The organism is Acinetobacter piscicola, from assembly GCF_002233755.1.
Classification (GTDB): domain Bacteria; phylum Pseudomonadota; class Gammaproteobacteria; order Pseudomonadales; family Moraxellaceae; genus Acinetobacter; species Acinetobacter piscicola.
Window position 1 is genome coordinate 115,344 of the sequence record NZ_NIFO01000005.1, and the last position, 57,671, is coordinate 173,014.

Annotated in this window: 52 protein-coding genes and 1 pseudogene (2 of these 53 cut by a window edge); 31 read left to right on the top strand and 22 right to left on the bottom strand. The window is 37.3% G+C overall.

What is annotated here, in order from left to right:
- A protein-coding gene (locus tag CDA10_RS10325; RefSeq protein ID WP_089605524.1) for a putative periplasmic lipoprotein crosses the window boundary here: on the top strand, positions 1-372 show its 3' portion. 9 nt of this gene lie to the left of the window's left edge; only the last 372 of its 381 coding nucleotides appear in the window; the start codon falls outside the window, past its left edge; its stop codon occupies positions 370-372.
- Between the two features lie 75 nt (positions 373-447).
- On the opposite strand, the gene rhlB is transcribed toward CDA10_RS10325, so the two are convergent.
- Together rhlB and CDA10_RS10335 are read right to left on the bottom strand one after the other, a co-directional pair.
- Positions 448-1,599: an ATP-dependent RNA helicase RhlB gene (gene rhlB / locus CDA10_RS10330; RefSeq protein WP_089605525.1), complete on the bottom strand. Its 1,152-nt coding sequence runs from the start codon at positions 1,597-1,599 to the stop codon at positions 448-450.
- Positions 1,600-1,705: 106 nt separating this feature from the next.
- Positions 1,706-1,918 (bottom strand): cold-shock protein, encoded by a 213-nt coding sequence (locus CDA10_RS10335; protein WP_004822370.1) that lies wholly within the window; start codon positions 1,916-1,918, stop codon positions 1,706-1,708.
- A gap of 377 nt (positions 1,919-2,295) precedes the next feature.
- On the opposite strand from CDA10_RS10335, the gene CDA10_RS10340 reads away from it, so the two are divergent.
- The 7 genes and pseudogenes from CDA10_RS10340 to CDA10_RS10370 all read left to right on the top strand — a co-directional run bounded on the left by CDA10_RS10340 (position 2,296) and on the right by CDA10_RS10370 (position 6,593).
- Positions 2,296-2,535, top strand: a complete 240-nt coding sequence (locus CDA10_RS10340) for a sulfurtransferase TusA family protein (protein WP_171333982.1) — start codon at positions 2,296-2,298, stop codon at positions 2,533-2,535.
- A 138-nt stretch (positions 2,536-2,673) separates the two neighbouring features.
- Entirely contained in the window at positions 2,674-3,543 is an 870-nt protein-coding gene (gene rpoH, locus CDA10_RS10345; RefSeq protein WP_010110901.1) for an RNA polymerase sigma factor RpoH, read from the top strand.
- Positions 3,544-3,691: 148 nt separating this feature from the next.
- On the top strand, positions 3,692-4,057 hold the full coding sequence (locus CDA10_RS10350; protein ID WP_089605527.1) for a DUF423 domain-containing protein: 366 nt from the start codon (positions 3,692-3,694) through the stop codon (positions 4,055-4,057).
- Between the two features lie 45 nt (positions 4,058-4,102).
- The gene (gene thiS / locus CDA10_RS10355; RefSeq protein WP_089605528.1) at positions 4,103-4,300 is read left to right on the top strand and encodes a sulfur carrier protein ThiS; all 198 of its coding nucleotides are present in this window, start codon (positions 4,103-4,105) and stop codon (positions 4,298-4,300) included.
- 14 nt (positions 4,301-4,314) lie between these two features.
- Positions 4,315-5,100: a thiazole synthase gene (locus tag CDA10_RS10360; RefSeq protein WP_089605529.1), complete on the top strand. Its 786-nt coding sequence runs from the start codon at positions 4,315-4,317 to the stop codon at positions 5,098-5,100.
- A gap of 96 nt (positions 5,101-5,196) precedes the next feature.
- Entirely contained in the window at positions 5,197-5,892 is a 696-nt protein-coding gene (locus CDA10_RS10365; protein ID WP_089605530.1) for a hypothetical protein, read from the top strand.
- A pseudogene (locus CDA10_RS10370) lies at positions 5,889-6,593 on the top strand (hypothetical protein). Before CDA10_RS10365 ends, CDA10_RS10370 begins: the two are co-directional and overlap by 4 nt.
- A gap of 70 nt (positions 6,594-6,663) precedes the next feature.
- Here CDA10_RS10370 and CDA10_RS10375 read toward each other — a convergent pair.
- The 3 genes from CDA10_RS10375 to CDA10_RS10385 all read right to left on the bottom strand — a co-directional run bounded on the left by CDA10_RS10375 (position 6,664) and on the right by CDA10_RS10385 (position 8,478).
- A complete protein-coding gene (locus tag CDA10_RS10375) occupies positions 6,664-6,984 on the bottom strand; it encodes a putative quinol monooxygenase (RefSeq protein WP_089605531.1) in 321 nt (106 codons plus the stop codon).
- Positions 6,985-7,041: 57 nt separating this feature from the next.
- Positions 7,042-7,623 carry an NAD(P)H-dependent oxidoreductase gene (locus CDA10_RS10380; protein ID WP_089605532.1) on the bottom strand — a complete coding sequence of 194 codons (582 nt, stop codon included), beginning with the start codon at positions 7,621-7,623 and terminating at the stop codon, positions 7,042-7,044.
- Positions 7,624-7,866: 243 nt separating this feature from the next.
- Positions 7,867-8,478: a glutathione binding-like protein gene (locus CDA10_RS10385; protein WP_089605533.1), complete on the bottom strand. Its 612-nt coding sequence runs from the start codon at positions 8,476-8,478 to the stop codon at positions 7,867-7,869.
- Positions 8,479-8,958: 480 nt separating this feature from the next.
- Between CDA10_RS10385 and CDA10_RS10390 the strand changes: the two genes are divergently transcribed.
- From CDA10_RS10390 to CDA10_RS10400, 3 genes are all read left to right on the top strand, one after another.
- On the top strand, positions 8,959-9,651 hold the full coding sequence (locus tag CDA10_RS10390) for a LuxR C-terminal-related transcriptional regulator (RefSeq protein ID WP_089605534.1): 693 nt from the start codon (positions 8,959-8,961) through the stop codon (positions 9,649-9,651).
- Positions 9,597-11,543 (top strand): sensor histidine kinase, encoded by a 1,947-nt coding sequence (locus tag CDA10_RS10395; protein WP_089605535.1) that lies wholly within the window; start codon positions 9,597-9,599, stop codon positions 11,541-11,543. Before CDA10_RS10390 ends, CDA10_RS10395 begins: the two co-directional genes overlap by 55 nt.
- A gap of 158 nt (positions 11,544-11,701) precedes the next feature.
- Positions 11,702-13,615, top strand: coding sequence for an ATP-binding protein (locus tag CDA10_RS10400; protein WP_089605536.1), 1,914 nt, complete (start codon positions 11,702-11,704; stop codon positions 13,613-13,615).
- A 73-nt stretch (positions 13,616-13,688) separates the two neighbouring features.
- On the opposite strand, the gene CDA10_RS10405 is transcribed toward CDA10_RS10400, so the two are convergent.
- Positions 13,689-16,160 carry an ExeM/NucH family extracellular endonuclease gene (locus CDA10_RS10405; RefSeq protein ID WP_089605537.1) on the bottom strand — a complete coding sequence of 824 codons (2,472 nt, stop codon included), beginning with the start codon at positions 16,158-16,160 and terminating at the stop codon, positions 13,689-13,691.
- Between the two features lie 188 nt (positions 16,161-16,348).
- Between CDA10_RS10405 and trmB the strand changes: the two genes are divergently transcribed.
- Entirely contained in the window at positions 16,349-17,068 is a 720-nt protein-coding gene (gene trmB, locus CDA10_RS10410; protein WP_089605538.1) for a tRNA (guanosine(46)-N7)-methyltransferase TrmB, read from the top strand.
- Between the two features lie 82 nt (positions 17,069-17,150).
- On the opposite strand, the gene CDA10_RS10415 is transcribed toward trmB, so the two are convergent.
- From CDA10_RS10415 to CDA10_RS10440, 6 genes are all read right to left on the bottom strand, one after another.
- Complete coding sequence (locus tag CDA10_RS10415; protein ID WP_089605539.1) at positions 17,151-17,939, bottom strand: fatty acid desaturase family protein; 789 nt, start codon at positions 17,937-17,939, stop codon at positions 17,151-17,153.
- 128 nt (positions 17,940-18,067) lie between these two features.
- Positions 18,068-18,847, bottom strand: coding sequence for a Rossmann-like and DUF2520 domain-containing protein (locus CDA10_RS10420; RefSeq protein WP_089605540.1), 780 nt, complete (start codon positions 18,845-18,847; stop codon positions 18,068-18,070).
- A 463-nt stretch (positions 18,848-19,310) separates the two neighbouring features.
- Complete coding sequence (locus CDA10_RS10425; protein WP_089605541.1) at positions 19,311-20,852, bottom strand: OmpA family protein; 1,542 nt, start codon at positions 20,850-20,852, stop codon at positions 19,311-19,313.
- 188 nt (positions 20,853-21,040) lie between these two features.
- Complete coding sequence (locus tag CDA10_RS10430; RefSeq protein WP_089605542.1) at positions 21,041-22,276, bottom strand: dihydroorotase; 1,236 nt, start codon at positions 22,274-22,276, stop codon at positions 21,041-21,043.
- Between the two features lie 16 nt (positions 22,277-22,292).
- On the bottom strand, positions 22,293-23,309 hold the full coding sequence (locus CDA10_RS10435; protein WP_089605543.1) for an aspartate carbamoyltransferase catalytic subunit: 1,017 nt from the start codon (positions 23,307-23,309) through the stop codon (positions 22,293-22,295).
- Between the two features lie 304 nt (positions 23,310-23,613).
- Entirely contained in the window at positions 23,614-23,973 is a 360-nt protein-coding gene (locus tag CDA10_RS10440) for a hypothetical protein (protein WP_089605544.1), read from the bottom strand.
- 439 nt (positions 23,974-24,412) lie between these two features.
- On the opposite strand from CDA10_RS10440, the gene rlmKL reads away from it, so the two are divergent.
- Positions 24,413-26,617, top strand: a complete 2,205-nt coding sequence (gene rlmKL / locus CDA10_RS10445; protein WP_089605545.1) for a bifunctional 23S rRNA (guanine(2069)-N(7))-methyltransferase RlmK/23S rRNA (guanine(2445)-N(2))-methyltransferase RlmL — start codon at positions 24,413-24,415, stop codon at positions 26,615-26,617.
- Here rlmKL and CDA10_RS10450 read toward each other — a convergent pair.
- The 3 genes from CDA10_RS10450 to epsC form a co-directional block, all read right to left on the bottom strand.
- Entirely contained in the window at positions 26,614-27,087 is a 474-nt protein-coding gene (locus CDA10_RS10450) for a hypothetical protein (RefSeq protein WP_089605546.1), read from the bottom strand. The genes rlmKL and CDA10_RS10450 overlap by 4 nt on opposite strands.
- Before the next feature lie 308 nt (positions 27,088-27,395).
- Positions 27,396-29,975 (bottom strand): ATP-dependent chaperone ClpB, encoded by a 2,580-nt coding sequence (gene clpB / locus CDA10_RS10455; RefSeq protein WP_089605547.1) that lies wholly within the window; start codon positions 29,973-29,975, stop codon positions 27,396-27,398.
- A 411-nt stretch (positions 29,976-30,386) separates the two neighbouring features.
- Positions 30,387-31,295 carry a serine O-acetyltransferase EpsC gene (gene epsC, locus CDA10_RS10460; protein WP_089605548.1) on the bottom strand — a complete coding sequence of 303 codons (909 nt, stop codon included), beginning with the start codon at positions 31,293-31,295 and terminating at the stop codon, positions 30,387-30,389.
- A 329-nt stretch (positions 31,296-31,624) separates the two neighbouring features.
- On the opposite strand from epsC, the gene CDA10_RS10465 reads away from it, so the two are divergent.
- The 3 genes from CDA10_RS10465 (at position 31,625) to CDA10_RS10475 (ending at position 35,196) form a co-directional block, all read left to right on the top strand.
- Positions 31,625-32,113 (top strand): rhodanese-like domain-containing protein, encoded by a 489-nt coding sequence (locus CDA10_RS10465; RefSeq protein ID WP_089605549.1) that lies wholly within the window; start codon positions 31,625-31,627, stop codon positions 32,111-32,113.
- A 175-nt stretch (positions 32,114-32,288) separates the two neighbouring features.
- Positions 32,289-33,221: a family 2A encapsulin nanocompartment shell protein gene (locus CDA10_RS10470; RefSeq protein WP_089605550.1), complete on the top strand. Its 933-nt coding sequence runs from the start codon at positions 32,289-32,291 to the stop codon at positions 33,219-33,221.
- Positions 33,196-35,196: a family 2A encapsulin nanocompartment cargo protein cysteine desulfurase gene (locus CDA10_RS10475; RefSeq protein ID WP_089605551.1), complete on the top strand. Its 2,001-nt coding sequence runs from the start codon at positions 33,196-33,198 to the stop codon at positions 35,194-35,196. Before CDA10_RS10470 ends, CDA10_RS10475 begins: the two co-directional genes overlap by 26 nt.
- A 233-nt stretch (positions 35,197-35,429) precedes the next feature.
- Here the strand turns inward: CDA10_RS10475 and ppsR are convergent, their stop codons facing one another.
- A complete protein-coding gene (ppsR, locus tag CDA10_RS10480) occupies positions 35,430-36,266 on the bottom strand; it encodes a posphoenolpyruvate synthetase regulatory kinase/phosphorylase PpsR (RefSeq protein WP_089605552.1) in 837 nt (278 codons plus the stop codon).
- Between the two features lie 155 nt (positions 36,267-36,421).
- Here ppsR and ppsA point away from each other — a divergent pair, with 155 nt between their 5' ends.
- From ppsA to dnaB, 13 genes are all read left to right on the top strand, one after another.
- A complete protein-coding gene (gene ppsA / locus CDA10_RS10485) occupies positions 36,422-38,800 on the top strand; it encodes a phosphoenolpyruvate synthase (protein ID WP_089605553.1) in 2,379 nt (792 codons plus the stop codon).
- Between the two features lie 88 nt (positions 38,801-38,888).
- Positions 38,889-39,653: an RDD family protein gene (locus CDA10_RS10490; RefSeq protein ID WP_089605554.1), complete on the top strand. Its 765-nt coding sequence runs from the start codon at positions 38,889-38,891 to the stop codon at positions 39,651-39,653.
- A gap of 306 nt (positions 39,654-39,959) precedes the next feature.
- Positions 39,960-41,021 (top strand): ubiquinol oxidase subunit II, encoded by a 1,062-nt coding sequence (cyoA, locus tag CDA10_RS10495; protein ID WP_089605555.1) that lies wholly within the window; start codon positions 39,960-39,962, stop codon positions 41,019-41,021.
- Positions 41,022-41,024: 3 nt separating this feature from the next.
- Positions 41,025-43,016, top strand: a complete 1,992-nt coding sequence (cyoB, locus tag CDA10_RS10500) for a cytochrome o ubiquinol oxidase subunit I (protein WP_089605556.1) — start codon at positions 41,025-41,027, stop codon at positions 43,014-43,016.
- 4 nt (positions 43,017-43,020) lie between these two features.
- Entirely contained in the window at positions 43,021-43,638 is a 618-nt protein-coding gene (cyoC, locus tag CDA10_RS10505) for a cytochrome o ubiquinol oxidase subunit III (protein WP_089605557.1), read from the top strand.
- Positions 43,635-43,961, top strand: coding sequence for a cytochrome o ubiquinol oxidase subunit IV (gene cyoD / locus CDA10_RS10510; protein ID WP_171333985.1), 327 nt, complete (start codon positions 43,635-43,637; stop codon positions 43,959-43,961). Before cyoC ends, cyoD begins: the two co-directional genes overlap by 4 nt.
- Before the next feature lie 6 nt (positions 43,962-43,967).
- Positions 43,968-44,846 (top strand): heme o synthase, encoded by an 879-nt coding sequence (gene cyoE, locus CDA10_RS10515; RefSeq protein ID WP_089605559.1) that lies wholly within the window; start codon positions 43,968-43,970, stop codon positions 44,844-44,846.
- 125 nt (positions 44,847-44,971) lie between these two features.
- Complete coding sequence (locus CDA10_RS10520; RefSeq protein WP_089605560.1) at positions 44,972-47,071, top strand: PA5441 family protein; 2,100 nt, start codon at positions 44,972-44,974, stop codon at positions 47,069-47,071.
- A gap of 15 nt (positions 47,072-47,086) precedes the next feature.
- Positions 47,087-47,830 carry a DUF3142 domain-containing protein gene (locus CDA10_RS10525; RefSeq protein WP_089605561.1) on the top strand — a complete coding sequence of 248 codons (744 nt, stop codon included), beginning with the start codon at positions 47,087-47,089 and terminating at the stop codon, positions 47,828-47,830.
- A gap of 246 nt (positions 47,831-48,076) precedes the next feature.
- The gene (gene rpsF / locus CDA10_RS10530; protein ID WP_010115947.1) at positions 48,077-48,463 is read left to right on the top strand and encodes a 30S ribosomal protein S6; all 387 of its coding nucleotides are present in this window, start codon (positions 48,077-48,079) and stop codon (positions 48,461-48,463) included.
- A gap of 11 nt (positions 48,464-48,474) precedes the next feature.
- The gene (gene rpsR / locus CDA10_RS10535; protein WP_004719336.1) at positions 48,475-48,702 is read left to right on the top strand and encodes a 30S ribosomal protein S18; all 228 of its coding nucleotides are present in this window, start codon (positions 48,475-48,477) and stop codon (positions 48,700-48,702) included.
- A gap of 9 nt (positions 48,703-48,711) precedes the next feature.
- Entirely contained in the window at positions 48,712-49,158 is a 447-nt protein-coding gene (gene rplI, locus CDA10_RS10540) for a 50S ribosomal protein L9 (RefSeq protein WP_010115944.1), read from the top strand.
- Between the two features lie 195 nt (positions 49,159-49,353).
- Positions 49,354-50,799, top strand: a complete 1,446-nt coding sequence (gene dnaB / locus CDA10_RS10545; protein ID WP_089605562.1) for a replicative DNA helicase — start codon at positions 49,354-49,356, stop codon at positions 50,797-50,799.
- A gap of 48 nt (positions 50,800-50,847) precedes the next feature.
- Here the strand turns inward: dnaB and CDA10_RS10550 are convergent, their stop codons facing one another.
- Positions 50,848-51,270 (bottom strand): DUF4259 domain-containing protein, encoded by a 423-nt coding sequence (locus CDA10_RS10550; RefSeq protein ID WP_089605563.1) that lies wholly within the window; start codon positions 51,268-51,270, stop codon positions 50,848-50,850.
- A gap of 299 nt (positions 51,271-51,569) precedes the next feature.
- On the opposite strand from CDA10_RS10550, the gene alr reads away from it, so the two are divergent.
- A complete protein-coding gene (gene alr, locus CDA10_RS10555; RefSeq protein WP_089605564.1) occupies positions 51,570-52,643 on the top strand; it encodes an alanine racemase in 1,074 nt (357 codons plus the stop codon).
- 48 nt (positions 52,644-52,691) lie between these two features.
- On the opposite strand, the gene CDA10_RS10560 is transcribed toward alr, so the two are convergent.
- The 5 genes from CDA10_RS10560 to CDA10_RS10580 all read right to left on the bottom strand — a co-directional run bounded on the left by CDA10_RS10560 (position 52,692) and on the right by CDA10_RS10580 (position 57,158).
- Positions 52,692-53,114 (bottom strand): BLUF domain-containing protein, encoded by a 423-nt coding sequence (locus CDA10_RS10560; RefSeq protein ID WP_089605565.1) that lies wholly within the window; start codon positions 53,112-53,114, stop codon positions 52,692-52,694.
- A 132-nt stretch (positions 53,115-53,246) separates the two neighbouring features.
- On the bottom strand, positions 53,247-53,981 hold the full coding sequence (locus tag CDA10_RS10565; RefSeq protein WP_089605566.1) for a proteasome-type protease: 735 nt from the start codon (positions 53,979-53,981) through the stop codon (positions 53,247-53,249).
- Between the two features lie 107 nt (positions 53,982-54,088).
- Positions 54,089-54,868: a transglutaminase family protein gene (locus tag CDA10_RS10570; RefSeq protein ID WP_089605567.1), complete on the bottom strand. Its 780-nt coding sequence runs from the start codon at positions 54,866-54,868 to the stop codon at positions 54,089-54,091.
- On the bottom strand, positions 54,865-55,473 hold the full coding sequence (locus tag CDA10_RS10575) for an alpha-E domain-containing protein (RefSeq protein ID WP_089605568.1): 609 nt from the start codon (positions 55,471-55,473) through the stop codon (positions 54,865-54,867). The genes CDA10_RS10570 and CDA10_RS10575 overlap by 4 nt, the downstream gene beginning before the upstream one ends.
- Before the next feature lie 38 nt (positions 55,474-55,511).
- Positions 55,512-57,158, bottom strand: coding sequence for a circularly permuted type 2 ATP-grasp protein (locus CDA10_RS10580; protein WP_228704620.1), 1,647 nt, complete (start codon positions 57,156-57,158; stop codon positions 55,512-55,514).
- Between the two features lie 259 nt (positions 57,159-57,417).
- On the opposite strand from CDA10_RS10580, the gene CDA10_RS10585 reads away from it, so the two are divergent.
- On the top strand, positions 57,418-57,671 hold the beginning of the coding sequence (locus tag CDA10_RS10585; protein WP_089605569.1) for a helix-turn-helix transcriptional regulator. 742 nt of this gene lie beyond the right edge of the window; 254 of the gene's 996 nt are visible here — the first part of the coding sequence; it begins with the start codon at positions 57,418-57,420; the stop codon falls past the right edge of the window.

Consider the following 57,671-nt stretch of genomic DNA (forward strand, 5'->3'; position numbering starts at 1 on the left):
TTAACAGCAATTCTAGCCTTATCTACAACAGCATTGTTTTTAACGGCTTGCGCCTCAAATCCAACACAAACTTTAGCAATTCAAAAAGCAGATAATCAATATGAAGTGACAGGTTTGGGTAAAACTCAAATTATTGCTAAAAATAACGCGATTGTAGCTGCCAATAAAACCTGTGGCAAAAAAGCAACACCTGTTGTAAACAATGAAAAAACAGAATATAACGGTGCCTTAAAAGGTGTTGTTGATGAAGAAACTGGGAAAATGATTACTGCGGCAGCAGGTGTATTAGGCTCAGTGATGGGTAAAAGTAACGGTATCGAGAAAGATACCGACTACCAAACGACACTTACATTCAGTTGCAAAGCGAATTAATTCCACGACTTTTTATGAAAAGCAAAATCCCCTTTTTAAAGGGGATTTTTTTAAACCATTTTGATCATATAAGATTTAACAATAACCATCCAATCGAGTTAATGGCAATTTTTGACCAATGGCTTTTTCAATTTCTGGTAAATAGAAAGCATCATCTTCAGACAAGAAGCTAATACTTACACCTTGTGAACCTGCGCGACCTGTACGACCGATACGATGTACATAATCATCTGATTGCTCAGGTAAAGTAAAGTTCACAACATGCGATACACCATCCACATGAATTCCACGACCTGCAACATCTGTTGCAATCATGATATTGTGTTGACCATTTTTAAATTGATCCAACATTTTCAAACGCTTATCTTGTGCAATTTCACCAGAAAGCATGACAACCTTATAACCATCTGCTTTTAAATGATCGTACAGTTTACGTACTTGATCACGGCGATTGGCGAAAATCATGACCTTTTCAATCGGCTCATCGGCTAAAATCTGGCGTAATAACTTATATTTATCTTTCTTTTCTACCACATAAACACGCTGCTCTACGTCAGCATTGGTCTTCTTCTCAGGTTCAATTTCTACAGTAACAGGTTCAAATAACCACTGCTGTGCAAGATTTAAAACATCATAACTAAATGTTGCAGAGAACATTAAGGTTTGACGTTGTTCTTTACGTGGAGAGAATCGCACGATACGTTTTACTGATGGAATGAAACCCATATCCAATAAACGATCGGCTTCATCAATGACCAAGAACTCAATTTGATCCAACCAAATTTCTTTTTGTTCAGTAAAATCAATTAAACGACCTGGTGTCGCCACCATAATATCGACAAAATTTTGATTGAGTTGTTTCTTCTGTTTATCGAAATCTACACCACCAACCAAGGTCACAACATTTAAGTTGCTAAATTTCACTAAATCTTTGGCATCATTTTCAATTTGAATCGCAAGTTCACGAGTCGGAGCAAGAATAAGTGCGCGAGGTTCGCCACGGAATCTTTGTTCTTTAATTGGGTTATTTAATAAATCATTGATAATACTGACAAGAAATGCAGCAGTTTTACCTGTGCCAGTTTGGGCGCGCCCAATTGCATCATGACCAGCTAAAGTATATTTCAACACTTTTTGCTGAATCGGGGTCATTTCTTTAAACCCTAAAGCATCAATCGCTTGTTTAAGTTGCGGATGTAAATTAAGGGTTTCGAAACCTGATGACATAAATACGAGCTCTAACTGTAGGTATTTTGAATTGCGACCATTATAAACAAAAAACGCCCCAATTTATCAAAAATTGGAGCGCCACTTAAATTTTAAAAATTTAAGATTAGTCTAAAGGCTGAACTTCTTCAGCTTGAAAACCTTTTTGACCTTGAACAACACTGAATTCAACGCGTTGACCGTCACGAAGTGAACGATGACCGTCACCTTGAATAGCACGGAAATGAACGAAAACGTCATCACCGCCTGCGCGTTGGATAAAGCCGAAGCCTTTAGTGTCGTTGAACCATTTAACTACGCCTTGTTCACGAGCTGTCATAAGTTAATCCTCAGTTATTAAGAAAAAGGGACCACCCGGTGTTGCAAACAGCAGAGCAAACAAAGTTTTAAAATATTTTGTAATTTCAAAGCTTGTAATCATTCTGTAAAACTATTAACAAAATCCCGGTTACATCCATTTGTAATAGGGTCTAAAACAACAATTGTTTCTGATAAATCCCAAATACGCAACGAGCTTAACATGGGTGAATCACAATTAATAGAATTTTTTAGATAAATATGCTCTATTTTCGGCTTATTTTTTATTTCTCTTAATTTTAAGGCTAAATTAATCAGTAATATGACAAATCTGTTGGGTAGTTTTGTGATTTTTGTTAGACTAGATTCTCTTAAATAATGTCACATTTCAGGGTAAAGATGACTGATGCTTTAGGTAGAGCACCTATAGAAATAAATAGTATGGGTAAACCCTGTCCAATGCCTTTATTGATGTTGAAGCGTGCATTGAAAACGGCTGAGCCACATCAAGTTTTTTTACTCAAATCATCTGACCCACATAGTGAAATTGATATTGGCCGTTATTGTGCAATCAATCATTTGTCTTGTGAGTTGATACGGCATTCTGCAAACGAATTTCATTACTTAATTGAATCTTAATTATTTTCGATTAAAATCAAATTTTGCAAATGTGCATAAAATTTTACATTTCTATACCCAAATTTCCTTACTTATGTATGATATTCGAATTAAGATGAATACATCTGTATTAGAACGTAATTCCTATAAGGAGAACACATGAGTGACAGCAGCAATCAATTGATGCCCCTGTCCTTGTCTGCGCCTGGTGTAAATCTTGGTGCTTATATTAGCACTGTAAATCAGATTCCAATTTTGACGGCTGAACAAGAAAAAGAGTTAGCTGATCGTTATTATTATGATCAAGATTTAGATGCTGCAAAAATGCTAGTGATGTCTCACTTACGTTTTGTGGTTCATATCGCCCGCAGCTATGCAGGTTATGGTTTACCTCAAGGAGATTTAATCCAAGAAGGTAACCTAGGATTAATGAAAGCCGTTAAGCGTTTTGATCCAAACATGGGCGTACGTTTAGTATCCTTTGCTGTACATTGGATTAAAGCCGAAATTCATGAATATGTGATTCGAAACTGGCGTATTGTTAAAATCGCAACCACTAAAGCGCAACGTAAACTATTCTTTAATTTACGTAGCCTTAAAAAATCAAGCAAAAAACTGACGCTCGAAGAAGCAAAATCAATTGCTAATGATTTAAATGTGACTCCCGAACAAGTTTTAGAAATGGAAGGTCGTTTAACTGCCTATGATGCTGCTTTTGAAGCTCAAGGTGATGATGACGATGAAGGTTCAACACACGTTGCGCCTGCGCTTTATCTTGAAGATAATCGTTATGATCCAGCCCGCTTGGTTGAGGAAGAGGATTATGAAAATCAAAGTACCTCTGCCTTGCATGATGCGATGGAACAGCTAGATGACCGTTCTCGTAATATTTTACAACGTCGTTGGTTAGATGATGATAAATCTACGCTTCACGAACTCGCTGCTGAATATAATGTATCCGCAGAACGGATTCGTCAGTTAGAGAAAAATGCCATGGATAAAATTAAAGTGGCGATGTCATCAAACTAAGTTTTAAATAGTAATTGTATATAGATTTAATAAAAGGGCTAAACGCCCTTTTATTTTGCGCAAAGTTTGATTCTGTAAAGATTTAACCTTTAATCAAGTTTTGAAATTGTGTTAAGGTTATGCGCAAATTTATGCAGAGGCTTGGCTTATGTGGATTGCAATTTCAGCCTTAAATTTAGCTATTGCAGTCATCTTAGGTGCATTTGGCGCACATGGATTAAAAGCACGTGTAACTGAAGCCCAGTTGGCATGGTGGCAAACAGCAACAGACTATTTTTTCTATCATGCATTAGGTCTTTTGGCTTTGGCGATACTGAGCAAAGTGATTCCACAGCTTCCAATTAAAACCAGCTTTTGGCTCATTCAAGTTGGTATTGTATTCTTCTGTGGTTCGCTCTATCTCATGGCACTTGGTTTACCCCGTGGATTAGGTGCAATTACTCCAATCGGTGGTGCTTTGATGATCGCTGGTTGGTTAATGTTAGCGTGGAATGCGTTCAAATACGCAAAGTAAATATTTTTAAAAACATTATCATTTGCTTTATTGAATGGAATTTATATGCAAATTTTCTTAAATGGCGAGCCCAAAGAAACCACTTGCCAAAATCTTTTGCAACTTATTCAAGAACTTTCATTAGAAGGTAAACGATTTGCTGTTGAAATGAATGAAATGATCATTTCCAAAAGTAAATTGGAACACACCCATATTTCTGAACAAGATCGTATTGAAATTATCCAAGCTGTCGGTGGCGGCTAATTCGGAGCTCTCTCATGCAAGATTCCCCTCTCATTATTGGTTCTCGTACCTTCCAATCACGCTTACTGGTGGGAACTGGGAAGTATAAGGATATGCAAGAAACCGATGCTGCGATTCAAGCCAGTGGTGCTGAAATCGTGACAGTCGCTATCCGCCGAGTCAATATTGGACAAAATCCTGATCAACCGAATTTACTCTCAATCATTCCACCTGAGAAATATACGATATTACCCAATACCGCAGGTTGTTTTGATACCAATAGCGCTGTGCGTACTTGCATGTTGGCACGTGAGCTACTAGATGGTCATAACCTTGTTAAATTGGAAGTTTTGGGGGATGAGAAAACCCTTTATCCAAATATAACAGCAACATTGGCAGCAGCGCGTACTTTGATTGATGATGGTTTTGAGGTCATGGTTTATACCTCAGATGACCCTATTGTTGCACAAGAGCTAGAAAGCATGGGCTGTGTAGCAATTATGCCTTTGGGTAGTTTAATCGGCTCAGGTTTAGGGATTTTAAATCCACATACCATTTCAATTATTAAAGAAAATGCCAAAGTTCCTGTACTTGTCGATGCAGGTGTAGGCACTGCAAGCGATGCAGCTATTGCAATGGAGTTGGGTTGTGATGGTGTATTGATGAATACCGCTATTGCCGCTGCTCAAAATCCGGTACTGATGGCATCTGCGATGAAAAAAGCGGTTGAGGCTGGACGTGAAGCTTATTTAGCGGGTCGTATGCCACGTAAACGTATGGCAAATGCAAGCTCACCTGAAACAGGTTATTTCTTTAAATAAATAATAGTAATGATATTAAAATGCTACATAGAGGATTCTTCGGAATCCTCTTAATATGTTAGGATCATAAAAGCTGTTTGATAACTGATATACATCATGATTAAAAGAATAAATGCTGTCTTTCTCTTAACGACTTGCTCATCCATTTGTTTTGCAAATCAAACGCCTTCTGCTTTAAAAAAATTTATTCCTAACAACTGGGAAATTCTGTCTCAAGCCCATGGTGATCTTAATCAAGATAGGATAGAAGACACGGCGCTCATTATCCAGCCAAAAAATAAAAATCAGCAACAACGAAAGCTTTTAGTGCTGTTCCAATCACACCTGCAATCTCATCAGCAACTACAACTCAAACTGACTCGAAATATTCCAAACTGGACTTATCGCTCAGATGAACAATGTCTCGAAGATGCTTTAGATGAATCTGCTTTGACGATCAAGAATCAACGCTTAGACTTACAATTCAACACCTCACCCGCTTGCTCAAATAGCTATGGTTTCCTATATACCTATGGTTTCAAGTTGAAAAATAAGCAATTTCGCTTAGTCGGATTTGATGCATATGCACTGGATAAAATAAGTGGCAAGCAAGATGAAATCAGTCTTAATTTTCTGACAGGTAAAGCCAAACTCACCACTACCCCAAATATCTTTGCTGAAATTGAAACACCTGCAAAAGTCATTTGGAAAACATTAAAATCGACTTCAAACCATACCTTAGAAAATATCCCTTTTGATAGTGATGAGTTTAATCATTATTTTAGCGTTAAATATATAGGAGAAAAACCATGAGTATTTATAAGCACTTGCTTTTTTTCTGGATCTTAGCGACCGGATCAAGTTTGACCTCGGCAAATTCTAATATCAAATCTGATTATCAATCCTTTATTCCCAAAAACTGGAAAGTTTTAAAAAAAGTACAAGGTGATTTAAATCATGATCATCTCGCAGATTTAGCCTTAATCATTGAAAATACTGACCCGAAAAATATAGTCAGTAATGATAATTTAGGCAGTTCTAAACTGAATCTTAATCAGCGAAAATTGTTGATCCTCTTTAAAAATAGTCAAGGTTATCAGCTAATTGAAACAAATACATCGCTTTCTAGTGAGGGTGATATTGAATCGCCCTGCTTGGCAGACCCATTGGGTGAGAATGATCCATTGGAAATTAAAAATGGTTTAGTTAAAATTGCTCTGCACTATTGGCTAAGTTGCGGCTCTTGGTATGTCACTAACCATAGCTATACTTTTCGATATCAAAACCAAGTATTTAAACTGATTGGTTATGATAATGATGATTTCCACCGTGCTTCAGGTGCTACTACGGAACAAAGTATTAACTTTCTCACAGGAAAAGTTAAAAACACCTCGGGTGGAAATGAATTTGCTGAAGAGAATCAGCCCATTGACATCAAATAGAGTAAACTTAAAAAAACCTACTCACTTCGCTTAGAACAAGTAAAATTTAATGAATACTATGAATTTGAATAAAAATATAGCCTCAAATGAGGCTATATAAAACGTTGCGCTATATGATAAATAACCATTAAATAACAAAGTTTTAAATAAAAAGACCTTTTTCTAGAATGCGTATTTTCACATCAACAACATCATCTTTAACTTCTAATTGATAAGCCTGCATATGGGCTGTTTGCATATGGGCATTTAAGTGCTCTATGCTTTCCCAATATTCCAACATAGTAATGACATTGGTATCTTTAGCTTGAAAATTCACATTAAGATCGACGTCTACAAGTAATTCATAACCATGACAACCCTGTTCTGCTAAAACAGTGGGTGTTATTTTTTCAAAAGCGTTGATCACTTTTGTTTTATGTTCTTGTCCTGCATGTACACGGATTTCAGCAATAATCGTTAACATAGGAAATTCCACCTAAAATTTTTATCTTTAAATAACAAGAGAATGTGTAAATATTGTTTAAGAAAATACTTTTTTTAAGTGGTCACGATATTCATCTTCATACAAAGGCACATTCGGTTGCTTAATCACATCGTTAGCAATAAACGTATCTAAAGTTTGCATGCCTAAAAACTGATTGGCTTTATGGAATGGTAAATAAACACCATCCACCCCCACACCATGGAAAAATTGTTCAGGATCATCAAAGGCTTGCATTGGCGCATTCCATGTCAAAGACAACATATATTTTTTGCCATGAATCAAACCGCCTGAACCGTATTTTTTCTCAGCATCTGAACGTGTACGACCATCACTGGCATATAAACTGCCATGCCCTTCTGTAAACACATCATCAATATATTTCTTAACGGTCCACGGTGCACCCATCCACCAACCTGGCATTTGATAAATTACAACATCTGCCCAAAGATATTTTTGAACTTCTTCTTGAGCATCATAATCGCTATCGGCACGTGTCACTTGAATGGTGTGTCCAAGATCAGATAAAACTGTCTCGGCCAACACAGCCAAAGTATCGTTTAATTCGCCATTTGAATGTGCAAATGTTTTAGCGCCGTTTACAATCAGGATGTTACTCATTTTTAATCTAACTCTATTTATCAATGACGCAACTATAGCGATTATTTTTATTGTTAAAAATGCAAGTTTAAGCAAATAATTATTGATTAAAAATCAATAATTATTTTGATTTTATCTTATGAGCCGATCTTTATTAAAAAAAATGGAGCACTAAAGCTCCATTTTCAAATCATCTAAAGCTGAATCAATTTAGCTTCCTAAGCTCCTAGCTTATTAGATGCTTTATGATTACTTTTATATCAATTAAGGAATTAAACCTTCATCACGCATCGCGATTTGTACAGATTGACGTTCAGCGACTTTATTACGTAAAGCGACAATATTTGTAAATGGTGTCAGATCATGATGAATAGAATTTGACCAATTTGTCAGTACAAATAAATAAGCATCGGCTGGGCCAAAACGATCATTCACCAAGTAATCGTATTCTGATTCACCTAGATAATCGTCGATATAACGCAACATTTTATCAATGGTCTCATAGCCTCTTTTTTTTTCTTCTTCTGTTACAGTTGGTACAAAGAAAACAGCATACTCATCATGTAATTCAGAGTTTAAATAACCTAGCCATTCCAACACTTTGGCACGTCCTAAGCCTGATGGAGGAATTAAATCTTGTTTTGGATCATGTTGTGCAATAAAAGGAAGTACAGCAACATTTTCAGTTAAAACCAAGCCTGGATTGATTTCTAAAGCAGGCACATAACCTTTTGGATTAATTTCATAATAGTCTGCTCCTTTTTCTGTTTTATGTGTTTTTAAATCAACACGTTCTATATCAAAATCAACATTAATTTCGTTGAGCAAAATATGGGCAGCTAAAGAACATGCACCTGGAGAATAATACAACTTCATATCTAATCCTTGTTATATGACTGTTTCAGTTTTAAATGGCTTATTGACCAATTTCAAGTTTTAAAACGTGAAAATTGCAAATAAGCGTAAAATTTATAAATAAGATACAACTTGAATATTCAATAAAATGAATACTTTTTCAAGTCAAAGTTGTCTAATTGTTGTTTTAACATACACATCTTTAAAAATGATGAAAACTTTAAAAAATACTCAGAAAAAAAGAAGGTTTTGGTACTTTATTTATACAATTTCAAATAGTGCAATTTGCTAAAAAATAAGCCATAAAATTGTTAAATTTTTCTCACAAATTAACCATATCAATGTCTATTTATCAATAAAAGCGATTTAATTAGAACGCATTAGCACAACATTTTTTAGAAAAACTTACGTTTCTCAATCAAAATACCTATTATCAGGTATAGATAAAATCATCAATACCTGAAAAAATGTGCGAATAAACATTGATGAGTTTTCTACATCATGAACAATGAGTTAAGTTTACCTGTTCCAGTCATTATTGTAGAAGATGAACCTCTGATACAAAAAAGGCTTACGGATATATTAATCAATATTGGATATTCAATATCAGATTTATATTTTGCCCAAAATCTAGCTCAAGCCAATGAGCAACTACAATTATATTCTGCATCATTTGCACTTGTTGATTTGGGATTACCCGATGGGAGTGGTATTGATTTTATTGAAACGTTAAAAGATTATGATCCAACCATCACCATTCTTGTTATTTCAGCATGGAGTACAGAAGACTCTATTCTCAATGCTTTAAGTGCAGGTGCGACAGGTTATGTACTAAAAGAAAGAGATGATTTGGAAGTTTCTTTGTCTATTCGTAGTGTACTTCGTGGTGGTGCACCTATTGATCCATTCATTGCTCAAAAGATTCTAAAACAATTACAATTTAATGAAAAAAAACCTGTTAATAAAAATTTAAGTGATTCAAAATTAACAAATAATAATAGTGTTCTTTCAAAACGAGAATTGGGGATTTTAGAACTCGTTGCACAAGGTTTAAGTAACAAAGAAATTGCGGATCAACTTACATTATCACGATACACGGTTGAATCTCATATTAAACATATTTATCGGAAACTTGCGGTATGCAACAGAGCCAAAGCAATCGACACAGCTCGAAATCTTGGAATACTCTATTAATATTACAGTGTATTGTTTTTATTTGTATTTTTTTTAGTTTTGCACAAAATTTATTTGCTGAATCATTATTAGAAACCGATTTTAATAATCACAATAATCCATGCGCAGTGAAAATTCTAACAACACAAGTTGTTAAAGCGAATAAAAATTTAGCGCAAGTCCCTCAACAAGGTTGGCAAAACGTTCAATTACCCGATAATTGGGAAAACCGTTGGCCAGGTTATTCAGGCTCTGTTTGGTATCGAATCGTTTGGGAGTATCGATGTCGTGATGGTCAAGAGAAGCGTCCATTGGCCTTACTTATTGACCGAATCATTATTGCAGGGATTGTATATAGCAATAATGAACTAATTTGGCATGATAAATCTCTTGTCAAACCTTTATCACGCAGCTGGAATATGCCTCGTTTTTGGATTTTACCATCAACATCATTAAATCAAGGTCGCAATGAAGTTTTAGTCAGAGTAGTGGGCGTCGCAACGCAGAATTCAGGTTTAGGTATTGTAAGTATTGATAATGCTGAAAAAATAAACAATATGCATGAAAAATTGATGTTCGAACGTAGAACGCTTTATTTTATTAATTTACTCATTACACTCGTTTTTGGAACAACTAGCTTTTTAATTTGGTTATTTAGACGCAGAGAAATTGCTTTTGGCTGGTTTGCTTTAAATTGTTTATTTTGGGCACTGTTTGTTAGTAACTTACTCATCACAGAACCCTTTCCTTTCACTGACAGTTTAATTCACTCTCGTTTAAATCTTATTTTTTTGGTGGCTTATGCCTACACACTTTGTCTATTTGTTTGGCGCTTTGCTAATGTCATATTTGCGACTGTAGAAAAAATATTACTTACTTTAACCCTTGTAGTTACGATCATTTTATTACTAATTCCAGATCAATATCTATCAATCGCACTAAACGGTGCTTTTCTCTATAGCACTATTACTTTTGTTTCGAATTGTATTTTTGTTCAATGGATTGCATACAAAAAACGTAAATTTGATATCTATTTACTCGCAATCGTATTCTTGTTATTTATTATTATTATTTGCCATGATTTGTATTTACTACAATCAAAGCAATTCAATAAACTGATGTGGACGCCATTTGCAGCGCCAATCACCAGTTTAGCAATTTCATTTATTCTTGCTTGGCGTATTGCAAAAAATATGCGTCATATCGAAAAATTTAACCGTACATTGAAAGAAACTGTTGAAACAGTCACTTTTGACTTAGAACAATCTTTGGATAAAAAACATCAACTCGAAATAGAAAATATGCGTTTACAAGAACGTTTAAATCTAGCGCACGATTTACATGATGGTTTAGGTGGCTCAATCGTTCGTTCTATGATTTTACTAGAACATTCTGAAAAAATTGAAAAACCTCAGGTTTTGTCCATGTTTAAACTCTTACGAAATGATCTAAGACAAGTGATTGATTCAGGTTCTAGTATCGGTGCCAAAGTGCCAGAAAGCCCGATCATGTGGGTTGCACCTTTACGCCATCGTTTCGTACAACTCTTTGAGGAAATGGATATTCAATCGACTTGGACGCTTGCAAATCAATGGGAGTTGATCCCACACCCCTTACATTGTTTAACATTGTCACGTGTCGCTGAAGAAGCGCTCACCAATATTATTAAACACAGTCAGGCAACAAAGGTTGAACTCTCTTTAGTTGAAGATGATTCGCAACGGCTAATTTTAGAAATTAGAGACAATGGCCAAGGCTTTATTGCGACTACCGTTCAACAAGGTTTACATGTCGGCTTACAAAGTATGCAGGTTCGTGTGAAAAGGATTGGTGGAGAATTTGAGATTCATTCTGAAACCGGCTTAACTGTGATTCGTGCCATTGTTCCTCAAAAACCAAGAGGTGTAACGTAAAGAACCAAGAAAGCTTTAATACACGAAATAACAATACATTCATATTCCCATAAATTGTGTATATTATATACAAGGCATTATGACGATGAATCAGTGATGCAAAACGACAATCCAACTTAAGCATTTTCAAAACTTTTACATCTTTGGAGAAAAGTTAAATGCCCAAAGACCAGCGTACTATAAAATGTAGACAATATCATTGGATGATCTACATTGGTTTCATTACGCTGTCACTCTTGATGACAATAAAAATATATGCCAATGACGCGCTGAGCCAAGAAAACTTAAATTGCCAAGCCATCATTTCCTCAATACAAGCCATCAAATCAAATGCTAATCATATTAAAGCTTTACCAAAATCTGGCTGGGTGGATATAAAAAAGCTGCCCGACTACTGGGATAAAAGATGGGAAAATTATCATACAAGTGCTTGGTATAAAGTTAATTGGGAATACCAATGTCCAAATAAACAAACAACAACACCAATCACCTTAGTCATTCAAAATATCAATATGGCTGGAGAAATCTACTTAAATCATGAGTTTCTCTGGAAAGACCAAAATTTAGCAGAACCACTCTCCCGAAGTTGGCACACCCCTCGTTACTGGATCCTACCTGCATCTAGTTTAAAGCATAGTGAAAATGTCCTTTGGATCAAAGTGATTGGTACGCCTACCCAAAAATCCGGTTTAGGGCAGCTTTTTTTGGGTGAACATACTCAAATGAAGAAGATTTATGATCGCAGCTTGCTTGAAAAACGTATTTCACCCACTCTAAGCTTTATTATTAATTTTATTATGGGCATTTTTTGCCTTATGGTCTGGGTTGTTAATCCAACAGAAAAAGCATTTAAGTGGTTTGGTTTTGTTGGAATAGGCTGGATGATCTATGTATGGGGAATGATGCGACAAGAACCCATATTTGGCTTATCCAGTATCAATTTAGATCGTATTTGTATCTCAATTTTTTGTTTTTCCACCGTATCAGGTTGTATCGCTGCATGGCGTCTTGCCAATAAAAAATTCCCATATCTCGAATTAATTTTATTCATTTTTTGTGGATTATCAATCTTGTGTATATTCTTTTTGCCACAGCAATATACACCTAAAATATTGAATTTTATCTTTATAAGCTGCGTGATTATTTTCTTATTAAAGTGTCTAACTTATCCCTTTATCGCCTATCAATCCAAATTAAAAGAAACCTATGTCTTAGCTATTCAATATCTAGTTTTTATTCCAATCGTGATTAATGATGCAATTTATATCATGACACTCAAAGGTCATATTTTATCGCCATACACCTCTCCAATTGGTACTTTATTGATTGGTTTTATACTTGCATTTAGACTTGCGAATAACACGAAAAGTATTGCTCATTTTAATAAAACACTTGAACAGCGTATTATCCAAGCTAAAAATGAACTTTTAAGCTCCTTAAAGAATCAACATCAACTCGCTTTGGAAAATGCGAAATTACAAGAAAGAGTCAATCTTTCCCATGATCTACATGATGGATTAGGTGGTTCAATTTCTCGTTCCATGATGCTACTTGAAAACCACGATCACATTGAAAAAAAACAAATGTTGTCGATTTTAAAATTATTGCGTAATGATTTAAGACAGACTATAGATTTTGGCTCCTGTTTAGATACCAAAATCCCAACAGGTCCTATTCAATGGGTTGCGCCATTACGCCACCGTTTTGTGCAATTGTTTGAAGAGTTTGAAATTCAGTCCAAATGGATCTTAGCTGAAAACTGGCAAACTCCCCCGAATGCACTTCAGTGTTTAACCATGGCTCGTATTGCAGAAGAGGCTTTAACCAATATTATTAAACACAGCCATGCAACCCAAGTTGAGTTTTCTCTCACTGAAAGTGAACAGTTTTTAATTTTAAAAATTTCTGACAATGGTATTGGCTTTGATCCTGCACAAGTAGAAACAGGTTTACATGTTGGATTACACAGTATGCAACAACGGGGTAAACGGCTTGGCGGGGTATTTGAAATAAACTCTCACCCCAATCAAACCATTTTAACCGTTAGCCTGCCATTTCATTTGACGACATAAAAAAGAGAAGCTTTTACACTTCTCTTGATCCAACTATGCCAGCTGGTTATTGGCTTAAATTGCTCATTCAAAATTATCTTTTATGTCGAGTCAATGCAGATCCTAACGTCAATAATATCAATCCCAGTAAAGACCATAAACCAGTACTTCCACCATTGGTATCTTTAGAATCCGTTGGTGAATCGGTGCTATTTGAGTTCGAATCACTCAAATCAAGGTCAATAATGACAGGATCATGATCTGACGATCTAAATGCATCTGCATTATAAAATGCAGCGATTTGTTCAGTCGTTTTGTATTCTTCATTGTAGTCCAGCGCAGTGGGTTCATCTGCATTGATATGCCATGCAAAAGCACGTTTCACCATCGGATATAGGCTTGAATCTGCAATCGCATGATCTAAATTCCCTGCGCCACCATTGCCATTTGCATCGCTTGCCACACCAAAAACATAGCTATAAGCAGTTTTACCTTGTCCAACTTTTTCATCATTGAGTAGTGTTTTATAGTTGGCTTTTTCTAAGGCCAAAATTGGATCTTCTTTGGCATAACTATTCATATCGCCCACCAATAAATAGTTAGGCTTCTCAACTTTAGTTGGATTGGTTGCGATCCATTGCATTAACTTTTGTACAGCAGTTAAACGCGTCGAATTCCAACACCCCTGTCCATCGCCTTGATCTGCATCTACCAAAGTCTTGTCTTCTGGGCAACTTCCTTTAGATTTCAAATGATTCGGTACAATGGTAAAGATTTTTCCGCCCGATAAAGCTTGGAAACTTTGCGCCATCGTGACACGATTTTTCTGAGTTAAATCATCATAAACTACAGCTACACCCACAGGTTTTACTCGCTTGCTGTTATAGATAATAGCAACAGCGATTACATCTGTTCCTAATTTTGCAGTATTTGGTGGAATAACATATTTCCAATCTGCACCTAAAGCTTTGGTTAAGTAAGCAACTGCACTATTTTCAGCATAGCCATTATTTGCAATTTCCATCAAGGCAAAGACATCAGCATCGATGGTTTTGAGCGCATTTACCGTTTTTAAATGCTGACGATTAAACTCTGAAACTGTATTGGCACCTCGATCAGGTTTCACCCCAATTAAAGGCGAATTGTCATAATTAAGAACATTAAACGCAGCTACACGGGTTTGTTTTGTTTCTTTTGTAATGACAGTAGAATGACGTGGATTGGTATCGCTTACAAGCTCTGGTGTCTTATTTGGAATTGGTTGAATACGCCACGCATTGAAGCGGTATTCTAAAATCCCTTCTACATTTTTCAGTTGATAGCCTGTTCTTAAGGTATTCAATGCATTAAAACTTTGCGGCAACCACGGCGTTCTATTTTGATTGTTATAACCATCATCTAAAATAATTTTTGACAATAGATTCTGTTTTGCCAAATTTACCGCTTCAACTGACTTGGCAGGATATAAATTGGTTGGAATATATAGACGTCCTAAACTGAGCGATAATTCTCCAAAACGTCCATAATTGTAGTTTTCACTGACTGTTAACGTTTGCGGTATTTTCACCAGCATGCCTTGGTAACGCTTAGGTACATGACCTTTTGCATCCGTTAAGCTTGAGAATGGTAATTGCAGTGGCGTTGCACTCACGAGACTCGCAGCTTGCGTATTACAGGTTTGAATATTACTGCTTAGCTGATCTATTTGTAATTGGTTTTGATAGGTTGTTAAACGCCCTTTGAGAATGACTTCCTCGCCGACTTTTCCACCAGTTACAGTACTTCCAGCAGGTAAATAAACAAAGATTGCATTGCTTAAATCCGCTTTGGCTTTGCTATCAGGTGTTTGAATATATAAACCTGAAAAACCATTTTCATAACGATAATCCGCCGTAATGACGCCACGAATCACATATTGTTGATCCTGTGCTGCTGTTTGTAAATCTGCGATTGGTGTATCCACAGTGCTACAACTAACTGAAGTTAATGGCGGAAGTGTTGTTGCATCAGTCAAATATTGATTGAATGCATTGCGCTCTGACCACTTTGACCATTCGTTGTCTAAGTCAAATGAAGCAGACGGATCAATTGAAGTCACATCATTTGTTTTTTTAATTCTGCTTAGGCTATTTTGATAACTTGTGATCGCTGTGCCCCAACCGTTATTTGCAGGTTTCTCCCCAACTCTACCAAAACGGTCAATTGGCGTACCTTTGTATAACAGCACCAAAGTATCATCACCATTGAAAGATAAGCCTGCTACTTGATTCACTTTATTGCCAATCTCTGCTTGCAGTTCTGAACGACCAATAACAAATTTAGCCTTACTGGACAATGAACCTTGTAAAGTTACAGAAAAACTTTTACTGGTTGATCCATTGCTAAATTGTTGAATTTCATAATCAGATAAATTGACAGCACTACCATCAGGATTATAAATCTCTAACCCCTTACGGTTTGCTGTGCCGTCAATATATTGGCTAAACATAAGCTGTGCATAGCTTGGAAATGAGCAGCCTAATAGCGCCAGACTGAGGCATAAATGATGCGGTTTTAATATTTTCATAATTTTTTTAACATTTGTTGAAATTTAAAGCAGATTAATTTTTATTAATGACAGCGTGGTGAATATTTTATGACAATTTAACATCTATACAGAATATATTCAATTTATCTAAAGATTGGATAAAAAATTTGACTTGCCCCACTCAGGTCTTACAATACGCCTTTTAGATTTTTAGTATTGCCAAAACGATGTCAAACGATCAAATTGAAGCACAACAAGTTGTAGATTTAGATAATTTACAAGAACACCGTGAAATTGTGACATTTATGCGTAGGTCTGCTCCGCTGAATACATCACAACGTACTGCGCTTGAACAGCATCGTGATTTAATTTTGGAATACCCAGTTGCTGATTTACGTCAACATTTTCAACACCCTGAACGTCCATTGACAGTTGAAATCGGCTTTGGCATGGGACGTTCCTTAGTTCTTATGGCAAAGGCTAACCCTGAACGTAACTTTGTTGGTATTGAAGTGCATGTTCCGGGTATTGCACAATGCGTATATGAAGCTGGTATGGCTGAAGTCAAAAACTTACGTGTTTTAGATGCAGATGCGATTCAAGTACTTCGTGAAATGCCTGACAATAGTATCAATACTGTTCAATTGTACTTCCCTGATCCATGGCAAAAGAAACGTCATTTTAAACGCCGTTTTGTTTCGCATGATCGTATGCCTTTGGTTGAAGAAAAACTGGAAATCGGCGGAACGTTCCATGCAGCAACAGACTGGGAACCGTATGCAGAATGGATGCTTGATGTATTAGATAATCGTCCACGTTTAGAAAATTTAGCAGGTAAAGGCAATAGTTATCCACGCCCTGAATGGCGTCCACAAACTAAATTTGAGCGTCGTGGAATTGAATCTGGTCACAAGATCAATGACTTTATTTTTAAGAAAATAAATTAACCCCATGATTTAAAATTTAAAACTACTTTGAGGCTGCAACATAGGTTGCAGCTTTTTACATCAAAAAATCAAAATCATAAATTCAAAAAACTTCCCGAATCTCGACACTCGGGTCATATTCATCCAAACGTTTTGCCAAAATATGTAAATGTCGTGTAGGTACAGCTGGAAATAAATGATGCTCTACATGGTAAAACATGTTGTAAGTCACGACGCGTTTAAATTCATTACGGACTGTCCGAGCCATATATACATGATCTTCTGTATCATGATGCACTGTCCAAACAGCAAAGAAAGCGGTCATACATTGACCGATGAGCATAGCAATAAAGTGATATTTTAAAACAGTAATATCTAAAACAATAAAAACAGCGATTAAAACAATGATATTGGCAAACAACTCAGCGATCATCCATTTGCGTTGAGTTGCTGTACCCACCTCAAAAGCTTTTTTATGCAACATCACAGGGAAAATTGGCCCAAACAGTAAAGCTTGCCACCATTTCATTTTCGCACTTTTGGCTTCTACATCCTCATCTTGCATACAATGCTGATGATGACGCAAGTGATTGATTTGCACTGCATGCATTGAGCCCAACATGAGAACACTTAAAATAAACATGGTCCAATGCGTATTTCCTCGACTGATCCCTAAGGCAAAATGAAATGCATTATGGACTTGGCGTAACCCTGTTAAAAAGAACATGAAGGAACAAAACAGTGCTGGAACATACCAAGTCTGTTGAGCAAAAAGCAATGATAACAATAACCAAGGAAGTGAAATAAGTAATTCTGACCAAACATCTTTTGGGTTCAGTTGAACCAAATCTTTCCAATCGACTTCTTTTAATAATCTTTGATGAATATTCATTTTATCGTTAATTATTTAATTTTGAACCATTTCAATATATAAACAACAATATCAATATTCAAGCTGTTTTGAATTTTGTCGGTAATCAAATTCGATTTTGATTTACCCAATAAATAATGCAATCTGCGCTATTGAGATGATTGGCTTTTTTGAATCCCTAGACTTAAGCGCTGATACAATTCTTTTAAATCCTCTCGTCCTGCATTTTCTAACATATTCATATGCATATTGAGGATATTCTGATCGCCACGCATCGCAGGGCCTGTTTGCATTGCTTTAGGATTATTTTGTGTCACTTTATTGGCGGTTTCTAAAATTAAAGGATAAAGTAAACTAAAATCTACCTGTTCAGCATCGACCACTTGCTTCGCCATGTCATAACAATAATTACTGAAATTACAAGCAAATACCGCGGCTAAATGTAAACTCAAGCGTTGCGCAGAATTGTACGTATAAACACGATTGCTTAGGCTATTTGCAAGTGCAGTTAATATTTGCAAATCTTCCACTTGTGTTGCTTCTACAAATAATGGCGTATTTGCCCAATCAATGTCACGTTCCAAACTAAACGTCTGCAAAGGATAAAATACGCCTGAACGTGCATGATACTGACTCAGTACATCCAAGTGAGTACTTCCTGAAGTATGTACAATCAGCACATTTTCAAGATAAGGACTAATCTTTTGAATAACTTCTGCAATTGCTTGATCACTCACAGCAATGATGAGTAAATCAATATTATTTTCAAATTGTGAATAATTTTGAATGGCTTGCGCATGATGTTGTTCAGCCAATTTTTGTGCATGCACTATATCACGACTGTAAATTTGCACGATTTGATGCTGTTTTGACAATTGTTTTGCGAGGTGATGAGCAACTCGACCTGAGCCAATAAAACTAATACGCATATTCAATCTAAATAATAATCTGCTTTAATCTTTTTACAGCATGCCAATAAAAAGCACACGAATCAACGTGTTCCAAAATATACTTTTTATAAATCATTCAAAATGAATCGAAAGTACATAAATCTTTAATTCACATTTAATCTGAATCAAATCATTTACCAAATAAATAAACTCAAACATGTAAATAAAAAACCTTAGAATTAAGTAATACTGATCAGTTAAGCCTTTTAAAATCCTCCCCCTTGCGGAGCATGCTCCTCACCTTTGGAAAAGGAGGGATGAGCAGCACTGCTGCGCAAGGAATCCAAAATTATTTTAAATTCTCAATAGTTCCCCTCTTTTCCTTGCGCCATATATGGCTCAGGGTTAGGAGAGATTCCTAGAAGAGTAACGACTAAATTACTCTTAACTGACTGGCATTACTTAGAATTAAAGGCTTTTCTTGTACATATCAAATATCAATTTATTGTTTTTTCTCAATCCCTTCTTCAGTGACTTCACGGGTTATTCCTGTTTCAGTATTGGTCACTTCAAACTCAATACGTCTATTTTTAAACTGCCCTTCTTTGGTTGCATTATTCGCTACAGGATTTTCTTGTCCAAAACCTTGCGCTAAAAGTTTATCTGGTGAAACACCTTTACTCATTAAATAATCTGCAACGGCTTGTGCACGTTTTTGAGATAAAACTTTATTGGCATCAGCATTACCCACAGAATCGGTATAGCCTTTAATGAGTAATTGTACATTTGGTAAATGATTCATAAGAGCTGCAGCTTGATCGAGAATCGGTTTATTCACATCAGGAATTGAGTTTGAACCACTCGCAAAGTTAATAATTTGCATATTCAATGCTGTCGCAATATCTAATGCACGTGCTTTACTTGGGTCAATCCCTTGCAGCGCTTGCTTAGCTTGATCAATACTTGATGAAACCGCCTCACTTTCACTTAATGGTTGTTGCACCACAACATTCATATCTTTGACTAAAGGTTTAATCTTTTCAGCCAATGCTTGTAATGTTGCTTGGTCTGCACCTTGTAACGAAATTTCATTCCCTGTCCAAGTCAAAGAAGCATTTGGAATACCTTTCACCAGTTTCAATACACTGACCAAAGAGTTTTGATCAATTAATTCTGCATTGAACGTTTGGCTTGAATCGATACCACAACCGACGGTATGAATAAAAATTTGTTTTACTTCATTCTGTAAAGCTGTTGTGAACTGCTCATGACCTATTTTAGCCGAGCATGTGACTAGACCACCTTGTGGATCTGTAGTGATTTGAAAGTGGGCAGGTTGTTGTGCATTTACAGTCGCTTGATTTGCTGGTGCTGTGACAACATCATTTTTACAACTTCTTAATAATAAAAATGCCAAAACAATTAAAATTAATAAAGCAATCAATCCCGTCAAAAACAAATTTGATTTTTTGGGCTCAGGTTCATTGACGGCATGATGACTTGATGAAGGCTCTGGCGGTGCGGGTGCGGCAACAATAGGCTCTACAGGTGGTGTAGGAATAATCGTTTCAACAACAGGGGCAGCTTGAGTTTGTGTACCAAAGCCTAAACCTGCAACACTTAAACCAATTGCAGAAAATAAGCCTGAAGCCCATGCAGGTAACGCCGCTTGAATATTAGACCATTGTGATTGAATCAGGTCAAAAATGACCGATTTATCATCAGTACCCGCTTGATCTTCAAGTAAATATAAGGTCGGTGAAATCGCATGATTTAAAGTCTTTTCGATTTCATTTGGCGGCGCATCACCACCAACTAAACCTAGAAAGTCACTGACAGACTCTGAATTATTATTAAAAACATCACCTAAGCGTGGATTTAAACTTTGCTGTAATGTACGAATTAATTCAGGTTTAGATTTGAGTACCGTGAGTAAAATAGGATAAAAAGCGGCTAATGCACCTATTTTTTCATCTTGAAACTGATTATCGCCCTGTAATATTTTTGATGTCACTTTTTCTTTTAACAGCTCAATAATATTCATAATACTGAACACTCCTGTGTCATTGTTGTTTTGTAATAATAGAATCTGTTATTGACCGTTTTTATTCTAGTTATTAAATAGTGAGATTTATAATAGTTTTTTGTAGTTAAAACATATTTTCAACGCAATATAAAATAATGCATAAAAAAGCCAGCCGAAGCTGACTTAAATATAAAAATAAATAAAGCTTAAGCAATAAAAGTTTGAATTACTTTACCGCAAACTTTTTGATTGATTAAAGGTGTATTTTTACCCTGAGAAATAATACTTTCCTTAGAAACAGTCCATTCTAATTTAGGATCAACCAATACCCATCCACTTTCTTGACTCCAACGGTCTACCATATTGGCCACTTTTGCAGGAGCAAGTGTGACTTTTTCAACCCATTCCAAAGGTTCAAAAATACCTTCATTGACCAACTGCACACCAAACGAAACATAAGTATCAAACGCTGTGATTCCCGGTAAAGTTTCAGCAAAAGGTGCAAGTTTTGCAGAACTACTCAAAGGCTCATGATGTGTACAAATTGAGTCAATCACGCCATCTTTAACACCTTGACGTAATAATGCTTTATCTTTTTCAGCACGTAACGGCGGGCGTACATGCGCTAAAGAATTAAAACCATCAATCAGTTGATCTGTTAAATGCAATTGATGCATCGCAACATCGGCAGTTACTGCCAAGCCTTTCTCTTTGGCAATTTTAATCAGTTCGACAGATGCGCCTGCTGAAATGAGTCCAAAATGTGCTTTGACACCTGTCATTTCAACCATCAACAGATATTTAGCAATTGCTATGGTTTCTGCAATTGCAGGAATCATCGGTAAGCCTTGGCGTGATGCAACAAAACCTTCATGTACACAACCATCTTTGGCAATTTGAGGTTCTTCTGGATAGAACACAACAGTCATGTCTAAACCTGCTGCATATTCCAATGTGCGAATCACCACATCATCATTTTCAAAAGGTGCGTAAGCATTTGAAACAGCCGTACAACCACCTTTTTTCAAACCTGCCATATTTGCAGGTTGTTTACCATTTAAACCCTGTGTTTGCGCACCAATCACCTGTAAATAGATACCACCATCTAACATCGCTTTTTCAACAAGCCCATGGATTAAAGCACCATTATCTTGCACGATTGGTTTTGAATCTGGTGGTGTAATGACATGTAAAATACCATTATCACGTGCAGCTTTACCCTCAGACTTCAATGTTCCATGTTGTTGTTGTCCCGGCTCACGCAAACGGGCACACAAATCAACCATGGTCGGCATTAACCATTTACCTTGACCATTAATCGTTTCAGTTACGGCATCTGAAGCAGCAACGATCTTTCCATTTTCAATATAAACTGTTTCTATACTGTCAGTTTTTTTGATCGGATCTAAGACACGTACATTTTCAATTTTTACAATACTCATGACTTTATCCTTCACCTTAAACCGCGATCGCTTCTAACAAACCTTTTTCTTGCAACTGTCCTTGCATTGACAATGCTAATACAGCCATACGCACAGCAATACCATTGGTCACTTGCTGAAGAATCACGGATTGCGACCCATCTGCAATACTTGAATCAATTTCTACACCACGGTTCATTGGCCCTGGATGCATCACGATGCAATCTGGTTTTGCCATTGCCAAACGTTCTTTATTTAAGCCATACATTTTGTAAAATTCAGCTTGAGAAGAAAGTGCTGGTGAATCTATACGTTCATTTTGAATACGTAAGGTAATAATCACATCACAGTCTTGAATGCCTTGTTCCATATTATTGAACAAGCGAACGCACTCACCGAATTCACTAAAGCCCAAAGGTAAGAGTGTATTTGGCGCAATTACACGAATATCTTTACACCCTAAAGTTTGCAATGCCGCAATATCAGAGCGTGCCACACGTGAATGTTTAATATCCCCAATAATGGCGACGCTAATATCTTCAAATTTTTTCTTGGTTTCACGACGAATGGTAAGCATATCCAACATGGCTTGAGTTGGATGCGCATGGCGTCCATCCCCTGCATTGATGATAGCAACATGCGGGCAAACGGTTTGAGCAATAAAATGTGCCGCTCCTGATGAAGAATGACGTACTACAAAAATATCTGCCGCCATCGCTTCAAGGTTCCAAAGCGTATCTCGCAAGGTTTCCCCTTTTGAGGTGCTTGAGCGGGCAATATCAATATTTAAAACATTGGCTGATAGGCGTTTTGCAGCAGCTTCAAAGGTTGTTCTAGTACGCGTAGAATTTTCAAAGAATAAATTCATTACGGTACGACCTTCTAAAAGGTTATTGGTAATGAGCTGATTTTGGTCATTAAAAAAGGACTGCGCAGTGTCCAATATTTTTGTGAGGGTTTGTTTTGAAAGACCTTCGATGGTAAGAAAATGTTTTAAATGTCCATCTCGGTTAAGTTGAATCTGACTCGGAGTATGCAATGCCGCCAAGTGCATGAGAGATTCCTTACATGTTAAGTTAAGGTATTATACAGATTTTATTTTTCTTTGGCAGATGAAGATTTAAGTAAATAATCATTATTTTAACATTATGAAATAAGTCATTTATATTCAATCCATTAGATTTATTCAAAATTTATTAATCCTCAATAAAACAATGAATTATCATCAATATATTATAGTGTCATACATCCTAAAACATATTGGGCTCATACCGACCTCATAAGTTTGTCTGATGATTTTAAATTTCTTATATCAGCTCTAAATTGTAGGAAATCTAGAGCTGTATAAGAATTAATATCTATCTCAATGCACCAATATAGTGATGTGAAACTTGTGCACGGTAAATTTCTTCCTCAGTTGCACCAGAAACATATTCTTCTTCATCTTGAGTGGCTTGCATTGTTCTTACCGATTCCACAGGTACTTCAGGTTCTTCCTGATCGATTAAATGCTGTAAACGCATCGCATGTTTTTTTAATTCCATATCTTGAATAGACACTGACAACTCAATGACATATTTTGCGTAATTTTTATTTTCAACCAAATACATCACATCAATCACACGACCTGCAACACGTCTTAAGCGTGCTAACATCAGTGTTGCAATTGAAAACGCTTCTGAATGATTCTCAAAACTCATAGAAGATACTTTTTGCATAAAAACCCCAATAAATTAAGTTAAATTTCAATTAAAAAAACAAATCAATTTACGAACCAGCACTGTAAGTCAATAAGCAAATTACATACCAAAAAGTAAAACGCAGTAAAATTCAAAAATAATATTTTTATAAATTTTAAATACTTATTAGTTTTATTTAAAAATTAAATAATTCAAAACCTCATTAAGTTATTCAAGGTTATTTTTATACATAGGATATAGACAGATTTTGTTTACTATTTTTAATGTGATTTATTATGCATTTTAAAAGATCTGAGAAGCTCCATTACAATTGTTCAATTTTAGGTAAATATTTTCAATTCCATCCAAAATTAAGCTTAATTCTCCAAAAAATTCCTATTCGTTGATCAAACCTCAAGTTTTCGTCATCAAAATACGTTAAAATGTTAGATTGCTTTACAGTCTTTGGAAATTGTTCATGAATTCGAAACCACGTCTTTCTACATATTGGGTCACCTGTGCGGATGGACTAGAAACCTTACTACAAGAAGAAATTGAAGGTTTAGGTGTTCAAAATATCGAACGATTCCCCGGACGACTCGTTTTTAAAGGTAAATTAGAAGATGCTTACCGCATTTGCATGTGGTCTCGTCTTGCTTCTCGTGTACTTACACCCATTCATGTACATGAGCTTGAATTTACTCATGATGCTCGTGATGTAGCCGAAGAGCTATATGAAGGCGCCATGAATTTTGATTGGTCACTTATTTTTGCACCACAAAGTACTTTTGCTGTTCGCTTACACATCGAACGTGATATTAAGGTCAATACCCTATTTGCAACCTTGCGTGTTAAAGACGGTGTTGTTGACTCATTTATGGAAGCTGTAGGTAAGCGTCCAAGTGTAGATATTAAACAACCTGAAATTACTTTATATGTCCTTGCAGGCAAAACTGAACATACTTATTGCTTAGACTTATCTGGTGATTCTTTACATAAACGTGGCTATCGCCATTTTATGACAGATGCGCCAATCAAAGAAAACCTTGCAGCTGCAATTTTGCAAAAGGCAAAGTTAAAAGAACGCAATCCTGACATTATTTTAGATCCAATGTGTGGTTCAGGTACGTTCATCATTGAATCACTCATGATTCTAACCGATCGTGCACCTGGCCTGATGCGTCGTTTTGGTTTTAACGGTTGGAATGGACATAATCATGAATTATGGATGTCTATTAAAGCTGAAGCCGCGGAGCGTCACCAAAAAGCATTAGAACGTGAGTTACCAAAGTTCTATGCTTACGATGCTGACTGGGAAGCGGTGAAAGCAACCAAACAGAATATTATTGCAGCAGGTTTTGAACAACAACTTGATCAAATTCAAATTGAAGAACGTACTTTGGCAGATTGGCCAGATTTCCAAGCTGAAGGGAAAACATCATTTATTGTTACCAACCCTCCATATGGCGAGCGTTTAGGTGAAAAAGCCTCAAACCGTTCTTTATATCTAGGTTTATCTGCGCTTTTACAAAAGAATTTTCCAAATCAATACGCAGCAGTGATTGCAGCAGCTGTTGAGCAAGCTGACGTTTTAGCCTTTAATAATCCACAAATTTTACGTTTGATGAATGGTAAATTACCAATTTACATTCGTTTCGGTGATATTAAACCTGCAACGGTAGTGAAACCATTCCTTGAGACATGGCAGCCACAACAATTTGAAAAAATTGAAGGTGCTGAAGACTTCACCAATCGTTTGCAAAAAAATATGCAAACATTGAAAAAATGGGCTGTGAAAGAAAACATCTATTGCTTACGTTTATATGATGCTGATTTACCTGATTTTAATGTTGCCGTTGATTTATATGGTGATCGTTTACATGTGCAAGAATATGCACCACCAAAAACCATTGATCCTGAAAAAGCGAAAAAACGTTTTAACCTTGCATTGGCATCTATCCGAGCAGTGACAGGTTTAGGTCGTGATGCGATTTTCATCAAAACACGTGCTCGCCAAGAAGGCAAAACCCAATATGCTAAGCAAAGCACGGCATCTAAACGATTTATCGTACAAGAAGGCAAAGCCAAAATACTGGTCAATTTAACAGACTATTTAGACACTGGATTATTTTTAGATCATCGTCAAATGCGCTTACGTATCGCAGCAGAAGCAAGAGGTAAACACTTCTTGAACTTGTATAGCTATACATCTACAGCAAGTTTACATGCCGCTTTAGGTGGTGCAGCCAGTACTACAAGTGTCGATTTATCCAATACGTATTTGAATTGGTCTAAAGAAAATTTCGTTTTAAATGGTTTAACCGTTGATCATGTAGATGAACAACATCAATTCTTCTCAAGCGATTGTTTTGAATGGTTAAAAGAAGGTCATGAACAATATGAATTGATCTTTATTGACCCGCCTACATTCTCAAACTCTAAAAAGTTTTATGGTACTTTTGATGTACAACGTGACCACAACTCACTATTAAAACGTGCAATGAACCGTTTAACGACAGATGGCACTTTGTATTTCTCAAACAACTATCGTGGTTTTGAAATGGATGAAGAAGTCCAAGCCATGTATGACGTTCAAGAAATTACCAATGAAACTATTGGCTTAGACTTTAAACGTAATACTAAAATCCATAGAGCATGGAAAATTAAACATCACCCTGTTTAATGTCCTACAAAACCAACGCCGTCAATTTCATGACCGATATAGATCGTCACACGATCATCGGTTGTGATTCTGACGTCATGGCGTTGATACGGATTATAACCAATCTCTATAAACTTATATTTCTCATAAGGTTTTAGATATTTGTCTGAGGGTTTATTTGAATCTGGATCTTTTTTCTGCCATTCATAATCCGTTAATACCGTAGAATAAATTTCATCCTTTTTGGCTTTGTCCGCCTGTTCTCTGGCAATTTGTTGCTGTACATTATTTTGTTCTTCGATCGACTGTTGTATATCTTGTTTAACTGCACTAATAATAATAGGTGATAGTTTAACAACACCACCAACCTCATCAGCCAGACTATTATCATCTAATCTGCTTTTTGCATGTGCTTGCGATACCCCTACAACAAACAGCATAACCCAGATAATCTTTAAATAATCAGACTGTTCCATATTATTGATCAACATGATCTACTTTCCTTTTTTTATTATTCCTGTACAAAAAAGTACCAATTTTTATCAGCTGTTGCAATAAATTGCTGAAAAACCCGATAATAGGTAAATTTATTATTAATTTTAGCTACATAATATTTCTATCAAAATTTCACTACAATCAATACGCTAATAGTCTTTAATTCTCGACTTAAATTTTAATCTTAAAAATTTAGCTCAATCCATCATCTACAATGGCCGTAACCATTGTTATTCATGAACATAAGGCAAAATAAAACATAAAAAAACCTAGCCGAAGCTAGGTTTTCTATTTAAGTCATAAATTAACTTAATTTTAATTTACCAAAATGAAGATGACTATCCTCAGCACTAATCAAAATGGTGTCTCCTGCAATAAAGTCACCTGCTAAGATTTTTTGTGCCAATGGATTTTCAATCTGTTGTTGGATTGCACGTTTTAATGGACGCGCACCGTAAACAGGATCAAAACCAGCATCGATCAAAATATCAAAGGCTTGATCATCAACTTTCAAACCAATATCGCGATCATCCAAACGAGAGCGTAAACGATCCAATTGAATATCGGCAATGCCACGAATTTGTGATTTTTTCAACGAATGGAAAACCACCAATTCATCAATACGGTTAATAAACTCTGGACGGAAATGTTGCGAAACAGCATTCATCACTGTTGCTCGAACATCTTCATCACTCGCACCTTCACCCAACTCACGGACATCATTTGAGCCTAAGTTTGACGTCATCACAATAACCGTATTCTTAAAGTCAATCACTCGACCTTGTGAATCCGTTAAACGACCATCATCCAAGACTTGCAGTAAGATGTTAAACACATCTGGATGTGCTTTTTCAACTTCATCAAATAACACCACGCTATACGGTTTACGGCGTACTGCTTCGGTTAACACACCACCTTCTTCATAACCCACATAGCCTGGAGGTGCACCGACCAAACGGCTGACCGAATGTTTTTCCATAAATTCAGACATATCGATACGAATCATCGCATCATCACTGTCGAATAGGAAATTCGCCAAAGCTTTCGTTAACTCAGTTTTACCTACACCTGTCGGCCCAAGGAATAAGAATGAACCACTTGGACGGTTTGGATCAGATAGTCCTGCACGTGAACGGCGCACTGCATTGGAAACTGCAACCACGGCTTCATCCTGCCCAACAACACGGTTATGTAAAAACTCTTCCATATGTAGAAGTTTTTCACGCTCACCTTGCAACATTTTCGTTACAGGAATACCCGTTGCAGCACTGACCACTTCCGCAATTTCATTTTCAGTGACTTTGGTACGAATCAATTTTGGTTCTTCATTCGTTTCAGCCACTTCTTCTTCATTCAAGCGTTTTTGTAACTCTGGGATGATGCCATATTGCAAACGACTTGCTTCGGCCAAATCACCTTCACGTTGCGCTTTTTCAAACGCTGTACGCGCTTTATCTAACTCAACCTGTGCTTGATTTGTACCATCAACTAAACGTTTTTCTGCAATCCACACTTCTTCCAAATCGCTATATTCTTTTTGCACTTCTTCAATTTGTTTCTCAAGATGCGCAACCTCAGCTTTACTCACGGAATCCGCATCTTTCTTGACCGCTTCCAACTGCATTTTCAATTGAATTAAACGGCGATCTAAACGGTCTAATGGCTCAGGTTTTGAGTCAATTTCCATTTTGATCCGTGATGCAGCCTCATCAATCAGGTCAATGGCTTTATCTGGCAATTGACGGTCTGTAATGTAACGATGTGACATTTTCGCAGCAGCAATAATCGCTGAGTCTAAAATTTGCACACCATGATGCGTTGCATATTTATCTTTTAAACCACGTAGAATCGCAATGGTGTCTTCTACGCTCGGTTCATCGACCAATACTTTTTGGAAACGACGTTCCAAAGCAGCATCTTTTTCAATGAACTGACGATATTCATCCAGTGTTGTTGCACCTACACAACGCAACTCACCACGTGCCAATGCAGGTTTCAACATGTTCCCTGCATCCATTGCACCATCGCCTTTACCAGCACCAACAAGCGTATGTAATTCGTCAATAAATAGGATGATTTCACCATCATATTTCGCCAAATCTTTGAGCACTGCTTTTAGACGTTCTTCAAACTCACCACGGTATTTTGCACCTGCCAGTAATGAACCTAAGTCGAGTGATAAAACACGTTTACCTTTCAAACTCTCTGGCACTTCACCATTGACAATACGTTGTGCTAAACCTTCAACAATCGCGGTTTTACCCACACCCGGTTCACCAATTAACACAGGGTTATTTTTAGTACGACGTGATAATACTTGGATGGTTCGACGGATTTCTTCATCACGCCCAATCACAGGATCAAGTTTGCCTGACAATGCACGTTCAGTCAGGTCAATGGTGTATTTATTTAACGAATCTCGTTGATCTTCATGGTTATTTGCCATAACTTGTTCGCCACCTCGAATATTTTCAATTGCTTTACGTAGTTTGTCAGTCACTACACCTACGCTACTTAATAATGTCTTGGTTGTACCTGTTTCAGCTAAAGCCAATATCACCCAGTCGGTTGATAAAAACTCATCTCCTGCTTTTTGCGCAAAACTATCTGCCAAATTTAAAGCACGCACGGCTTCAGGATTAAGATTGATATCCCCTGTTGGATTGCTCAAAGTTGCTGCATTATTTAATGCTTGTTGCAGTTTATTTTTTAACTCAGGTAAGTTCGCACCTGATTGTTGTAATAAACTTAGATTAGAGGGTTCTTCTAATAATGCAGATAGGATATGAATACCCTCAATTGCAGTATGGTCTTTACCCATCGCTAAAGATTGAGCATCTGATAAAGCTTGCTGTAGGCGGTTCGTAAATTTTTCAAATCGCATTCTTGTTATTCCTCACAACAAATTTTGTACTTGAACAATTAATGGGAACACTTTTTCTATTTTCAATGATAATATTAAATTATTTTTATATTTTTCAAAAACTTAATTGACTTTAATGGAGACGAAAATCAGTTATAACATGGGGGCTGATCTATTCTTTTTCAAGTCAGTGATTCTGAAAAATAAGAGATTTAATGTTATCCTTTTCAAGTTGTTTATTTATACTTAGAGTAAGCAAATTAGAAATATTTTAGAATAAGAACAATGTTGAATTTAGGTAACTTTTTGATCAATTTCACTCTAGTTCAATTGATCAGCACATTAATTTAAAAATGTGTGAATCGTGTCATCTTATATGCAGTTTTTAGGTGATTTCACGATTCTAAGTATTTTTATCTCTATATCTACCTTTTACACCTGCGACTTGGTTGCAGAACTTTGAGAAACGGCACTGTTTGGTGCAATACTTTGAGTGATCCAGACATTTCCACCAATCACAGCACCATGCCCAATCGTAATACGTCCAAGAATAGTGGCCCCTGCATAAATCACGACATTGTCCTCAACAATTGGATGGCGTGCATATTCCTTTTGCAAACGTCCTGACTCATCCACTTCAAAACGTTTCGCCCCTAAAGTGACCGCTTGATAAATGCGTACATTTTTACCAATCACACAGGTTTCTCCAATCACAACACCTGTTCCATGATCGATGAAAAAGCCTTGATCAATTTGAGCACCGGGATGGATATCTATACCTGTTTTAGAATGTGCAATTTCCGCAATTAAACGCGCCAATAAAGACAGATCTTTTTTATAAAATTCATGTGCAATCCGATGATAAATAATTGCAAAAATCCCCGGATAGCACAGCAAAACTTCATCCACACTACGTGCCGCAGGATCGCCATCATAGGCAGCGATTACATCGGTATCTAAAAGACGACGTAACTCTGGTAATTGTTGTGCAAATTCACTGACCATGCTTTGTGCAAGCACCTCAATCACATCCGCATTTTCATGATGTTTTTTGTATTTATAATCATAGGTTAAATTTAGTTTAACCTGCTCTTGCAAAGCATATAATGTTTTTTCAAGCGTATGAGCAATATAGAAATTTTCACTTTGTTGACGCAAGTCAGGTGGCCCTAAACGCATTGGAAATAAAATACCGCACAAGTCATTCATGATTTTTTGAATTTCTTCTTTCGACGGTAATTCTCTCCCCCCAAAATCTTTGAGACTTTTTTGTCGTGTACGCCACTCATTACGTGCTTGCTGTAATTCTGTGACGATATTTTGAATATTCCACTGGGTCATTGGTTTGCCTGCGTTTTAATTCTTTATTCAATTCTGCTATCTAAATCTTATTTTATTCGCACAGATTTAGATAAACATTGTTTGTATATCCATATCTCAAATTTGGATTTAGCCTTTTAAAACCATTTTAAAATCGTCATTTAAAACAACAATAGACGAGCTTACTCTAGTCTAAACAAAATTCCGCCTCTTTCCAAAAATAAGAATATGCAATGCAATTTTTATTCATTTTCAATATATAAATAATCATTATATTTAATATCAACTTCTCAAATATATTATTTCAAATTCAGAAAAGCTTTTCCAAGAATTTGATTAAGGTGTGTCACATGAATAGCGTAACTCAAATTAATTTTATCCAATTGGATGACAGCAAAATCAAACAAATCTTTGAACAAGCCAAACAACGCGTTGAAGACCATTATCTCGAATTTACAGGTACTGTTTTACCGCATGAGGCATGGGCATTATTTCAAACTGGACATGCAGCCATCGTAGATGTGCGTACCAATGAAGAACGCAAATTTGTCGGCTATGTAGAAGATACCATTCACATTCCTTGGGCGACTGGAACTGCTTTAAACCGAAACCCACGTTTTGCCAAAGAACTCGAAACTAAAGTCGGTAAAGAGAAAACTATTCTGCTGCTTTGCCGTAGTGGTAAACGCTCAGCTGCTGCTGCCAATGTGGCGTTTAATGCAGGTTTTGAACATGTTTATAACATCGATCAAGGCTTTGAAGGTGATCTTGATGAGAATGATCACCGTGGCGTATTCAATGGTTGGCGCTTTCATCAACTGCCGTGGAAACAAGAATAAAGTTTAAGTATTTCATCACTTAGACCGTGATGTTTAGCGCGCAACGCTAAACCTTTCATTTACTCACAATTCAATTTTATAAAACTTCAATGCTATGGAGAAGATCAGTATTGCCGAAAAAACATAAATTTAACTTTAACCTTCTCATTTTCATTATTTTAGGATTTGTATAAAAATGGCTAAACACCAAGAAGTCGCTCGACAATCTTTAAGCGATCAAGCTGCTCGTCAGTTAGCGAATGCAACAAAAACCGTTCCTCAGCTATCTACAATTACGCCACGCTGGCTGACACATTTACTGCAATGGACACCTGTTGAAGCAGGGATTTATCGTGTTAACCAAGTGAGCAATACCGATGATATTCAAGTGGCGTGTACACAACGTGATGAAGCCACCCTCCCACAAACTTTTGTAGATTATGAATTAAATCCAAGAGAATATTTTTTAAATGGCGTATCTACGGTCTTAGACATTCATACCCGTGTTTCTGACTTATATAGTAGTCCACATGATCAAATCAAAGAACAATTGCGCTTAACCATTGAAACGATTAAAGAGCGTCAAGAAAGTGAACTCATCAATAATCCTGAATATGGATTACTTGCCAGTGTTGCAGATCATCAACGTATTTCAACCTTAACTGGTGCACCAACCCCTGACGATTTTGATGATTTACTTCGTAAAGTTTGGAAAGAACCTGGATTCTTCCTTGCACATCCTGATGCGATTGCAGCTTTTGGTCGTGAATGTACCCGTCGTGGTGTTCCGCCACCGACCGTGAGTTTATTTGGTTCTCAGTTCATTACTTGGCGTGGTGTACCCCTTATTCCGTCAAATAAAATTCCTGTTGAAGATGGTAAAACCAAAATCATTTTGTTGCGTGTCGGAGAAAAACGTCAAGGGGTTGTTGGCTTATTCCAACCGGGGCTTGCAGGTGAGCAAGCACCGGGCTTATCTGTACGCTTTATGGGAATTAATCGGAATGCCATTGCTTCTTACTTAATTTCTTTATATTGCTCTTTGGCAGTATTAACTGAAGATGCCTTAGCTGTACTTGAAGATGTGGAGGTAGATAAATATCATGACTATCCAACAACATACAAATAATATAAATCCAACCGATTCCGCATCTGCAATTGCAGATGCGCCTTTTAGTGAGTCTGTGATGACTCAATTGGCAGCAGCGTTTTTCTCTGCATTGCCAAATCACAATCCTCAAGGGTTAAATTTGGATTTAACTGAACACGCAAACCAAGGCATTAGCCATCCACCTCAGCCTAAAGATCCTGTTGCAGCATTGAGTGGACGTATTCCTGCGATTGTGCAACAAAGCAATCTGAATCCAAATTTGGCTCAACATTATATAGAACCAACAGCAGACCATCCTGAACGTAGAATTTTATCGTCTACGCCAGTGATCGGTGGTGCGCACAATCCTGACCCATCTGCGCTTTTAAACCGTTTACATATTTCATCAAATAGCAGTGCGCTAAAATCTGTAAATCCCTCGAATAGCCAAAGTCCTTTACAGAACTTGCAAAATGTGGCAACAGGATCGTCTCACTATTATTTTCTAGATATTCCAAAACCAGAAGCTACAGATTTAAATATTCAAACCACACCATCACCTAACTCATTTTCTGTTGATGGTTATGCTGATAACGATCATGTTGATAACTACCATGTTGATAACTATCATGTCATTCAGGATCATCAGCTCAAAGGCTTACTCAAAGATCGCAATGATAAGCCTGCAACTACAGAATCTGCTTATTACTTTGCAGATCCTTCGAATTTTAGCCTGTCACAACAACATAAAGATGTGCAAATTCCAACCACACAACACAATCATCAACCGATTGATATTTGGCAAATTCGTCGGGATTTTCCAATCTTACAAGAACGTGTGAATGGCAAACTATTAATCTGGCTAGATAATGCTGCGACAACACATAAACCACAGGCTGTAATTGACCGTATTTCTTATTTTTATCAACATGAAAATTCGAATATTCACCGTGCTGCACACGAACTCGCTGCACGTGCCAGTGATGCTTATGAACATGCGCGTCATGTTGTCGCTCGCTTTATTGGTTCGCCATCCGCTCAAAATATTATCTTTGTTCGAGGTACGACTGAAGGTATTAATTTAATTGCAAAATCATGGGGTAAGCAAAATATTGGTGCTGGTGATGAAATTATTATTTCGCATCTAGAACACCATGCCAACATCGTTCCGTGGTATCAATTAAGCCAAGAAACTGGTGCGAAACTGCGGGTCATCCCTGTTGATGATACGGGTCAAATCCGTATTGATGAATTTGTAAAATTACTCAATCCTAAAACCAAACTGGTTTCAATGACCCAAGTTTCAAATGCATTGGGTACGGTCACACCCACTCAGGAAATCATTGCTTTAGCACATGCAGCAGGTGTTCGTGTGCTCATCGATGGAGCACAATCGGTTTCACACGTGTCGACCAATGTAGCGACTTTAGATGCAGATTTCTTTGTATTCTCAGGTCACAAAGTTTTTGGCCCAACTGGAATTGGCGCAGTCTATGCAAAATCTGAATTATTAGAAAGCATGCCCGTTTGGGAGGGCGGTGGTAATATGATTCAAGACGTTACTTTTGAAAATGTCATCTACCAACCTGCACCGAATAAGTTTGAAGCAGGTACAGGGAATATTGCAGATGCTGTGGGTTTAGGCGCTGCTTTAGAATATGTAGAAAGTATCGGAATCCACAATATTGCTCGTTATGAACACGACTTACTTGAATATGGACAACATGCTTTGCAAAGTGTTTCGGGTTTAAAACTGATTGGTACGGCATTAAACAAAGCCAGTGTCATGTCCTTTACCCTCGCTGGTTATGAAACAGAAGAAGTCGGTAAAGTTTTAAATCAATATGGAATCGCTGTGCGTACAGGTCATCATTGTGCTCAACCCATCCTGAGACGATTTGGCGTAGAACGTACAGTTCGCCCTTCTTTAGCTTTTTATAATACCACTGAAGAAATTGATATCTTGGTTTCAGTTTTACATCAATTACGTCGTGCGAAACCTTTTAAGCCCTGATTTCTAAATACTTGATCCAAGGATAATCAAATTTCTAAATAGTAGCCTAAAAAACAAACAAAATGATGCGTAAATTTTGATGGTTTTTTATCCTTTTATTTCTAATTTTGAATTGCTAAAAGATCTGAAAATGAGTATCTCAATCGCATAAAAAAGCAAAAAGGCTGAATCAAAATTCAGCCTTTTTCGTCATTACATTATCATTGCAATATCATTTAAACTTTTTAGATAATTTAGCCAATACGACGCTTTAAACCCGTCATTTGTAAAACACGAGTAGAAATTTCTTCAATTGACATTTCTGAGACATTCAAGTACTTAATTCCTTCCGAAATATAAATACCTTCCACTGCACGAAGCTCCATCTGACATTGGCTAAAACTTGCATAGCGGCTATTGGCTTTACGTTCCGAACGAATAGCAACAAGGCGCTCAGCATCAATCATTAAGCCAAATAATTTGTGTTTATGTTCTTTAAGCACTGCTGGCAAACGGTTATCGTCTAAGTCTTCTTCGGTTAAAGGATAGTTTGCAACACGAATTCCAAACTGTAATGACAGATAAATAGAGGTCGGCGTTTTACCTGAACGCGATACACCAATCAGGATCAAATCTGCTTTGTCATAATGGCGTGTTCTTGCCCCATCATCATTGTCTAGAGCGAAATGAACAGCATCAATACGGGCTTTATATGACTCAGAATCGGTCACTGCATGGGTCTGTCCGACTAAAGTTGTAGGTGGTGTGCCTAAAACATCAGACAGTTTACTAATAAGTCCTTCAAATACATCAAGATTTACTGCATTTGCAGTATTAATAATATCACGTGCATAAGGGTCAACTAAAGTGTCGAACACCAAAGGCTGTTGCCCGTCTTTTTCGGCTCTTTTATTGATTTCTTCGACGACATTCATCGCCGCTTCCTCAGAAGTTATATAGGGAATAATATGAATATCAAACTTTACATGAGGAAATTGCGCTAATAATGAATGCCCAAGCGTTTCAGCAGTGATCGCAGTACCATCAGAAATGAAAAAAACGCTCCGCTTTATTTGGTTACTTTCTGACATTAAAATTCTCCTCAAAAATTTGTCTTAGCGATGTATAATCTTTATAGTAACCCCCATCTTACATGACTATCACTTAGTTGAATCAAAATGCTAAGTTTTTTGTTATAATTTCATGCCAAGATAGTGATTAATACTGCAAAAGTGGAGTAACAACTTTGGAAGCACGCGTAATCGGTCTGGAAAAACTAGGGAAACACGACGTTGAGATCGTGGGTGGTAAAAACTCTTCACTTGGAGAAATGATCAGCCATTTAGCAAATGCTGGCGTATCTGTACCAGGTGGATTTGCAACGACTGCAGAAGCGTATCGCGAATTCCTTGAACAAAGCGGTCTTAACGCTAAAATTAATGCAGAACTCGCAGCATTAAATGTTGATGATGTGATTGCGCTTGCCGAAACTGGTGCGAAAATTCGCCAATGGATTGTAGACACTCCACTGACTACAGCACTTGAAAAAGAAGTTCGTGAAGCTTTTGCAGCACTTTCAAATGGTAACCCTGACATCGCTGTTGCGGTTCGTTCATCTGCAACTGCGGAAGATTTACCAGACGCGTCATTTGCTGGCCAGCAAGAAACTTTCTTAAATATTCGTGGTATCGACAATGTCCTTATCGCAATTAAAGAAGTTTTTGCTTCACTTTATAATGACCGTGCGATTGCTTACCGTGTACACCAAAACTTTGCGCATGATGTTGTTGCGCTTTCTGCGGGTATTCAACGCATGGTTCGCTCTGAAACAGGTGCTGCAGGTGTAATGTTTACACTTGATACAGAATCTGGTTTCCGTGAAGCTGTATTCATCACTGCCTCTTACGGTTTGGGTGAAATGGTTGTACAAGGCGCAGTAAACCCTGATGAATTTTATGTTTCCAAGCCACTTCTAAGAAATGGTAAGCATGCCGTTATTCGCCGTAATTTGGGTTCTAAACACCAAAAGATGATTTATGGTGAAGAAGGTGCTGCTGGTAAATCTGTTGTTGTTGTAGACGTAGAAAAAGCAGATCGCCAACAATTTGCACTCAATGATTTAGAACTTCAAGAACTTGCTAAACAAGCGTTAATCATTGAAGAGCATTATGGTTCTCCAATGGACATCGAATGGGCGAAAGATGGTGACGATGGTCAAATCTATATCGTTCAAGCACGTCCTGAAACTGTAAAAAGCCGTGAAAATGTCGGCACAATGGAACGTTACCTACTTAAACAAAAAGGTACTGTACTTTGTGAAGGTCGCTCAATCGGTCAACGTATCGGTTCAGGTAAAGTACGCATTGTCACTTCTATTAAAGAAATGGACAAAGTACAACCCGGTGATGTTCTTGTTTCAGACATGACTGACCCAGACTGGGAACCAGTGATGAAACGTGCTGCTGCGATTGTCACTAACCGTGGTGGCCGTACTTGTCACGCTGCAATTATTGCACGTGAACTTGGTGTCCCTGCGATCGTGGGTTGTGGTAATGCAACTGAAGTCTTGACTGACGGTCAAGAAGTGACTGTTTCATGTGCTGAAGGTGATACAGGTTTCATCTATGAAGGTTCGTTGGATTTTGAAATTCAACGTAATTCAATTGAATCTATGCCTAAACTTCCATTCAAAATCATGATGAACGTAGGTAACCCTGATCGTGCATTTGACTTCGCGCAAATTCCAAATGAAGGGATTGGCCTTGCACGCTTAGAATTCATCATTAACCGTATGATCGGTGTGCATCCAAAAGCTTTATTAAACATCGACAGCCTACCACGTGAAACACGTGCTGCTGTTATGGCACGTACTGCGGGTTATGCATCGCCAATTGAATTCTATGTAGAAAAATTGGTTGAAGGTATCTCGACGCTTGCTTCTGCATTTGCCGACAAACCAGTGATTGTTCGTATGTCTGACTTTAAGTCAAACGAATATGCGAACTTGATCGGTGGTAAATTGTACGAGCCTGAAGAAGAAAACCCAATGCTCGGTTTCCGTGGTGCGAGTCGTTATGTATCTGATAACTTCCGTGATTGCTTCGAATTAGAATGCCGTGCATTGAAAAAAGCACGTGATGAAATGGGTCTAACCAATATCCAAATCATGATTCCTTTCGTACGTACTGTGACTGAAGCGAAACGTGTAATTGAATTATTGGCACAAAATGGCTTAAGACGTGGTGAAAACGGTCTTAAAGTCATCATGATGTGTGAGTTACCAACTAACGCATTATTGGCTGAACAATTCCTTGAACATTTTGATGGTTTCTCTATCGGTTCAAATGACTTAACTCAGTTGACGCTTGGCTTAGACCGTGACTCTGGTATCGTTTCTCACTTGTTTGATGAACGTGATCCAGCTGTTAAGGCATTACTTTCTATGGCGATTCATGCATGCCGTAAAGCAGGTAAATATGTAGGTATCTGTGGTCAAGGCCCTTCAGATCACCCTGATCTAGCAAAATGGTTAATGGAACAAGGAATTGAATCTGTTTCGCTTAACCCTGACTCAGTTTTAGATACTTGGTTCTTCCTTGCAGAAGAAAAGACTAAACAAGTTTAATAAAACGTGTTAAAAAAGACCCTCTCGTAGGGTCTTTTTTTCATCTACGATTTTTGTATGTTTAGATTTATTTTGAGAATTTAGTTTTATGCAGATTTACTTGGCGAGAAATAATCAACAAGCCGGCCCATATACCATTGAGCAACTCAATCAAATGCTTGAGAGCCAACAAGTCTTATTGACCGATTTAGCTTGGCATCAAGGTATGACTGAATGGAAAACGCTTGGTGAGCTTACACAAGGTCAGTTGGTATACACACCCGTTGGCTATATTGCGCCATCAACTCCTACACTTGAAAAAAACGATCAGAATAATACTATTCAAAAAATTCGTGTAGAAACCAAAGCACCACAAGAGCTCGCGAGTTTTGGCTCACGTATTTTTGCTAAGTTTTTAGATATTCTCTTATGGTTACCTGCCGCTGCCATTCCTTCATTCTTTCTTAAACCTGATCAAATTACCCAGCTCAATGCATTACAACAAAAAATGCAAAGCAGCGCCAATTCAAACCAAATGGTTCAATACCAACAAGATCTATTGAATTTGATTCCTGTAGAAGCATGGCAAAGTGTTTTCTTTTACATCGTTATCATGTTAGCCGTACAAGCATTTTTTCTAGCAAAGACAGGACAAAGTTTAGGCAAAAAAATAGCAAAAATTAAAATTGTAGATGCTAATACAGGCGAAAAAGTAAACTTAACCCGTATTTTTCTCGTGAGAAGTGTCATTTTCATATTTTTGAATATGGTTTTTATGCCCTTTATCACAATCATCGATCATGTGTTCGCTTTCAGTTCAAAGCGTCAAACGCTACATGATAAATTGGCTAAAACCAAAGTGATCAAGCAATAAATCCGCACATATTTATTCAGGGTGATTAGTCACCCTTTTTTATTGCCATAATATTGATTTTAAAAATAAACATACTGATCAGTCATTAATTCCGACTAAAAAATTTGGTTTTTATAACAAACATTTAAAGCAACGTTATCTATAGATAAGTTTGCCTAGATGAGGCATAATGCCCTACAACGTAGCGGTGTCAGATCATTGAGAATGTTTTTTATTTGTAAATAATTGCCATTTTCAATGATGCGACACTTTAATCGCTATCCCATAACTTAAATAGGGAATGGGACTCTTCACCGAGGTTGTAAAATGAGACAAACGACTTTAGCTGTATTGTCTTTATCTACGCTAGCTGCGCTCTTAACTGGGTGCGGTGGTGATATGGTACTTCTAAACTCTAAAGGTCCAGTAGCTTCAGGTCAAAGTGACTTGATGATGAAAGCGATCTATTTAATGCTTTTGGTGGTAATTCCATCAGTTATTATGGCATTGTGGTTTGGTTGGAAATATCGTGCGTCAAATAAAGATGCAGACTATAAACCTACTTGGGCACACTCTACTACGATTGAAATTGTAGTATGGGGTATTCCTTGTATTATTATTGCTATTCTTGCGTATTTAACATGGTGGGGTTCACATCAATATGACCCATATAGACCATTAACAAATGCTCAAGGTGAAATGGAAGACCATTTAAAAATTCAAGCTGTTGCTGAACAATTTAAATGGGTATTTATCTATCCTGAACAACAAATAGCGACTATTAACGAAGTTCGTTTCCCAATTCATAAACCAATTGAATTTCAAATCACTTCTAACTTTACAATGAACTCATTCTTCATTCCTAAGTTAGCAGGTCAGGTTTATGCAATGGCGGGTATGCAAACTAAATTACATATGCTTGCAGATCAACCTAGCCCAGCTGAGGGTTATCGTGGATTCTCTGCAAACTATAGTGGCTATGGTTTCACTCAAATGCGTTTTAGAGCGCATGCTGTGTCTGACACAGATTTCAACACTTGGGTTGAAGCTGTGAAAGCAGGTAAAGGTACTTCAATCAATCCAGAAGCAGTTCAAAAAACTGTTTTAGATCATGCTGAATTTGCCACGCTCAAAGATGGTGACCGTTCTAAACACCAAATTGAAGCAATGGTCAACAATGCTCATACTCCAGAAGAAATAGCACTTGCACATGAAGCTGAACGTAAAGGTCCATTCCCTACTAAGCCTCACGTTGTAACTTATTATTCTTCAGTAGAGCCAGACCTATTCAAGCGCATTATCAATACATACATGAGCAACTACCATGGTGCAGACCATGCAGCAGCTGAACATGCGTCTGTTGAACACACCGCTGCTGTAGGGGAATAAGACATGTCTTTGTTATTAGGTAAACTTAACTGGGACGCGATCCCTAAAGAACCTCTTGTACTTGTGACCATGGTTATTATGGCCCTTGGTGCAATTGCAGTGTTTGGTGGTATTACCTATTTTAAAAAATGGGGTTACCTCTGGAACGTATGGTTTAAATCTGTAGACCATAAAAAAATTGGTATCATGTATATCTTGGTATCTGTGGTCATGTTGCTACGTGGTTTCGCCGATGCAATCATGATGCGTCTTCAACTGTTCCTTGCAAAAGGTGGCGGTGAAGGTTACTTACATCCAGACCATTACGATCAGATCTTCACCGCACATGGTGTAATCATGATCTTCTTCGTAGCAATGGGTCTTGTTGTAGGTATGATGAACATCACTGTACCTCTTCAAATTGGTGCACGTGACGTTGCTTTCCCATTATTGAACTCTGTGAGCTTCTGGTTATTTGCTGGTGCTGCGGGTCTGATGATGGCATCACTTGTATTAGGTGAATTTGCTGCAACAGGTTGGATGGCTTACCCTCCTCTGTCTGGTATTCAATATTCTCCTGGTGTAGGTGTTGACTACTATATCTGGGCACTACAGGTTTCTGGTCTAGGTACGCTTTTAACGGGTGTTAACTTCTTTGTTACCATCATCAAAATGCGTGCACCTGGTATGAGCCTTATGGATATGCCGATCTTTACATGGACTGCACTTTGTACAGCTGTATTGATCATTGCATCTTTCCCAGTATTGACTGCAACAATTGCAATGTTAACCCTTGACCGTTACTTTGGTTTCCACTTCTTCACCAATGAGCTTGGCGGTAGTCCAATGCTATATGTGAACTTGATTTGGACTTGGGGTCACCCTGAAGTATATATCTTGGTATTACCTGCTTTTGGTCTTTACTCAGAAATCGTTTCAACGTTCTCTCGCAAAACATTGTTTGGTTACAAATCAATGGTATATGCGACTATTGCGATCACAGTTCTTGCGTTCGTAGTATGGCTTCACCACTTCTTTACGATGGGTGCAGGCGCGAATGTTAATGCCTTCTTCGGTATTATGACCATGGTCATTGCGATCCCGACTGGTGTGAAAATCTTCTCTTGGTTATTCACCATGTATAAGGGTCGTATCACCTTTACATCACCTATGTACTGGACACTTGGTTTCCTTGTGACTTTCGGTATTGGTGGTTTAACAGGCGTGTTGATGGCAGTTCCACCAGCTGACTTCTTGGTTCATAACTCTTTATTCTTGATTGCCCATTTCCATAACGTAATTATTGGTGGTGTGGTATTCGGTATGTTCGCAGGTATCACTTTCTACTGGCCAAAAATGTTTGGTTGGAAGTTAAATGAAACTTGGGGCAAAGCGTCATTCTGGTTCTGGTTCTTCGGTTTCTATTTTGCATTCATGCCGTTATATATCCTTGGTTTCATGGGTATGACTCGTCGTTTGAATACTTATGACAACCCTGAGTGGGACCCGTACCTTGCAATTGCGTTATTTGGTGCTGTTCTTGTTGCAATCGGTATTGCATGTTTCATCATGCAAGTCGTAGTAGGTTTCCTACAACGCAATGAAAACATGGATATTACTGGCGATCCTTGGGATGGTCGTGTACTTGAATGGTCTACATCTTCTCCTGCTCCGTTCTATAACTTTGCAGAAATTCCAAAAATCAATGGTATTGATACTTTCTGGAATGACAAAGAAAATGGTGTAGCTTACGCACGTCCTGCGAAGTATGAAGATATTCATATGCCAACTGACCGTGCTGCTGGTTTCGTCATTGCAATGTTCATTACGACTATGGGCTTCGCTTTAATCTGGCATGTTTGGTGGCTTGTTGTCGTTACTTTCCTTGGCGCTGTAATCAGCTTCATCGTAAGTTCATTCACTAAAAAAGTGGATTACTACGTACCTGCTGCTGAAGTAGAACGCATCGAAAACGAACGTTATGCTTTACTTGAAAAACATTTGAAGAAGGACTAAGGACATGACTGAAGTACTTCATCACGACCACGGACACGATGAGCATCATCATCACGATGATACAGACATCACCGTCTTTGGTTTTTGGACATACTTGATGAGTGACTTGATTTTATTCGGTACACTCTTCATTGCGTTCGCTGTATTAAGCAGTCATATTCCGCCTGGTACTCCAAGTCCAAAAGAGTTATTTGGTGAGTCTTTAGGTTTCGTACTTATTGAAACCTTTGCTCTCTTGATCTCTTCTGTAACTTTCGGTTTTGCGGTTCTTGCTTCATACAAGAAAAATGTAAACCAAGTTCTAATGTGGTTAATTATCACTTGGATCTTCGGTGCAACATTTATTGGTATGGAACTTTATGAGTTCAACCATTTAGTTCACGCTGGTCATGGTCCTACCCATAGTGCGTTCTTATCTGCGTTCTTTACCTTAGTTGGTACGCATGGTATTCACGTAACTTCTGGTCTAGTTTGGATGATCGTGTTAATGGTTCAAATCAAAAAATATGGTTTGACTCTACCAAATACACGTCGTCTTGCATGCTTAAGCTTGTTCTGGCACTTCCTTGACATCGTTTGGATCTGTGTATTCAGCGTCGTTTACTTACTGGGAGCTGTATAATGAGTCATGATCATAATGCTGCTGGTGCATCGCACGGTAATATCAAGCAATACACTATTGGCTTTATTCTTTCAGTTGCGCTCACAATCATCCCGTTTGGGATGGTGATGAGCGGAATGACGGGCGGTGTAGTGATTGCAACGATTGCAATCACTGCTGTTGCTCAGGTTCTTGTACAATTAGTGTTCTTCTTGCACATGAATTCATCTTCTGAACAGCGTTGGAATGTGATTGCATTTATCTATACTATTTTGACGATTGCAATTCTTCTAATCGGTTCTGTTTGGATCATGAACTACTTACATTCAAACATGATGCTCTAGGGTGTCATGTTGAAGAAATATCTATTCCTGACTAAGCCAGGAATTCTCTTCGGTAACTTCGTTACCACTTTGGGCGGCTTTTTCTTAGCCGCTCAAGGTTCAGTAGATTTCCTATTGCTTCTTATTACCCTTCTTGGAACAACACTTGTGGTTGCTTCAGGTTGTGTCGTCAACAATGTCATTGACCAAGACATTGACCAAAAAATGCAACGCACAATGAACCGTGCCCTTGTCAAAAAAACCATCAGCCCTACAGTTGCTTTAACTTTTTCTGCAGTATTGGGTTTCATTGGCTTTGCTTTGTTGTGGTTTTTTGTCAACGCCTACGCATTTGGCTTTGCAGTACTCGGTTTTGTTGTTTATGTGATTTTTTATAGTCTTTGGAGCAAACGTACCACCATTCACCAAACAGTGATTGGCAGTATTTCTGGCGCAAGCCCTCCTGTCATCGGTTATACAGCTGTTTCTCATGAGTTTGATGTTGCTGCATTATTGCTTTTTTTAGCTTATGCACTTTGGCAAATGCCGCATTCTTGGGGAATTGCAATTTATCGTTTTGATGACTATAAAAATGCAAATATTCCAATTTTGCCTGTAGCACGTTCCATCTATCGCACAAAAGTTGAAAGCTTAATTTATGTGTTGTTATTTGCTGCAGTTTTAAATGGTTTATATTGCTTTGGCTATACCAACATTTTCTTTTTAATTACTTTTAATGCACTATGCGCCTACTGGGTGTATTTATCCATTATTGGTTTTAAAGCAGAAAATGACCAGCTTTGGGCGAAAAAATATTTCTTATATTCTGTAATTTTAATTACCGCTTTAAGTTTTAGCTTTAGTTTTAGCTACATCTCCCCTGCACCACATTTACCGCTTTTCTAAAAAGATAGAGTTCAACTCTATCTTTTTTTATTTCTCAATTTCTTTGCTTTAATTGTTGTTTTCTATTTTTCTCATTGCATTCCCTTGTTATCATCTTACTAAGAATTACAAATTTTAAGCCCATTATGAAATCTAAAAAATTATTCCTCTACACCCTACTATTCGGTTCTCTTGTACCTTTATTTTCATATAGCACTGCTGCACATGCAGGAGTTGAAGATATCTGTGATCCTGACTTTAGCATGCAAGGCAAAGTGTATTCTGATTGTAGCAATTTACCTGTATTCCTCCCTGCCAATGATAACCATAGCAATATGGTCTTATTGCTCAGTGACCTTGGTTTGGCCAATATCGAACCCTATCAAGGTGATCAAAACTTGTGGGATTCAACATATGGGACTGTCCCTTTTGATTCTACGACTTTAACCAGTATGGCTAAAAATAGAATCTCAAATCATCGTACAAAATTTCAAGAAATGGATCGTTATTATGATGAGCGTTGTGCAACTTTAGTCAGTGGACAAAACAGTTTTATTGAACAAGTCAAAAATAATAAAAATCTTTCGGCTTCAGAAAAACAAGCTTTAATCACTGAGCGTAATAAGATTTCAGAATGTAATAATAAAATTCCACTTCTGTCTGTTGACCCGCAATGGTCAGCTACTGCTCGCCAATATGCTTCTTATTTAAATGCAACCATTGCTTTTTATAATACTAACTTTTCTACAGCGACTAAAATATATTCAGTATTAAGCACTGTTGATGATGCATGGTTAAAAGAAACCTCGCAATATATGCTCATTCGTTCGAGCCTGAATACGGCTTATGCAACAGGAACAAATCAATATGGTGATGTAGATTTAGATAAAATCAATCAAAATCTTCTAAAGCAATTCTTAGACAATATCACTAGTTATTTAAAGCTTTATCCAAATGGTCAATATGCAGCCAGCGCCCGAGGCTACATGCGTCGTGGTTTTTGGTTAACAGGTCGCCAAGACTTACTGGTCAATGAAATTGTGTGGCAAATACAAAACCCTAAATCTAAATACTATAATTTAGATGTAAGTCAGCTTCCTGCCGAAATTGATCGTCGTGTATTTGGCAGCCAATACTTCAATATCAAACATTTAAAAGACCCTTTCTTCCTTGCAACTTATGATTTGATGCAAATGCGAGAATCATCATCAGAAAACTATAAACCAATGACTTGGGCACAGCTGAGTGCACAAAAAGACGATTTCAAAACGCAACCTGAGCTATTTCAATATTTACAAGCTGTACATTTATTTTATGTTCAAAACAAAACCCAAGAGGCTTTAAATTATTTGCCGAAGGATATTTCTAGCACAAATAATTATCTACAACTGAGTCAGGTCTTTTTGAAAGGGCAAATTTTAGAAAAAAGTAATCCAACTCAAGCTGAACAATATTGGGCGCAATGGCTTAATAAATCGAAAAATGCATACCAACGTGGTTTATTTGAAACTGCGCTGTCAAATCATCTCAATTCAAAACAAGACCTAAATGCATTTATTGGTAAAAATCCAACCATTAAACAAATCAACTTACAAAAACGCTTTATCATTTTCAAAGCGAATGAAGCATCTTTGCAAAAAATCATACAAAGCAACGAGGCGAATCTAGACCAAAAGCAAGCTGCAATTTACACCTTATTAAACAAATCTTTAGTGCATAAAAATTATGCTTTATTTAATCAGTATTATAAATATTTACCGAAAGATGCAGCACAATATAAAAGCTATGAAGGTGCCGAAAAACTCAAAAACAAACCGCCATTCGCAGACTTTATTTGGAATGGTTCAAATATCACCACACAACTTAAATGTTCAGATTTGGCAACACTCACCAGCCAATTAGAAAAGTCTCCAACAGATCCTTTTTTGAATATTTGTATGGGTGAATATGTTCGTAGTGGACAATATGGGCTACCCTACCAATTAAATGAAGAAAATAATGTTCAATCATTTCAAGGCAAACCATTTACCCGTGGCGAAGTTTATAAGCGCTTAATTAAAACTGGCCCTCAAGGTGATTTGCAGGCTTATGCACTTTATCGTGCAATCATGTGTTATTCGCCAAGTGGCATTAATGATTGCGCTGACCAAGAAGTTGCAAAAAGCGTGCGTAAACAATGGTATGACCAAATAAAAAGTGATTATCCAAATACAACTTGGGCAAAATCTTTAAAGTATTATTGGTAATCAGGTGATCCATTGATGTTTAAGCAGATTTTTTCGGTTCTGATTACTCTCAGTTGTATGTTGAGCTTAAATGCCTGCCAACCGAGTCAATCTGCGTCATCAGGTTCATATCATATAAATGCCAATGACTATGATGCCTTTTGGATTTGGGGCGAGATTAAATCTGCGCCCTATTTAAACAAAGCCAAACAAGTTTATATTCTACAAGGCGAAATCAGAATTGATAAAGCATCAAAACAATCGATTCTGATTGCTCAAGGTGTTCCAGTACTGAATATTCCGCATCAGAAAGTATGGTTAGTCTTTCGCAATCACCACTTGAATTGGCAAGACCACGAATTGGACAAAATTCTAAAACGTGTTCGACAATGGGAAAACTCGGGTAATCATATTCAAGGGATTCAAATAGATTTTGATTCGAGAACAAAAAATCTCCATCAATATGGTTTATTTTTACAACAACTTAGAAAACAGCTTCCTCAACAATATCAATTAAGCATCACCAGTTTAATGGACTGGACGAATATTCAAGATAAAGAAACACTTAGGCTATTTCGTGAAAATATTAATGAAATGATCATTCAAACCTATCAAGGTTCTACTACTATTCCTAACTACCAAATGTATCTGAAAAAAATCTCGGCAATGAAACTGCCCTATAAAATAGGCTTGGTACAACATGGTGAATGGGATCATCAACTTAAATTTGAGAATGACCCGAATTTTAAAGGTTATGTGGTATTTTTACTGCGACAATAATGAATGATTGATTTATTCCCATAGCATTCAACTCGCAGTCATCTGTTTTAAGTAACGATCCAGCTTAGAATAAAACGGTAATAAAAATCTAAATATTAAATTGTGTTTATAGATAAACTTTCCTATAATAAGCGCTCGCAATTTTTGCGGCACAATCTTTTGACTTTTCAAGTTAATATTGATTGTGACTCCTTGCTTCGATCTTTCTAATAAGATTGGGGCTGCATAAACCGTAAGGAGCTGACAATGCGTCACTACGAAATCGTAATTCTGGTACACCCAGACCAAAGCGATCAAGTGGTAGGTATGGTAGAACGCTATATCTCTCACATTAAAGATGCTGAAGGTCAAATTCACCGTCTTGAAGATTGGGGCCGTCGCCAATTGGCATACCCAATTAACAAAATTCACAAAGCGCACTACATTTTAATGAACATTGAATGTAATCAAACTACGCTTAATGAATTAGAAGAATTGTTCCGTTATAACGATGCAATCCTTCGTAACGTTATTATTCGTCGTGAAAACGCGATCACTGAAGAGTCATTATTGGCGAAAAGTGCTGAAGAAAAACGCGCGCGTAAAGCACAGCGTGAAGAAGCACAACACGCTCAAGACTCTGCTGAAGCTTAAGGAGAACATCAATGGCACGTTTTTACCGTCGTCGCAAGTTCTGCCGCTTTACAGCTGAGAACGTTACGTACATCGACTACAAAGATATCGACACTTTAAAACAGTACATCACTGAAAACGGCAAAATTGTTCCTAGCCGTATTACAGGTACTAAAGCTCGTTATCAACGCCAATTAGCGCTTGCTATTAAACAAGCTCGCTATTTAGCATTGATTCCTTACACTGACAATCATAAGTGAGGTTGAGCCGTGGATATTATTTTATTACAACGCATTAAAAACCTTGGTAAATTAGGCGATAAAGTATCAGTTAAAGCTGGTTATGGCCGTAACTTCCTTATCCCTCAGGGTAAAGCAGTTGCTGCAACTGAGTCTAATACTGCTGCTTTCGAAGCTCGTCGTGCAGAACTTGAAAAGCAAGAAGCTGATATTTTAGCTGCTGCTCAAGCACGTGCTGACCAATTGAACGAAGTTAACATCGTGATCACTGCTAAAGCTGGTGACGAAGGTAAACTATTCGGTTCAATCGGTACTCGTGACATCGCTGACGCGTTAACGAATGCTGGTCTTACTGTCGACCGTGCTGAAGTTCGTTTACCGAACGGTGCACTTCGTCATACTGGCGAATTCAACATCGCAATTCAATTGCATCATGATGTTGTTGCAGAAGTTCTCGTTACTATCGTATCTGAGTAATTTCTCATCAAAAAAAGGGCATGCAATCGCATGCTCTTTTTTTATCTTTACGATTTAGTTTTTCACTGTGTTTTTATTATTTCACTTGAATAATACGCCCTTCTTGCGGATTCTGTTGTACACTTAAATAAATCGATGTAAAGTTTAATCAATATTGTTTTTATTTTACTAACCATTTAAAAATCAAGGTTTTATATGTCTCAGGCTACTGCCAATGCTTCTACAAATACTTTTAAAACTGATGCAAAAAATAATGAAAATGCACAGTTAAAGGAATTTCGTACGCCACCTCATAACTTGGCGATTGAACAAGCTGTACTTGCTGCATTGATGACTGTTGCTGAATCTTTTGAACAGGTCAGCGATACTTTAAATGAAAATGATTTTTATGCGACACGTCATAAATATATTTTCCGTGCCGTTGAAAAACTTGCACAGGAAAACTCACCTTATGATGCAGTCTTGGTGAATGACTGGCTCATCAAACAAAACTTGCACGATGCAATTGGTGGTGAAGAATATTTGATGCAGTTGATGGCAGATTCTCCCTCTAGCTTCTATAACCTTGAAACTTATGCAGGAAAAATTAAAGAATTTTCAACTTTAAGAAGTATGATTAAAGTGAGTAATGAAATTCTACAAAATGCGTATGACACCAAAGGTCGTGACGTCAGTGAGATTTTAGATCTTGCTGAAACCAATATTTTCTCGATCGCAGAACAACACAATAACAATGCTAAAGCGCAAGGCCCTAAACCCATTACCTCTGTTGTTGCCGATGTCTTTGATAAGTTGAATGAACTCTCTCAGATGGAAGGCAGCATCACAGGTTTAACGACTGGCTTTATGGAATTAGATAATAAAACCTCTGGTATGCAAGCAGGTGACATGATCATTGTTGCTGCACGTCCATCTATGGGTAAAACCACTTTTGCCATGAATTTGGTCGAAAGTGTGCTGTTTAACTGTGATCTACCTGCTTTGGTATTCTCTATGGAGATGCCAGCAGATTCCATCGCAATGCGTTTAATTTCTGCTTACGGCAAAGTTCATCAAGGACATTTACGTTCAGGTAAATTAGATGGTGACGAATGGTCTAAAGTTACAGGCACCATTTTACAGCTACAAGAAAAACATTTGTATATCGATGATTCCTCTGCCCTACCACCAACTGAATTACGTGCCCGTGCTCGACGTATTGCAAAGCAACACGGTGGTAAGCTCGGCTGTATTATGGTCGACTATTTACAGTTGATGAAAGTACCGGGTATGGGAGATAACCGTGTTGGTGAAATTGGTGAAATTTCTCGCTCACTCAAAGCTTTGGCAAAAGAAATGATGTGCCCTGTCATCGCACTTTCTCAGTTAAACCGTTCCCTAGAGAACCGTCCCAATAAACGTCCAGTCATGTCAGATTTACGTGAATCTGGTGCCATCGAGCAGGATGCCGATTTAATTATGTTTATTTACCGCGATGAGGTTTATAACAAAGAATCGAAAGAAGCAGGAACAGCAGAAATTATCATTGGTAAACAGCGTAATGGCCCAATTGGTACAGTTCGTTTAGCTTTTGAAGGGCAATATACTCGTTTTAGTAACTTGTCGCCTGAGTATTATGCCCAGTATGAAGATGAAGAATAAAATTATTCCAAATCAAGTCATTGAATTAAAAATAAGAGATTTTAAAGTTCAAACTTTTGAACTTAAAGTCTCTTTTAATTCATCTATATTGAGTATCCATTGCTCATAATCATCTGAATCTCGCCAAAGTTCATCCAATTCTGAATTTTCACTGGTCAATAAATCCAATGCACGAATTGCTTTGGGAATAAGTGCATAATTGGTTCTATTTTTATTTTGTTCCAGCCATTTCTCAATGGGTTCAGGATAATAATCCTCTTCGCCAATAGCATCAGCAAAAGATTTTACCAAGACATCTGCTGCGGCATGTGCAGTGCAACCAATATCAGCATCAATAAATTCTTCTTTTGCCATCTCTATGATTTGATTGAAAGCATCTTCAATCACGATATAACCATCACCTTCTTCAAATTCGTAAGCCCAATCACTGGCAGTATCATTTCCAAAAGGTTCATGTGACCATGCTCCCATATTCCCCTCTCAAATAAATGTATAAATTCGAATATAAAATGTACGATTTTATGTAAAAAATAAAGTGCTATTTTTTTACAAATTATGTGCAACTCAGATTTATATATCAGGTCAGCAAATTTTATCGATACAAAATGTGATCTTGATTCAAAACACAAATGTTTATATTTATTTGGGTTTGATCGGTCTAAAATATTCACTGTTTTAAATAAAACACTATATATTTAAAACCTTTATTTTATGCACAATCTCAGTTTTAAGCACAATTCAATATTTGTGACCCCAAAGGAGTAACCAAGGTGCGTCAAGCAACAGTTTATATTGACAGTGAAGCGCTGCAATATAATTTAAACCGTGTCAAACAACTCGCTCCAACCGCTAAAATTGTAAGTATGGTCAAAACCAATGCTTATGGACATGGAGTTAAAGACTGTTTAGCCGCCTTAAGCTCAACGGATGCATTTGGTGTTGCCTGCTTACAAGAAGCCTTGGAAATACGTGAACTTGGATATCAACAACCCATCACACTGATTGAAGGTATTTTTAATGCGGATGAGATGACAACCGTCATTGAAAATAACTTTGAGATTGTTGTACATCAACCAGTTCAAGTGGAATGGTTGCTTGAACACAAACAACAATATATAGCCAAAGGCTTAAAAGTATGGGTAAAACTGAATAGCGGTATGAACCGTTTAGGTTTTAAAGAAGCTGAAATTATTGAGCTGATTCATTCACTCAAAGCAGAAGGGTTTACTTGTGTTTTGGCCATGCATTTTGCCAATGCCGATGCAGAAAACCATCCGTTAAATGAACAACAAAAAGCTCAATTCCTACAGGTAAAACAAGCCTGTGAACCTATTATGGCTTCATGTTGTAATTCTGCGGCTATCTTTAAATGGCCTGAACTCAATTTTGACTTTGTTCGCCCGGGCATCATGCTTTATGGTGCATCACCATTTGCAGACAAATCCGCACATGACTTAGACATTCAGCCTGTAATGACTTTTACTGCTGAAATTATTGCACTGAATCATATTCAAGCGGGTGAATCTGTTGGTTATGGCTCAACATTTATTGCTGACCAAGCGATGGATATTGCAATTGTTTCAATTGGTTATGGTGACGGCTACCCTCGTGCTTTTCCAAAGCAAAACTATGTATCCATTCAAGGACAAAAGACCCGTGTGATTGGTCGTGTTTCTATGGATATGATTGCCATTGATGTCACAAATCTAAATGCGCCCTTGGGTACAGAGGTTGAACTATGGGGCAAAGATCGCCTAGTCGATGATGTTGCTGAAGCAAATGGTACCATTGGTTATGAATTATTGTGCCGTTTAAGCGCACGCCCAGCCCGCAAACAGATTTAATCTTCACAATACAAAAAATCCAAGCGCATGCTTGGATTTTTTAATGATTTATAGTTCTACTTGTTCAATTTCATACAATAAAGCTAATAATTCAGGAACTTCATCATCTTTCAAATCTAAGGGTTGAAAGCTGTCATAGCCTTTAGCATTAAAATATTGCTGAATCTGGCTATTGCATCTTACATATTTCATTGACCATTGTGAGAAATGCCCACCGTCAACCACAGCAGTTGTTTTAAATCGTTTGATTTGATGATGTCTTGGATCACCTATCAATTTTTCAAACAAAAACTTTATTGAAGCGTCCTCACCCTCTAAACACTGAAAAAAATATTGATCTGCAAAATATAAAACACCATGAATATCATGCTTCGTATTAAAATTTCGAGCTTCATTTAAGATTTCTCTTAAATCATTTAAAATCTCATGCTCAGATGACGAGGTTCGGCTTGCATAACATAGCTGAATCATTTATGTATTTTCTCAAATATATTTTAGCTTTTTATCAATAACATAGTCTAAATTAGATTGATGATTAATACATCTTATCAATCTGCTTACATAAGAGGCAAAATTAAATAATTTAAAATATTGTTTGAAACATTACTTGAAATAATCATCCGTAGGTTTTGGCAGATCTTGCAAACCTTTTTTTAATGTTTCAGACCATTGCTTACTGATATGTTGAAAATAGGGATCTTCATCTGTAATTCTTTTTCCATTTGGACATGTCAAAGAATCTTTTAAATAAATCATTGCATCCAAAGGTAAACCCACTGAAACATTTGAACGTAAAGTTGAATCAAAAGAAATTAAGCTACAACGCAATGCCTCATCTAAAGGCATATCGTAACTTAAAGCACGATCTAAAATTGGCTTACCATACTTACTTTCGCCAATTTGAAAATACGGCGTATCACTGGTTGCAGAAATAAAATTCCCTTGCGGGTAAATATTATAAAGCTGCATTTCTTCACCCTTGATTTGACCACCAACCAGTAAGCTACAAAAATAATTACTTTGTTCCTGAGTATCATCCGTAACATCTGCAATCACTTTACGTAAGGTTTGCCCAACTAAGCCTGCGACCTCAAACATTGTGTTTACACTGTATAAGTTAGGCTCTTGATTGAGTGCAAGATGATTTTCTAAATGACCAATAACAGCTTGCGTGGTCGCCAAATTTCCAGACGTTTGAATACAAATAAACCGCTCGCCTTTGACCCCAAAAGTATAGAGCTTTCTAAAAACAGAAATATGATCTACCCCGGCATTGGTTCGTGTATCACTAATGAACACTAAACCCTGTTTGAGTCTTAAAGCACAACAATACGTCATGGAACTACCTTTCAAAGCATTTGAAAATTCAAACCCACGGATGGTCTAAAAATATAGTTTTATAAATACAATGCATAATTTAAGCACATTATTTACCATTCAATTTTTCAACATGCAAGTACTTGAACAGTGGAGTACATTGTTTCAATTCCACCTTGCTCTCTTATGCCTCGTACTGGTGCAACATCCCAATAATCACGTCCAATTGCGACATAAACATGTGATTCTGGTCGGAAAAGTTGATTACTCACATCAATAATATGCCATTGCCCTGCTAAAAAAATTTCAGCCCACGCATGACTGGCTAAATGAGACTGATTCTGAACATATAAATACCCAGAAGCATAACGAGCAGGAACATCAAGTGCCTTTGCCATCGCAATAAATACATGGCTATGATCCTGACATACACCTTGACGCATTGAAAATGACTCCATTGCAGTATGTGTTACCGAAGTACTCGCTGTGGTATAGGGCATATAATTCAGTAAAGCTTCCGCCAATTTCTGAAAATTCGATACAGTCAGTTGAGGTACGTAGCGCTGAGCAAATGCCAACATTTCACTATTACACAAAGTCGTTGTAGTCGGTTGTAAAAATAAAGCGGACGATAACGAGTTTGTCATACCAAACTGATTTTCAAAATTAATCTCCACAATACCTTGAGCCATAATCAACATTTGTTGATAAGGTTCGCGCTGTGTACTGGTTAACCAAACATTATCAAAGGCATCTTTTTTAATGTGTTTTTGACCCGGAACGCTTACATCCCATGAATGAACCTGTTGATGTTCATTATTTTGTGGGGTCATTTTAATATATTGAATACTATTTTTCGCCCAATCAGAATATTGATAATGGGTTTGATGATTAACCATGAGCTTCATAAGCGAACCATTTCAAATAGGGAATCAATATGATCACTAAAATGATAATAACGCATGCTATCAGGCTGCTTTTTAAGCTCAATCCACGCATCTGGTAAACTGGCCAGCCCTTGCTGATCTAAACTCTCAATTAAACCACCTAATTCTTGCAAAGTTTGCGCACTGGTTTGTTTTAAACGAATTTGACGATCCAATTGCTCCATTTTCTGACCTAAACTAAAAAATAAAAACAATAGCTCATCTTCTTCCGCTTCTAAAACGTCATTACATTCGTCACACACATCACAAATAAGCCCTGCATTTTTCTCAGCTTGTTGTAATAACTGATTTAATTCTGCGAAAGATTGTGCAGAAATGACACCACGTAAATCATAAATATTATTCTTCGCATTTTGAAATTGTTGATGAAATGAGGCCGGTTGTTCTGCATCTAAAATCATTTCATTTAATGAAGATGCATCAAATGCAGGCAAACAAAACGCATGCGCATAATCCAGTGCTGAAGTATTATTTTTAAACGGAAACTGGCTACATAAATATTGTATACGAGTCAAATAGCGACCTAACCAAAATATATTTTGTGCATTCGTACTTAGTAAAATCATGTTCACTCCCCTATGGTTAGATGAATCATTTGAATGTTCTAAATAGAATATTCATCAATCACCCATGTATCTTTAATTCCACCACCTTGCGATGAATTGACCACCAAGGAACCTTGTTGCATCGCTACTCGGGTTAAACCTCCCGGTACAATTTCAATTCGCTCAGGTGAACTCAAGATAAATGGGCGTAAATCAATATGACGCTCCACAATGCCGTGTGAAGTCAAAGTAGGCGCAACAGACAAATCTAAAGTCGGTTGCGCAATATAAGCCGATGGTGAGGCGATAAGTTTCATTCTAAATAAATCAATGTCCTGTTCAGTCGCTTGCGGGCCGATTAACATACCGTAGCCACCAGAGCCCTGAGCCTCTTTCACCACCAATTGATCTAAATTGCTCAACACATAATCCAGTGCATCAGGTTCACGACATTGATAAGTTGGCACATTAGATAGAATTGGCTTTTCATTCAGATAATAGCTGATCATTTGATCAACATAAGGATAGATTGACTTATCATCCGCCACACCTGTGCCGGGTGCATTGGCTATCACGACATTATGACTTAAATAAGCAGACATTAACCCCGCTACGCCAAGTGTGCTATCGGGTCTGAAACTCAACGGATCCAGAAAACCATCATCTAAACGCCTATAAACTACATCAACTTGCCTACATCCTCGGATCGTTTTGACATAAACCTTATCGTTCTCAACAAAAAGATCACGTGATGTTACTAAAGGAACACCCATCTCTCTTGCGAGAAAAGCATGCTCATAGTAAGCGCTATTATAACGACCGGGGCTAAGCACAACGATCAGTGGCGCATCTGCTTTAGAGTTTTCAGCTAATATTTCACGCAACAATTGTGGGTATTGTTCAATCCCTGCCCCATATTGATGACACAAATCAGGCATGAGTTTTTGACTCATTTTGCGACTTTCCAACATATACGACACACCCGATGGCGTGCGTAAATTGTCTTCTAAAACAAAAAACTGCCCTTTGCTATCGCGGACGATATCGATCCCACTAATTTGACTATAAATATTGCCATTCAATCTATGATTTAACATCACGGGTTGATAGGCTTCATGAGTCAATACTTGCAGTTCAGGGATCAATCCTTCTTTTAAAATACTTTGCTCATGGTAAATATCGGCCAAAAAAAGATTTAAAGCCTTAATTCTTTGTGTACAACCTGCTTCTATGGTTTTCCACTGTTGTTTAGCAATCACACGAGGAATCAGATCAAACGGAATAGTCCGTTCAATACCGGCTTTCTCACCATAAACAGCAAATGTAATACCTTGATATAAAAAATGCTCCTGCGCCAATTTATTGAGTTGTTCAAGCTCATAAATACTATGCTTAGATAACCAATCTTCAATTTTGTTTGCGACCGTAGGTGATAAAACTTGATCATCCGTCAATTCATTAAAAAAAATGGAGTTGGTTTGTTTCAGTAGATGCTGTGCAGTGTGTTGTTTTTCGATTTGCATACTCAACTGTTTCGTTTGGACATTTACAACTGAATGGGTTAATGCTTGCTCAGGTAATACTTGTCTTATCTGCAAAGTTGGATCGCTCGGCTCAGCCTGCTCTTTTGCTTCTAAAACTGGCAAAATGAGTTGTTCTGTATAGTTTTCAATATTTGAATTTGTATCTACGGTCTCTTTTAGCATACAAACCTCTTTTTTATGTTCTCTAATGGCTATTTTAAAAAAGCAATTTCAATGCCAATACTTTATAGATTTTCTAAATAATTTTTATCCATTACATAACCTTTCCCATAGACAATACAAATTTTGAACCCATATTTTTATTTTCATTATCAATACTTAAACACTTTTTTTAGGATATAACTTGCGAAATGTGTCGTAATTTTCTATTGTGTTAGAGGTTCTGCTCCCATAAACATTCACGATTTTATTGATACCCAACATGCCTGCACAAGAAAAAGAAACGTCAAATAGCCTATATCGCCAATGGCAAATCCTTTCCCGTCTATCCACTGGAAAATGGATGGGCACACGTGAATTACAAGAAGTATTAGAACGTGAAGGTATTGAAATTAGTTTAAGAACGATTCAGCGTGACTTAAATCAAATTGCGCAACGCTTCCCTATTGAAAGTAATAAAACGGTTCCTCAGGGTTGGCGTTGGCGCTCAGATGCACCGATCCAAAGCTTACCGCA

Excerpts from the sequence above, each read along its gene's own strand:
- rhlB (WP_089605525.1), bottom strand. The coding sequence starts at position 1,599 with ATGTCATCAGGTTTCGAAACCCTTAATTTACATCCGCAACTTAAACAA.
- CDA10_RS10335 (WP_004822370.1), bottom strand. The coding sequence starts at position 1,918 with ATGACAGCTCGTGAACAAGGCGTAGTTAAATGGTTCAACGACACTAAA.
- CDA10_RS10340 (WP_171333982.1), top strand. The coding sequence starts at position 2,296 with ATGACTGATGCTTTAGGTAGAGCACCTATAGAAATAAATAGTATGGGT.
- rpoH (WP_010110901.1), top strand. The coding sequence starts at position 2,674 with ATGAGTGACAGCAGCAATCAATTGATGCCCCTGTCCTTGTCTGCGCCT.
- CDA10_RS10350 (WP_089605527.1), top strand. The coding sequence starts at position 3,692 with ATGTGGATTGCAATTTCAGCCTTAAATTTAGCTATTGCAGTCATCTTA.
- thiS (WP_089605528.1), top strand. The coding sequence starts at position 4,103 with ATGCAAATTTTCTTAAATGGCGAGCCCAAAGAAACCACTTGCCAAAAT.
- CDA10_RS10360 (WP_089605529.1), top strand. The coding sequence starts at position 4,315 with ATGCAAGATTCCCCTCTCATTATTGGTTCTCGTACCTTCCAATCACGC.
- CDA10_RS10365 (WP_089605530.1), top strand. The coding sequence starts at position 5,197 with ATGATTAAAAGAATAAATGCTGTCTTTCTCTTAACGACTTGCTCATCC.
- CDA10_RS10375 (WP_089605531.1), bottom strand. The coding sequence starts at position 6,984 with ATGTTAACGATTATTGCTGAAATCCGTGTACATGCAGGACAAGAACAT.
- CDA10_RS10380 (WP_089605532.1), bottom strand. The coding sequence starts at position 7,623 with ATGAGTAACATCCTGATTGTAAACGGCGCTAAAACATTTGCACATTCA.
- CDA10_RS10385 (WP_089605533.1), bottom strand. The coding sequence starts at position 8,478 with ATGAAGTTGTATTATTCTCCAGGTGCATGTTCTTTAGCTGCCCATATT.
- CDA10_RS10390 (WP_089605534.1), top strand. The coding sequence starts at position 8,959 with ATGAACAATGAGTTAAGTTTACCTGTTCCAGTCATTATTGTAGAAGAT.
- CDA10_RS10395 (WP_089605535.1), top strand. The coding sequence starts at position 9,597 with ATGCAACAGAGCCAAAGCAATCGACACAGCTCGAAATCTTGGAATACT.
- CDA10_RS10400 (WP_089605536.1), top strand. The coding sequence starts at position 11,702 with ATGCCCAAAGACCAGCGTACTATAAAATGTAGACAATATCATTGGATG.
- CDA10_RS10405 (WP_089605537.1), bottom strand. The coding sequence starts at position 16,160 with ATGAAAATATTAAAACCGCATCATTTATGCCTCAGTCTGGCGCTATTA.
- trmB (WP_089605538.1), top strand. The coding sequence starts at position 16,349 with ATGTCAAACGATCAAATTGAAGCACAACAAGTTGTAGATTTAGATAAT.
- CDA10_RS10415 (WP_089605539.1), bottom strand. The coding sequence starts at position 17,939 with ATGAATATTCATCAAAGATTATTAAAAGAAGTCGATTGGAAAGATTTG.
- CDA10_RS10420 (WP_089605540.1), bottom strand. The coding sequence starts at position 18,847 with ATGCGTATTAGTTTTATTGGCTCAGGTCGAGTTGCTCATCACCTCGCA.
- CDA10_RS10425 (WP_089605541.1), bottom strand. The coding sequence starts at position 20,852 with ATGAATATTATTGAGCTGTTAAAAGAAAAAGTGACATCAAAAATATTA.
- CDA10_RS10430 (WP_089605542.1), bottom strand. The coding sequence starts at position 22,276 with ATGAGTATTGTAAAAATTGAAAATGTACGTGTCTTAGATCCGATCAAA.
- CDA10_RS10435 (WP_089605543.1), bottom strand. The coding sequence starts at position 23,309 with ATGCACTTGGCGGCATTGCATACTCCGAGTCAGATTCAACTTAACCGA.
- CDA10_RS10440 (WP_089605544.1), bottom strand. The coding sequence starts at position 23,973 with ATGCAAAAAGTATCTTCTATGAGTTTTGAGAATCATTCAGAAGCGTTT.
- rlmKL (WP_089605545.1), top strand. The coding sequence starts at position 24,413 with ATGAATTCGAAACCACGTCTTTCTACATATTGGGTCACCTGTGCGGAT.
- CDA10_RS10450 (WP_089605546.1), bottom strand. The coding sequence starts at position 27,087 with ATGTTGATCAATAATATGGAACAGTCTGATTATTTAAAGATTATCTGG.
- clpB (WP_089605547.1), bottom strand. The coding sequence starts at position 29,975 with ATGCGATTTGAAAAATTTACGAACCGCCTACAGCAAGCTTTATCAGAT.
- epsC (WP_089605548.1), bottom strand. The coding sequence starts at position 31,295 with ATGACCCAGTGGAATATTCAAAATATCGTCACAGAATTACAGCAAGCA.
- CDA10_RS10465 (WP_089605549.1), top strand. The coding sequence starts at position 31,625 with ATGAATAGCGTAACTCAAATTAATTTTATCCAATTGGATGACAGCAAA.
- CDA10_RS10470 (WP_089605550.1), top strand. The coding sequence starts at position 32,289 with ATGGCTAAACACCAAGAAGTCGCTCGACAATCTTTAAGCGATCAAGCT.
- CDA10_RS10475 (WP_089605551.1), top strand. The coding sequence starts at position 33,196 with ATGACTATCCAACAACATACAAATAATATAAATCCAACCGATTCCGCA.
- ppsR (WP_089605552.1), bottom strand. The coding sequence starts at position 36,266 with ATGTCAGAAAGTAACCAAATAAAGCGGAGCGTTTTTTTCATTTCTGAT.
- CDA10_RS10490 (WP_089605554.1), top strand. The coding sequence starts at position 38,889 with ATGCAGATTTACTTGGCGAGAAATAATCAACAAGCCGGCCCATATACC.
- cyoA (WP_089605555.1), top strand. The coding sequence starts at position 39,960 with ATGAGACAAACGACTTTAGCTGTATTGTCTTTATCTACGCTAGCTGCG.
- cyoB (WP_089605556.1), top strand. The coding sequence starts at position 41,025 with ATGTCTTTGTTATTAGGTAAACTTAACTGGGACGCGATCCCTAAAGAA.
- cyoC (WP_089605557.1), top strand. The coding sequence starts at position 43,021 with ATGACTGAAGTACTTCATCACGACCACGGACACGATGAGCATCATCAT.
- cyoE (WP_089605559.1), top strand. The coding sequence starts at position 43,968 with ATGTTGAAGAAATATCTATTCCTGACTAAGCCAGGAATTCTCTTCGGT.
- CDA10_RS10520 (WP_089605560.1), top strand. The coding sequence starts at position 44,972 with ATGAAATCTAAAAAATTATTCCTCTACACCCTACTATTCGGTTCTCTT.
- CDA10_RS10525 (WP_089605561.1), top strand. The coding sequence starts at position 47,087 with ATGTTTAAGCAGATTTTTTCGGTTCTGATTACTCTCAGTTGTATGTTG.
- rpsF (WP_010115947.1), top strand. The coding sequence starts at position 48,077 with ATGCGTCACTACGAAATCGTAATTCTGGTACACCCAGACCAAAGCGAT.
- rpsR (WP_004719336.1), top strand. The coding sequence starts at position 48,475 with ATGGCACGTTTTTACCGTCGTCGCAAGTTCTGCCGCTTTACAGCTGAG.
- dnaB (WP_089605562.1), top strand. The coding sequence starts at position 49,354 with ATGTCTCAGGCTACTGCCAATGCTTCTACAAATACTTTTAAAACTGAT.
- CDA10_RS10550 (WP_089605563.1), bottom strand. The coding sequence starts at position 51,270 with ATGGGAGCATGGTCACATGAACCTTTTGGAAATGATACTGCCAGTGAT.
- CDA10_RS10560 (WP_089605565.1), bottom strand. The coding sequence starts at position 53,114 with ATGATTCAGCTATGTTATGCAAGCCGAACCTCGTCATCTGAGCATGAG.
- CDA10_RS10565 (WP_089605566.1), bottom strand. The coding sequence starts at position 53,981 with ATGACGTATTGTTGTGCTTTAAGACTCAAACAGGGTTTAGTGTTCATT.
- CDA10_RS10570 (WP_089605567.1), bottom strand. The coding sequence starts at position 54,868 with ATGAAGCTCATGGTTAATCATCAAACCCATTATCAATATTCTGATTGG.
- CDA10_RS10575 (WP_089605568.1), bottom strand. The coding sequence starts at position 55,473 with ATGATTTTACTAAGTACGAATGCACAAAATATATTTTGGTTAGGTCGC.
- CDA10_RS10580 (WP_228704620.1), bottom strand. The coding sequence starts at position 57,158 with ATGCTAAAAGAGACCGTAGATACAAATTCAAATATTGAAAACTATACA.